The organism is Aggregatibacter sp. 2125159857, from assembly GCF_017798005.1.
Lineage (GTDB): Bacteria > Pseudomonadota > Gammaproteobacteria > Enterobacterales > Pasteurellaceae > Aggregatibacter.
Genome location: NZ_CP072548.1, coordinates 115,344 through 173,014, shown reverse-complemented (window position 1 = coordinate 173,014; position 57,671 = coordinate 115,344). Strand labels below are relative to the sequence as shown.

Sequence of the window (57,671 nt, the reverse complement as noted above, 5' to 3'; positions counted from 1 at the left end):
AAGTCAACTGTCATTGGGAACGGTGGCGAGTTATTTAGAAACGGAATATGATCGCACCTTATCCGAGGTGGAACTGAAGGAATCGGATTTAATCCAGCAAGAATTAGATGTGCAATGGCAACTGTATCGCGCATTAAAAGAGGCGAAAAGGCATGATGTTGAACTGATTTCTGATTTAAAAAATGCGTTGCGTGAAGAGGCGGTTTCGAATATTTGTATAAAAATAGAACAGTAATGTGATATTTTCCACAAAAATCATAATTCATGCTTTGCTTTCGGTGCAACTTAGATTAAGCTTTGCCTGCACTGATTATAGTGAGCTCAGTTTATTGAATGAGTAATGATAATATTATTTATTTCACCACTGTAAATTTAAAAAAATAGAAGGTACTAATCTATGAACAAAACAGATTTAATTGATGCTATTGCAAGCGCAGCCGAATTAAATAAAAAACAAGCTAAAGCTGCTTTAGAAGCAACTTTAGATGCAATCACTGAAAGCTTAAAAAAAGGTGATGCCGTACAATTAATCGGTTTCGGCACATTTAAAATCAATGAGCGTAAAGCGCGTACCGGTCGTAACCCACAAACCGGTGCAGAAATTAAAATTGCGGCTTCTAAAGTGCCAGCATTCGTTTCTGGTAAAGCATTAAAAGATGCTGTTAAATAATTAGTTCTGATATTTAATCTTCAAACCCTGTTTATGATAAACAGGGTTTTTTGTTACCTATCTTTTTATTTACATCCTTTCTAAATCGCTATAAACTTTCGAACCGAAATTTAACTGGAACTATTTGGGTTTGGAAATGACTAAACGACACATTCAGCCTCGCAATACCCAACAACGTCGTCACGGCATCATGCAATTATTGCTGGAACGCGGAGAGGTGAGCGTTGATCAGCTTGTTCAGCTGTTTGATACTTCGGAAGTCACGATTCGTAAAGACTTAACGGTGTTAGAGAACAATGGTTTCTTAGTGCGTCGCTACGGTGGCGCGATCTTAATGCCGCAAGAACTCATTGAGGACGAACAGGAAGATTTTCTTTCGGAACGAAAGTTGGCCATTGCTAAACGGGCAGCTGAACGTATTTTAGATCACAACCGTATTATTATTGATAGTGGCACCACCACGGCGGCGTTGATTAAACAGTTGAACAACAAGCAAGGATTGGTGGTGATGACCAATTCTATGTATGTGGCGAATGAACTGCGTTCCCTAGAAAATGAACCCACCTTATTAATGACGGGGGGAACATGGGATAAAGCTTCAGAGTCTTTTCAAGGTAAAGTAGCGGAGCAAGTATTGCGTTCTTATAACTTTGACCAGCTGTTTATCGGTGCTGATGGAATTGATTTTGATCGGGGAACGACCACATTCAACGAATTGGTTGGCTTAAGCCAAGTGATGGCCGATGTGGCGCGCGAAGTGATTGTGATGGTGGAATCTCAAAAGATTGGGCGAAAGATGCCTAACGTTGAATTGGTGTGGCAGCAAATTGATGTATTGATTACCGATAATTTGTTGTCAGAAGACAGTAAAAAACGCATTGAAGCCCATGGCGTAGACGTCATTTGCGCTTAAAAGTGCGGTTATTTTAAATAATATTTTTTTAGCTTATTTCAGGAGAGCAAAAAGTTATGTGTGGAATTGTTGGTGCCGTTGCACAACGTGATGTGGCAGAAATTTTAATTAATGGATTACATCGCCTTGAATACCGTGGTTATGACTCCGCAGGATTGGCGGTAGTCAATTTACAACATGAATTACAACGTGTACGTTGCTTAGGCAAAGTGAAAGCGTTGAATGAGGCAGTGGAAAAATCCCCGCTTATCGGTGGCACCGGCATTGCGCATACCCGTTGGGCAACCCATGGTGCGCCTTCCGAAGATAACGCACACCCCCACGTTTCCGGCAATTTTGCGGTGGTGCATAACGGTATTATCGAAAACTATGAAGAATTACGTGCATTGTTGAAAGCGCGTGGTTATGTGTTTACCTCTCAAACAGATACGGAAGTCATTGCGCATTTGGTCGAATGGGAAATGCGCAGCGCAGGCAGTTTATTGGAAGCTGTGCAGAACGTCGTAAAACAATTAACCGGCGCCTATGGTATGGTCGTGATGGATCGTATGCATCCGGAACATCTCGTGGCAGCGCGTTCCGGCAGTCCATTGGTGATCGGTTTGGGCATCGGTGAAAACTTCCTTGCTTCGGATCAACTTGCTTTGTTAAGCGTTACCCGCCGCTTTATTTTCTTAGAAGAGGGCGACATTGCAGAAATTACTCGCCGTTCCGTGGATATTTACGATCGCGATGGTCATAAAGTCGAGCGTGAGGCGCATGATTCCAATTTAGAAAACGATGCGGCGGAAAAAGGCAAACACCGTCACTTCATGCAAAAAGAAATTTACGAACAACCGACCGCACTTATCAACACGATGGAAGGTCGTGTAACCCACAACAACGTGGTGGTGGAAGCGATCGGTAACGGCGCGAAAGACATTCTCGAAAAAGTGGAACACATTCAAATTGTGGCTTGTGGTACATCTTACAATTCAGGGATGGTGTCTCGTTATTGGTTTGAAAGCGTGGCCGGCGTGAGCTGTGATGTGGAAATTGCCTCTGAATTTCGTTACCGCAAATTTGTCGTACGCCCAAACAGTTTATTGATTACGATTTCCCAATCCGGTGAAACGGCGGATACCCTAGCCGCCTTACGTTTAGCGAAAGAAAAAGGCTATATGGCGGCGATGACGATTTGTAACGTAGCCGGCTCGTCCCTCGTGCGCGAATCGGATCTGGCATTCATGACCCGCGCCGGCGTGGAAATCGGGGTAGCCTCCACCAAAGCCTTTACAACGCAATTAGCCGCATTGTTAATGTTAGTCGTGGCGGTTGGTAAAGCCAAACAGACTCTTTCCACTGAGAAAGAACAGGACATTGTGAAAGCATTGCAATCGCTGCCGGCGGAGATTGAAAAGGCTTTAGCGTTCGATAAACACATTGAAACTTTGGCGGAAGATTTTGCCGAAAAGAACCATGCGTTATTTTTAGGTCGCGGCGAGTTCTACCCCATTGCGATGGAGGCCTCATTAAAGTTAAAAGAAATTTCCTACATTCACGCAGAAGCCTATGCCGCCGGTGAGCTAAAACACGGTCCGTTAGCATTAATCGATGCCGATATGCCGGTGATTGTGGTCGCACCAAACAATGAATTGCTGGAAAAAATCAAATCCAATATAGAAGAAGTGCGCGCCCGTGGCGGTCAATTGTATGTGTTTGCCGATAAAGAGGCCGGTTTTAGTGAAGCGGAAGGCATGAAAATCATCACCATGCCAACGGTAAATGATATTACCGCACCGATTTATTACACCGTGCCGATGCAGCTGTTGGCTTATCACATTGCCTTAATTAAAGGCACCGATGTGGATCAGCCTCGTAACTTAGCGAAAGCGGTTACCGTGGAATAATCTCTCAAAACGCCTGAAATTCTGACCGCACTTTGAATGACAAAATCAAAGTGCGGTCTTTTTTTTTACAAATTTTGCCCATGTAACATACCGTATTGCACGATTAAAATAACGTCATGTAGCGTGCAACGTGTTGTACGAACAAGGCAAAATTGCCCAGATAATGTAGCGTGCAACTTGTTGCACGAAAAAAATGGAACTAACCAAACGATGTGCTTAAACGAGCGGTCATTTTTGGGGACGTTTTTACCCATTCACCAAAATGAACGGAAAGGTATTTCGTGCATCAAGATGCACGCTACGAGAATCAAAAACGTGATTGAACCAACGTCGCGTGCAACGTGCTGTACGAACAAGGCGAAATTACCCAGACAATGTAGCGTGCAACTTGTTGCACGAATAAGGCAAAATTACCCAGACAACGTGCGCAAAAGTGCGGTGGAAAAATAAAACGTTTTTAACCTTTCGCCAAAATCCCTTTCAGGAAGCGCGCGGTATGCGAGCCTTCCACTTTAGCGACCTGCTCCGGCGTACCGGTGGCGATAATTTGTCCGCCGCCGCTACCGCCTTCCGGGCCGAGATCCACAATCCAGTCAGCGGTTTTAATCACGTCTAAATTGTGCTCAATGACCACGATGGTATTACCCTGATCGCGCAAACGGTGCAACACAGAAAGTAGCTGTTTGATGTCGGCAAAATGTAGCCCGGTAGTAGGTTCGTCCAAAATATACAGGGTTTTACCCGTATCCCGTTTAGAGAGTTCCGTTGCCAATTTCACTCGTTGCGCTTCTCCACCGGAAAGGGTGGTGGAGGATTGACCTAAGCGAATGTAAGACAAGCCCACGTCCATTAGGGTTTGCAGTTTGCGCGCAATCATCGGAACTGCATCGAAAAATTCGCGCGCTTCTTCCACGGTCATATCCAACACTTGATGAATGGTTTTGCCTTTGTAGCGAATTTCTAAGGTTTCGCGGTTGTAGCGTTTACCCTTACATTGGTCGCAAGGCACATACACATCCGGCAGGAAGTGCATTTCCACTTTGATCACGCCGTCGCCCTGACAGGCTTCGCAACGTCCACCGCGTACGTTAAAACTGAAACGTCCAGGGTTGTAGCCGCGTGCTCGGGCTTCCGGTACGCCGGCGAACAGCTCACGAATCGGGGTAAACACGCCGGTGTAGGTTGCCGGGTTAGAGCGCGGTGTACGGCCAATCGGGCTTTGGTCAATATCGATAACTTTGTCGAAAAACTCCAAACCTTCGATAGATTTATACGGCGCTGCTTCTGCATTTTCCGCGCGGTTTAATGCGTTTTGAGCAATCGGAAACAAGGTATCGTTAATCAACGTGGATTTGCCTGAACCAGAGACGCCGGTGATACAGGTAAACAAACCGACCGGAATCTCTAAGTTGACGTTTTTCAGGTTATTGCCTGATGCGCCAAACAACTTGAGCATTTTTTTCTTATCAAGTGCGGTACGTTTTTTCGGTATTTCGATTTTTTCTACGCCGGATAAGAATTTGCCTGTAAGAGAGTTTGGATTTTGCATGATTTGTTGTGCCGTGCCTTCGGCAATGACATTACCACCATGCACACCTGCGCCCGGGCCGATGTCGATAATGTGGTCGGCGCTTAAAATCGCATCTTCATCGTGTTCCACCACAATCACAGTATTGCCGAGATTTCGTAAGTGAATCAAGGTATTGAGCAAGCGTTCATTATCCCGTTGATGCAAGCCGATGGACGGTTCATCCAATACGTACATCACACCGACTAAGCCCGCACCAATTTGGCTGGCAAGACGAATGCGTTGCGCTTCACCGCCTGAAAGGGTTTCGGCGGAGCGGGAAAGGGAAAGATAATTCAAGCCCACATTCACCAAAAATTGTAACCGCTCTTTAATTTCTTTCAGAATCTTCTCGGCGATTTGTGCTTTTTGCCCACTCAGCTGTAGCTCTCCAAAAAAGCTCAAGGCTTCCCCGATGCTTTTCTCCGAGACATCAGGCAGATTGGTTTGCTCAATATAAACGTTACGCGCCTCGGGACGCAGACGCGAACCGCCACAATCAGCACAAGGGCGATTGCTGATGTGTTTGGCAAGTTCTTCCCGCACTGACATGGATTCCGTTTCTTTATAACGGCGCGCCATGTTGTTCAAAATGCCTTCGAATACATGGTGGCGCAACACCACATCGCCGCGATCGTTCATGTATTGGAATTCGATTTCTTCCTTGCCGGAACCGTGCAAAATAATCTGTTGGATTTTTTTTGGCAGTTCTTCAAAAGGCGTTTCAATATCGAAATGGTAGTGTTTCGCTAGGGACGTGAGCATTTGGTAATAATAGAAATTACGTCGATCCCAGCCTTTAATAGCGCCATTGGCAAGGGAAATACTCGGATTTTGCACCACGCGTTTTTCATCGAAATATTGTTGTACGCCCAAACCGTCACAAGTTGGGCACGCACCGGCGGGGTTATTAAAGGAGAATAGACGAGGTTCCAGTTCCGGTACGGAATAGCCGCAGTGCGGACAGGCAAAGTTGGCAGAAAACACCAGTTCTTCCGCTTTCGGATCGTCCATATACGCGACGACCGCCGTGCCGCCGGAAAGCTCGAGCGTGGTTTCAAAGGATTCCGCCAATCTTGTGGCTAAATCCGACCGCACTTTAAAGCGATCCACCACCACTTCGATAGTGTGTTTTTTCTGTAATTCCAGTTTTGGTGGATCGGATAAATCGCAAATCTCACCATCAATACGGGCGCGAATGTAACCTTGCGCGGCGATTTGTTGTAATAATTTAACGTGTTCACCTTTGCGCTCTTTTACCACCGGCGCCAACAACATCATTTTGCTTTCTTCAGGCAGGGAAAGCACTTTATCCACCATTTGGCTGATGGTTTGTGCCGTGAGCGGGACATTGTGATGAGGACAGCGCGGCTCGCCCACGCGGGCAAACAACAAACGCAGGTAATCGTGAATTTCGGTAATGGTACCCACCGTTGAACGAGGGTTGTGCGAGGTGGATTTTTGCTCAATAGAAATGGCTGGTGAAAGCCCTTCAATATGGTCCACATCCGGTTTTTCCATTAACGAGAGGAACTGCCGCGCATAGGCGGACAAGGATTCCACATAACGGCGTTGCCCTTCCGCATACAGCGTGTCAAACGCCAAAGAAGATTTGCCTGAGCCAGATAAACCGGTAATGACAATTAATTTATCACGGGGAATGGTTAAGTTAATATTTTTCAGATTGTGGGTTCGCGCCCCACGAATGTCGATGGTATCCATAATAGATTTTATAAATGAAAGAAGTGTAAATATGCGACAATTATCGCATATTCCTAAATAACTGTGCAAATATCCAGTTAATTTTCTTGAAAGCGTGGATTTATCCCGAATTTTCAGGCAGAATAGAGCAAATTTTTTTACAGCAAAATTGAATAAAGAAGAGGATATTATGGCTGGAGTAAATAAAGTCATTATTGTTGGTAACTTAGGTAACGATCCTGAAATTCGTACCATGCCGAACGGCGAAGCGGTTGCCAACATTACCGTTGCCACCAGTGAAAGCTGGAATGATAAAAACACCGGCGAACGTCGTGAAGTGACCGAATGGCACCGCATTGTGTTCTATCGTCGTCAGGCGGAAGTGGCGGGCGAATACCTGCGCAAAGGCTCTAAAGTTTATGTTGAAGGGCGTTTAAGAACCCGCAAATGGCAAGATCAAAATGGCCAAGATCGCTACACCACAGAAATTCAAGGCGATGTTTTACAAATGTTAGACAGCCGCTCTGATCGTCAATCTGGCGGCTACGCGCCGGCAGCACAGCCAAGCTACCCAAGCCAAGCACCAAGCGCGCCAACTGCACCACGTGCCACCCCGGCAAGCAAACCGGCAGCCGAACCGCCGATGGATAATTTTGATGATGATATTCCGTTCTAAAGAGTAAAATAAACAATCAAAAGGGTCTGATGTTATTTCAGACCCTTTATCATTTTTGTGGCATAAAGTCGGTGTATTTTTAGCGCAAAAGTGCGGTCATTTTTCTGTGCGTTTTTCCAACTTAAATATCGAAAATTTTGACCGCAGTTTTTTATCGTAATAAGAAAATAGCGCATTTTAGGACGCAATTACGCAATCACCGGATACTGCGACATTTCCAACGTAAGAGGGTTTTGGTAAGGCGTTTGCTCATTGATTAATCCTTAGAAAAATTGGCACAAGTGTGGACGCTTGCGCCATCGGGGATGGGTACAAGTTAGTGATGAAAAAATTTATAATGCACAAGTTATTTTTTTAGAGGAAGCATCAATGAGAGCATTAGCAGCTAATTTGCTTAAATTTTTGAGAAAATCATCCCAGTTCATCATTCCTATCTATCAACGGAACTATTCTTGGACAGACAAACAGTGTACCCAACTGTGGGATGATATTATGCGGACAGGGACTGATGGACGTATTCACGCACACTTCATCGGTTCTATCGTTTATGTTGAGCGCGCACTATCCACCGTAAGCAGTCAGGAATCCTTACTAGTAATTGACGGGCAGCAGCGTTTAACTACTTGCACCCTACTCATTGCAGCATTGGCTGAGTTTTTTGAGCAATATAATATCCCTGAATTGTTAAATAGTTTTTCCGCTAAAAAACTGCATAACTATTACTTAACCAATCCTGAGGAAGAAGGCGAAAGACACTTTAAATTGATTTTGTCTGAAACTGATAAAGATACCCTTCTTGCCATATTGAAAAATACGCCACAACCAGAACGATTCAGCAGTAGAATTCAAGAAAATTACGAACAATTCCAAAAACTGATTCAGGAAAATCAAGACAAATTGGAACAAATTTGCCGAGGTTTAGATAAATTGGTTATTGTGGAAGTCGCGCTTGATCGAACGCAAGACAATCCACAACTGATTTTTGAAAGTATGAATTCAACAGGTTTGGAGCTTAGTCAAGCAGACTTAATCCGTAACTATATTCTGATGGGATTAGAACCAGACCTACAAGCCGAACTATATCGCGATTATTGGCGTAAAATGGAACAACTTTTCGGGCAAGAAGCATATAGTCAATATTTTGATGATTTTATGCGTCATTATTTGACTGCGAAAACAGGAAATATTCCGAATATCCGTCAGGTTTACAGTGAATTTAAACTTTTTGCTCATACCCATTTTTCCAATAATGTAAAAGAGCTGGTTGCCGATATTTATACTTATGCAGGTTACTATTGTGCCTTTGCTTTAAACAAAGAAACCAATCCGGCTTTAAAAGAAACATTTACCGACTTGCGTGAATTGAAAGTCGATGTTGCCTATCCATTTTTATTAGATGCCTACCATACTTACAAACAGGAAGGTTTAAGTACTGACGAAATGTGCCAAATTGTGCGTTTAGTGGAAAGCTATGTTTTCCGCCGCGCGGTATGTAATATCCCTACTAACTCGCTTAATAAAACCTTTGCTTCACTTGCCAGAAATCTGGATAAAACAAATTATGTGGAAAGTTTGCAAGCCGAACTGCTCATTCTTCCATCTTACCGCCGCTTTCCATCTGATGAAGAATTTTTGCGTGAAATTAAAATTCGTGATTCCTACAATTTTGCCCGCCGGATTTACCTGCTACGCAAGCTTGAAAATTACGGACGTAAAGAAAAAGTCAATGTCAATGAGTACACTATTGAACATATCATGCCGCAAAACCCGAATTTATCTGACGAATGGCAGGCAGATTTAGGAAGTGATTGGCAGAAAGTTCAACAGACTTATTTGCATACATTGGGAAATTTAACCTTAACCGCCTATAACAGCGAATACAGCGATCGTCCCTATGTTTACAAACGAGACCAAGTAAAAGATGGAGACGGTAACGCTATCGGTTTGTCATCTAGTCCATTAAACTTAAATAAAAATTTGCCAAAGGAATATTGGAATGAAGAACAAATTAATCTGCGTGCAGAGCGATTATCCGTTTTAGCAGCCAAAATTTGGTCTATTCCTTATTTAACACAAGAACGACTTTCTCATTATCAACCCCAAAAGAACACTGAAACGACATACAATATTACAGACCATCCACACCTGATGCTGAATGCGGCAATGCACACTTTATTCTAAACATTACGGCAACAAATTCTGGCATTTGACGAATGTGTCAGCGAGGAGTTTTTAAAATTGTATGTCGCCTATAAAGCAGAAACCAATTTTGTGGATATTATCCCGCAGGCTAAACGATTACGTTTAGTTTTAAATATGCGATTTGCCGATATTCAAGACCCACGCGGGCTGTGTCGAGATATTACAAATTTAGGGAAATGGGGTAATGGAGATGTTGAAGTCCTCTTAGATAATTTTGATGATTTGACTTATGTTATGGGGCTGATTCGACAATCTTTTGATTATCAAATGATAAAAGATTAACTCCTATTTTTAAAAGGCCGTCTGAGGCCTTGTTTGGCTTTTCAAACGACCTTTGTTCACCTCTACGATGGCGCAAGCGTCCACGCTTGTGCCTATCAACTAAAAGTGCGGTCACAAAATCCAAAGGATTTTGAACATTGGTTCTCCCAACGTTTATGGGTAAAATTCGCAATGTTTTTATTAAATAGCACAAGCGTGGACACTTGCGCCATCAGGGGGTGCTATTTTGTGAGGTCATTTTAGCTTTGTGCAGCAGCCACATAATTTCGAGACATCGAGCCGCACTTTTATATCTTATTTAATGACGGTAATTTTCCATTTAGCATCATCGATTTGTTCAAAATCAGTTACTTCGTAACCCTCTTCTGCCGCCCATGCAGGAATGGCTTCTGTGGCTTGTGTGCAGTCAAATTCAATTTCTAACCCATCGCCCTTATTGAGTTTCACCATGGCTTCTTTGGCTTCAATCAATGGGAAAGGGCAAACTAAACCGAGTGTAGGTAATTTAACAATCATTTTTATCTCCTAAAATTAAGCTGTGACGGTTTTTAATCGTTGCGGTCGGATAATGGTAAAGTAAGCGGCAACCCAAGTGCCAAGCACCATTAGTGGCAAAGAAACCCAGCCTTGCCATGAGAAGAAAGCGGTTTCAACTAAGCCATTACCAATAGAGCAACCGCCTGCAAGGCTTGCACCTATGCCCATAAAAATCCCGCCTAGTGCGCTACGCAAAATGGTCGTGACATCAGGAACGCGAACGCGAAATTCATTGCTTCCTTTCGCCCCAATAAATGAACCAATAAAAATCCCTAGGACGAGGAACACACCCCAGTTAATAAATTTGTCATTGCCGGTAACCAAGTATTGCATGATGTTGGCAGAAGGGCCGGTAATACCTAAGCCAAATTCACGTCCTGTTGCTACGCTTAAAGGCCAAGCGAGCAAGGCGATGAATCCCACCAACACGGCAGACACAAAAGGATGCCAGCGTTTTTCAAATAACAAATGGGCTAAGCCTGTTTTTCTTGGTTTAAGCGTCGCTAATTTGGGCGCCGGTTTGCTTAAATGTTTGTACACATAATAACCGGTAATCAAACTAAGTAATGCGACCAACCACCACGGTGAAATGCCGAAGGTATCGTAAATATTGCGTTGTTCGATATTAATATCGCGCAATGCTTTATTAAAATCACCGAGTGGGCCGGTTCTCATCATTGCGCTTAACAGCATATAGGTAAAAAGTGCAATCCAGCTTCCGACTAAACCTTCTGCTGCACGATACCAAGTTCCTGTAGCACAACCGCCAGCCAACACAATGCCGATACCAAATAAAAATGCGCCGATTAATACAGCCAAAAAGGCAAAGTTTTCAGCTGGATCAACATTCAACACACCTATTTCTTTTAATAAAAAGAAACCGACAGATTGCACCGTAATGGCAATAAGTAATGCTACAAACATTTTGTTGTTTTTGGTGACATATAAATCACGAAATGCACCGGTGATACAAAAACGCCCACGTTGCATCACAAAACCAAGCAAAATACCACAAAATAACCCTGTTAAAAGCATAGGATCTCCTAAAGTAAGTAAAAAACGAATGCGGTATTTTTAATGAATTTAGAATATATACGCCAAGAACTTTTAGTTAATTGATATGTGATTTAGAAATAACAATCCGCACATTTACGTGCGGATTGTTATTTTTTTGTAGCATAAAGTCAGTATATTTTTAGCATAAAAGTGCGGTTATTTTCCTAGGTGTTTTATCTTGGTTTGGTCTCTGCTAAAAAATCATAATGCTGATTCATGCGCGCTGCCCAAGTTACTAAATTTGGGGAGATCTTGTTTAAATCTAACCCGATTTGAGTTTGACGTAATGCCCACCAGTCGATAAGACAGACGGCACTTATCGTACCGATATTTAACTGCTCACCAAATTTTGTCAGATACTTTTCCAATTCAATAAAACTACGACAATTACGTTCATTGAGTTGTTCATGCCGTGTCGTCCACCATTCTTCCTGTGGGCGAAGCATGCGTTCAGCAAGCATTGGAATGGTATTTTCTAAAATGCCATCCACCAAAGAATGCGCCTGCAGCACCTGCCAACGTTGTTCTCCTTGTGGAAATAAACATTTACTGTGTCCGATAGAATCGAAATATTCACTGATTAATAAACTACCAAACAGCCATTCTCCGTTATCAAGTTGTAGCGCCGGAATGCGTCCGAGCGGGTTGTCTTGATTATGTGGTGAATTGGGATCGAACGCGGATGTCACGCGTAATAATTCAATTTGTTCGTCCAATTTATGATATTTAAGCACAGCCATCACTTTGCGCACAAAGGGACTTGTGGTGGAATACCAAAGTTTCATGGTGATCTCCTTGTTTATTGCATCTTGGAAGCCTATAAAAGGACAGTTAAATTTTACCGCACTTTTGCTAATGACTTCTCTCTTAGAAAACTAAAACGTTGCGGTGGACACGAAAATTACCTCACTTGATAACTTTGTATCCGCCAGTGTTTTGTAAAATAAAAATCCTTTTAGGCGGATTTAGTGGTCATATTTTATTATGTTTCTGAAACAGTTAAGTTCTTTATTGATCAAACACTTCCCGACTTTTCAATCACCAAAATCCGCGCTTCGCCTTGCGGGTGGGCGACGTGTTCGGTACCGATGCCGGCATAAAAAATATCGCCGGTTTCTAGCAATACGCTTTTGGCTTCGCCGCGCTCTTTGTAGTGCATTTCCACCACGCCGTCCATTACGGCAAAGACTTCCTCGCCATCATTGATATGCCATTTGTAAGGCTCATTTGTCCAATGCAAACGCACGCTGATGCCATTCATTTCGGTGATATCCAAGCCGCCCCATGCACGGGTGGCGGTGAAATTTGCGCTACGGATAATTTTGTGTGACATATTCTCTCCTTCGTTTTAATGTGCTTCGTCCCAGTTTTCGCCCACGCCCACATCCACAATCAGTGGTACCACAAGCTCAGCAGCCGCTTCCATGTGTTGTTTGATGAGATCGCTAAAAAACGCGATTTTTTCTGACCGCACTTCAAACACCAATTCATCGTGCACCTGCATAATCATATGAATATCCGGATTATCACGCGTAATTTCATCTAGCTTAATCATGGCGCGTTTGATGATGTCGGCGGCGGTACCTTGCATTGGCGCGTTAATCGCCACCCTTTCCGCGCCTTTGCGGCGCATGGCGTTGGAGGAATTGATTTCCGGCAAATATAAACGGCGTCCGAATAAGGTTTCTACGTAGCCTTGCGCTTTCGCCTTCTCACGGATGTCGTGCATGAAGGTTTGCACGCCCGGGTAACGTTGGAAATACAAATCCATGTAACGTTGCGCATCCGCGCGGGAAATCCCAAGCTGACGGGAAAGCCCGAAAGAGGACATACCGTAAATCAGCCCGAAGTTAATGGCTTTCGCGTTGCGACGCTGTTCGCTCGTCACCTGTTCCAACGGCAAACCAAAAATCTCCGCCGCGGTGGAACGGTGAATGTCTTTGCCTTGTGCAAACGCGTTAATCAAACCTGCATCGTTGGACAAATGCGCCATAATGCGCAGCTCGATTTGCGAGTAGTCGGCGGCGATAATTTTATAGCCGTCACGGGCAATAAAGGCTTGGCGAATACGGCGGCCTTCCTCGTTACGAATCGGAATATTCTGCAAATTCGGATCACTGGAAGAAAGTCGCCCTGTTGCCGTTACGGCTTGATGATAAGAGGTGTGCACGCGCCCGGTTTGCGGGTTCACCATTTGCGGCAATTTGTCAGTGTAAGTGGATTTCAGTTTGCTCAAACCGCGATGTTCCACCAACACTTTCGGCAATTCGTGGCTGTACGCGAGTTCCTCCAACACGTCTTCATTAGTGGACGGCGCGCCTTTCGGGGTTTTTTGCAACACCGGCAAACCGAGTTTATCGAACAGAATTTCTTGCAACTGTTTCGTGGACGCCAAATTGAACGGTTGTCCCGCCAGTTCGTGCGCCTGCATTTCAAGTGCGGTCAATCTTTCGGTAATTTCGTTGGACTGCAGGAACAGCGCATCAGAATCAATCAGTACACCACAACGCTCCATGCGTGACAATACACCGAGCAAGGGCAATTCGATGGATTGATAGAGTTCTACCAAACTGGATTGCGACTGAAGTTTTTCCCACAACACTTGTTGCAATTTCATGGTCACGTCGGCATCTTCCGCCGCGTATTCGCCCGCTTGTTCCAGCGGGATTTGGTTGAATGTCAGCTGATTTTTCCCTTTGCCGGCAATGTCTTCAAAGCCGATAGTTTGGTGTCCGAGATAGCGTTTCGCTAAGTCGTCCATGTTGTGCCGACCGGTGCTATCCAAGGTGTAAGAAAGCAACATGGTATCGAATTCAATGCCCTGCAGTGCAATGCCGTTGCGGGCGAAAATGGTCATATCAAACTTGAGATTCTGCCCGACTTTACCGATATTCGGGTTCTCTAAAATGGGTTTGAGAGCGGCAAGTGCGGTGCTTTTTTCGAGCGTTTTTGGCGCACCGAGATAATCCAAATGCAACGGTAAATACGCCGCTTCGCCATTTTCTAACGCAAAAGACACGCCGACCAAATTGGCGGACATATAATCCAGCCCGTCGGTTTCCGTATCTACCGCGATCAGTTCCTCGGCACTTAATTTTTCCACCCAACGGGCTAAATCCGCTTCAGTCAGAATGTTTTCATAGCGGCTACGATCGATGTTAAATTTAACGGCATTTTCAACCGCACTTTCATCGGTTTTGACTGCCGGCGTCGCTTGATAGTGATTAATTTTCACTGAATGCGTCGGTTGCGTTACAGAATTGGTGCCGTTCATCACCTCGCCTAGCCAGCGTTTGAATTCATACCGCCCGAAATATTCGATTAAGGCGTCATTGTTGCTGTCACCTAGGGCAAGTTCTTGCGGGGAAAATGCCAATGCCACGTCGGTTTTGATGGTTGCCAACGCGTAGGACAAATCTGCCATGTCTTTTTCAGCAAGCAATTTTTCACCGAGTTTCTTCGCACCACGAATCGGCAGTTCGGCGACTTTATCCAGATTGGCATAAATTTGTGCCATGCTACCGATTCCCTGCAAAAGCCCTAATGCGGTTTTTTCGCCAATACCGGACACACCGGGAATGTTGTCGGAGCTATCGCCCATCAATGCCAGGTAATCAATAATTAACTCCGGTGGAATGCCGTATTTTTCAATCACGCCATCACAATCCAGTAGGCTGTTGTTCATGGTATTAATCAACATAATGTTGTCATCCACCAGCTGCGCCATGTCTTTGTCACCGGTACTGATAAGTACCTTCTGCCCGTTTTGCGACGCTTGGCGTGCTAATGTGCCGATCACATCGTCCGCTTCCACACCTTCCACCACCAACAGCGGAATCCCCAATGCGCGGATCATGTCATGCAAGGGCTGGATTTGTTTACGTAGATCATCCGGCATCGGCGGACGATGAGATTTATATTGCTCAAACATTTCATCGCGGAAAGTTTTGCCTTTGGCATCAAACACCACCGCAATGTGGCTTGGCTGCACTTGAGAAATCAGGCTTTTCAACATATTCAGCACACCATACATGGCGCCTGTCGGTTCACCGTTGGAGTTGGTAAGCGGAGGGAAGGCGTGAAAAGCGCGGTATAAATAAGAAGAACCGTCCACGAGGACAAGGGGATTTGCAGCAATTTGAGCCATAATCATCTCATGATGTTGATAAAATGTTGTCGTATTATAGCGAAAATCAGCCAAGGGCGCATGGGGAAATCCCCCAGAAAAAAGGGATTAAAAAACACCTAAAAGCCCCACCGCACTTTGTCTTGTCTGATCGGTGAAATCGCTGATGGATCTTGATCCTGACGGTGAAAATGCCTATACTCAGGTCGTTTTTAACACAATCCAGCAGAGGATCTTATGAAAAAATTCACACTTTTAGCGCTTAGCGCGGCTATCGTATCAACAACGGCAATCGCCTCCGATGTTAATTTCACTGATTTAGGTATTGGGGTTGGCGTGGGTACAACAAAATATGAAGGTGCAAAACGTATTGCCAATATTGATGCTATCGTTGATTACGGTTTCCAACTTGATGAAAATGTCGTGGGTATCGTGGAAGGAAAATTAAAAGCGCATGATTCCAAATTACAAGACAACGCTTATGGCCGATTTGAACAACGAGGACGTTTAGGCGTAGGCTATTTGCTAGGTTATAAAGTTGCACCGTCTATTTTGCCTTATGCGAAACTCAGTGGCGAAGTGGTGAAATTTAAAAAATATGCTCACGATGGCAGCTACAGTGCCAGCGATACGAACTTAGGTTATGGTTTCGGTGCCGGCGTGAAAGCCGCCGTTGTGCCAAACTTTGAACTTGGCGTTGAATATTTACGCACCGGTCATCGCTTTGAAAGCACGAACATTAAAGGCAATACATTCAGCACAAGCGCGACCTATCGTTTCTAATTTGAATGCATTTTAAAGAGATTGCGCCGAAGGAAAACCAACGGCGCAATTTTTTTGCCTGTGCAATCTTACGGAAACCTTGCCCTATCCTTTCCTATTTGGTGTAAAATTCGCCTGCTTATGAAATTTCAACCCCTAAAAACACTGTTTTTTTCGACCGCACTTTTCACCACCAGCGCCTGTGGCACCGTGGTAAAACTGGTGGATCCGACAGAGCCTTATCGCGCTTATGCCGGCACGAAATACGATTTCGAGATGGCAAAGCGCTGGGGCTTACCGATTTTGGATGTGCCATTGTCTTTTCTGTTGGATACGGCACTTTTGCCTTATGTCTGGTCGCAAAGTGAATAATCAATGACTATGAAACTCAATCCGCAACAACAACAAGCCGTGGAATATGTGTCCGGCCCTTGCCTCGTTTTAGCCGGTGCAGGCTCTGGGAAAACGCGCGTCATCATCAACAAAATTGCTCACCTGATTGGTAAGTGCGGTTATCTTCCAAAGCAAATCGCCGCCGTCACTTTCACCAATAAAGCCGCACGTGAAATGAAAGAACGTGTGGCACAGTCCATTGGTAAGGAATCCTCCAAAGGGCTCATTGTGTCCACCTTTCACACCCTCGGGTTTGACATTATTAAGCGTGAATACAAGCACTTAGGTTTTAAAGCGAACATGACGCTGTTTGATGAACATGATCAAATGGCGTTGTTAAAAGAGCTCACTGCTGATCTGTTGCAGGAAGACAAAGAGTTACTACGTACGCTAATTAATCGTATCTCCAACTGGAAAAATGATTTATGTAGCCCGCAACAAGCAATGACATTGGCGCGTGATAAGCAAGAACAAACCTTCGCTCATTGTTACGACCGCTATAACAAACAACTGCGTTCCTACAATGCTTTGGATTTTGATGATTTGATTATGTTACCGACCCTACTGTTCAAACAGAATGCCGAAGTGCGGTCAAAATGGCAAGAGAAAATTCGCTATCTGTTGGTAGATGAATACCAAGACACCAATACCAGCCAATATGAGTTGATTAAGTTGTTGGTAGGTGATCGTGCGCGTTTCACGGTGGTGGGTGACGACGATCAGTCTATTTATTCTTGGCGTGGTGCTCGCCCGCAGAATATGGTGCGGTTACGCGATGATTTTCCGGCGTTACGGGTGATTAAACTGGAACAAAATTACCGTTCCAGCCAACGCATTTTGCATTGCGCCAATATCCTCATTGATAACAACGATCATGTTTTCGACAAAAAACTCTTTTCCAATTTAGGCGAAGGGGAAAAGTTACAAATTATTGAAGCGAAAAATGAAGAACATGAGGCAGAACGTGTCGTGGGCGAACTCATTGCTCACCGTTTTATCGCCAAAACCCATTATCGCGATTATGCCATTTTGTATCGTGGCAACCACCAATCACGCTTGCTGGAAAAAATTCTGATGCAAAACCGTATTCCATACAAAATCTCCGGCGGCACATCCTTTTTCTCCCGCGCGGAAATTAAGGACATGATGGCGTATTTGCGTTTGGTGGTAAATCAAGATGATGATGCAGCGTTTTTGCGCATTGTGAACACGCCAAAACGGGAAATCGGTACGGCAACACTGGAAAAATTGGGTTCACTGGCACAAGAAAAACATGTCAGCTTATTTGAAGCGATTTTTGATTTTGAGCTGATTCAACGGGTCACCCCGAAAGCCTATGATGCGTTGCAAAAATTCGCCCGTTGGATTGTCGAATTGAATGATGAAATACAACGTTCCGAACCTGAACGCGCCGTGCGTTCCATGCTGACTTCATTACATTACGAAGAATATTTATACGAATACGCCACCAGCCCAAAAGCGGCAGAAATGCAGAGCAAAAACGTGGCAACGTTGTTTGATTGGGTCGCTGACATGTTAAAAGGTGATGAGTTTAACGAGCCGATGAATCTGAACCAAATCGTCACCCGCTTAACCTTACGCGATATGCTGGAACGGGGCGAAGAGGACGATGACAGTGATCAAGTCCAATTAATGACGCTTCATGCCTCCAAAGGGCTAGAATTTCCGTATGTGTTTTTAATCGGCATGGAAGAAGGCATTTTGCCGCATCAAACCAGTATTGACGAAGACAACGTGGAGGAAGAACGCCGTTTGGCGTATGTGGGCATTACTCGTGCGCAACGAAATCTGTGGTTTTCCTTATGTAAGGAACGGCGTCAGTTCGGCGAATTGATTCGTCCGGAGCCAAGTCGATTCTTGCTAGAATTACCGGAAGATGATTTGCAATGGGAACGAGACAAACCGCCGTTAAGTGTGGAACAGCAACAGGCGAAAACGCAAAGCCATATCGCCAATTTACGGGCAATTTTACGCGGGAAATAATCTGTGAAGGTAATATTTGAAGTTGTTGAGAAATCGCACAACTAACTTGATTTTAAGCACTTTTCAGAAAAAATAATTTGACTTATTGTCATAAATCCGTATTATACCGCCCACAAACCGATTGTGGTGAGATGGCCGAGTAGGCTGAAGGCGCTCCCCTGCTAAGGGAGTATGGGGTCAAAAACTCCATCGAGGGTTCGAATCCCTCTCTCACCGCCATTTGTTTAATTTGTCTCGCACCCGTAGCTCAGCTGGATAGAGTACTCGGCTACGAACCGAGCGGTCAGAGGTTCGAATCCTCTCGGGTGCGCCATTTTAAATCGACTCTATTGTTTAAAATGGTCTGAGCAAATTAAACGTCAACTACGCACCCGTAGCTCAGCTGGATAGAGTACTCGGCTACGAACCGAGCGGTCAAAGGTTCGAATCCTTTCGGGTGCGCCATTTCACTTTAGTTTTTCAATTCTTACTTTCTTTCCCGAGCAAAATGTCTAATAATGGGCTGTCGCCTGACTTGAGGCGATATTTTCAAACCATTATGGAGAAAAAAATGAAAAAACTATTAGTTGCAGTATTATTATCCGGTTTTGCAATGTCCGCATCTGCCGGCTTATCTAAAAGCTGCGAAACATATTTTGCTGAAATCGATTCTTTTGTGAGTGCAGTACCTGCAGCACAACAAGCGATGATGAAACAACAATATGACGCAAGCAAACAACAATTATCTGCTTTACCAGAAGCTGCACAAGAGCAAGCTTGCTCCCAAGCAACTGAACAATTAAAACAAGCTAAAGCAGCAATGGGAAAATAATTAAGCTTTTTGTTTTTCGTAAAGACCCAATAATTGTTGGGTCTTTTTTATGGGCGAGAGTTAAGATTCGGCTAATAAACGTTGAATGAGTTTGGCATTTGCCGGTGGAAATTGACCTGCATTCAGTTCGTTTTGTGCCAACCAGAAACCTTCTTGTCCCTCACGCCCAAAGGGCTCGCCAACCCATTCTTCTACCAGATAAAAAAAGAAAGAAATCACTTTGGTTGGGTATTCAAATTCAAAACGCTCAAACAGCTGTGCATTGAGTACCACAATACCGATTTCTTCTTCTAGTTCCCGTTTTAATGCCTGTTCCGGTGTTTCCCCTTTATCAACTTTACCGCCAGGAAACTCTAGGGACTGGGCAAAGTCTTGTCCTTCCAAGCGTTGAGTTAAATAAATTTGTCCAAATTCGTTACGAATAATCCCGGCTGCAACCTGTACAAGCGGTTTCCTCATTTTTCCATCCTTCACTGAATATTCATGAAAAAAGTGCGGTTAAAAATTTCATTGTTTTTCTAACCGCACTTTTATTTATTTCCAATTAATGTTTGGCACGACTGCCGTGGCAATGTTTGTATTTTTTACCGGAACCACATGGACAAGGTTCATTACGCCCGATTTTATGGTGTTCTTCTACCGCATTTTGAGCGCCTTGTTCATCCTGTGATTCTTCATTGTGATACTGCATTGCTGCCGCCTCACGTTGCGCCAATTCTTGACGTAAACGTTCTGCTTCTTCCATTTCCTCTTGTGTGCGAACTTGGACGCGACTTAAGGTGGTGACCACACTTAATTTCAAGGCATCCAACATTTCGGTAAACATTTGGAAAGACTCTTTTTTGTACTCTTGTTTCGGATCTTTTTGTGCATAACCGCGTAAATGAATACCACGGCGTAGGTGATCCATCGCAGATAAATGTTCTTTCCAAAGTTCATCTAGGGTTTGTAACATTACGCCTTTTTCAAAATTGCGCATGGTTTGTGCACCGGCCAATTCTTCTTTGCGTTTATATTCATCCGTAGCCGCTTGAATAATACGCTCACGCAAGGTTTCTTCATGCAGATGATTGTCTTCATCCAGCCATTTGGTGATAGGTAAATCCAGCGCGAAATCTTGTTTTAAACGTTGTTCCAATGCCGGCACATCCCATTGTTCTTCCAGTGATTGTGGCGGAATGTATTGATCGATAACGCTGTTGAATACGTCCTGACGAATCACATCGATAGTTTCAGAAATATCGTCATTTTCTAACAATTCATTGCGTTGTTCATAAATCGCATGACGTTGGTCGTTTGCCACATCATCAAATTCGAGTAAGTTTTTACGCCCATCGAAGTTGTGCGCTTCCACTTTTGCCTGTGCAGAGGCAATCACTTTCGCTAATAATTTAGACTCCATGGCCTCGCCAGGTTGGCTGAAGGCTTTGCGCATCATGTTAAGTTTGCCTTCATTGAGGTAAATACGCATTAACGCATCGTCTAAGGATAAATAGAAACGGGAAGAACCTGGATCCCCTTGACGACCGGAACGACCGCGCAACTGGTTGTCGATACGACGGGATTCGTGGCGTTCAGTACCGATAATGTGCAAACCACCGGCTTGTTTTACAATGTTATGGCGTTCTTGCCATGCGGATTTGATTGCCTCAATTTGTTCTGGCGTTGGATTTTCCAATTTATCCACTTCCGCTTTCCAGTTACCTCCCAGCACGATATCGGTACCACGCCCCGCCATGTTGGTGGCGATAGTGACGGCTCCCGGATACCCTGCATTGGCGACGATTTCCGCTTCTTGTGCGTGGAATTTGGCGTTCAATACATTATGCTTAATGCCAGCTTTATTCAACGCATTAGAGAGTAATTCGGATTTTTCAATGGAGATTGTCCCGACCAAAACAGGTTGGTTACGGGCCACACAATCTTTGATGTCCTCAATAATGGCGTTGAATTTGTATTCTTCTGTTTCAAACATCACATCAGTGCGATCGTCACGGATCATTGGACGATTGGTCGGAATGACGACGGTTTCTAAGCCATAAATTTTTTGGAATTCAAAGGCTTCCGTATCCGCCGTACCGGTCATCCCCGCTAATTTCTCGTATAAACGGAAGTAGTTTTGGTAAGTGATAGAGGCGACAGTTTGGTTTTCGCTTTGAATGCGAACCCCTTCTTTGGCTTCGATGGCTTGGTGTAAGCCGTCCGACCAACGACGACCTGCCATCGTACGACCGGTGTGTTCATCTACGATAACAATCTCGCCATCTTTTACAATGTAATCCACATCACGTTCAAATAAGGTATGAGCGCGCAATGCCGCCATAACGTGGTGTAACAAAGAAATTTTAGACGGTGAATAAAGGGATTCGGTGTCTTTCATGAACCCATGTTCAATTAACCATTGTTCGCATTTTTCTTGCCCACGTTCGGTCAGGTAAGCTTGTTTGGTTTTTAAATCCAACGTGTAATCGCCTGTACCTTGATATTCTTCGGTATCTTCTTTGTCTTGTTTAATTAAGACAGGAATCAACTTGTCGATAGCAATATACAGTTCGGAGCTGTCTTCTGCCTGACCGGAAATGATTAACGGCGTACGCGCTTCGTCGATTAAGATGGAGTCCACCTCATCCACTAACGCATAGTAGAGATCTTTTTGAAAGCGCTCTTGCGGGGCGTGCGCCAAGTTGTCACGCAAATAATCAAAACCTAGCTCACTGTTGGTGGCATAAGTAATGTCCGCTGCGTATGCTGCGCGTTTTTCTTCCGGTGACATGCCTGGCACATTGACACCGACAGTTAGACCTAAAAATTCGAATAATGGACGGTTGGTTTCCGCATCGCGGCGGGCAAGATAGTCATTCACGGTAACCACATGCACGGCTTTGCCCGGTAACGCGTTCAAATAGCAAGGCAATGTCGCGGTTAAGGTTTTCCCTTCACCGGTACGCATTTCCGCGATACAGCGGCTGTTAAGCACCATACCGCCGATAAGTTGCACGTCGAAATGACGCATGCCAAGCACACGTTTACTGGCTTCACGCACGGTCGCGAATGCTTCCGGCATTAAACTTTCCAAGGTTGCGCCTTGTGCTAAACGGTCACGGAATTCTGCCGTTTTGGCTTTGAGTTGTTCATCGCTTAACGCTTCGTATTCCGGCTCAAGTTTATTAATTTTGACGACGATTTTATTGAGGCGGCGCAAAACACGGTCATTACGGCTGCCAAAAATTTTAGTTGCAATAGTTCTAAGCATAATTCTTTCTTTTTTAAAAACAGATAAATGAAATCGTTTAATGACATTAAACGACGGAATAAGTAAGACAATCGAGGCTAAATGAATGCCGGTCCGGCACGAATTGGCGCATGAGAAATAAATGGCGAACGCGAAAAGTGCGGTTCGTTTTGGGAGAGAATTTCAACCGTCGGTAAGGTATGTTGCGGTTGACATTGTTGCTGGCGGGTTTGTTGTAATAACGACACCGCCGTTAAAATTTGAGGCGCATTTTGTTGTTGCGTATTTTGATAGTTTTCATTACCAACAGAGGTGGGATAATTCAGTTCCTGTGTTGCGGGCAAAACAAAAATCGCCAGCATGCCGAGGAGCAGTCGCGACCAAAAATTGTGTTTGCTTTTGTTGGAAATAATCATAAGGATTTCACTATCAAAAAATTGTCGGTATTGTAGCGGAATTTCGCTACAATGTCATAAATATTAGGGCGGAGAAGCGGAAAACAAGGCAATGCGTTATCAAAAACCGATCAATATTCACACCTTATTGCAAGATTCGCCATTGGCGAAAATGATGCAAAAAGGCGTTCGACTGAATGAACTAAATCAGCAAATGAAAGCGTTCTTTCCTGCGGAATTTGCCGGGCTGTATCGTATTGCCAATATTGAGCAACAGAGTTTGCGTATTGAGGTAGCCAACGCCATGGTTCGCCAAAGTTTTTTGTTTCGTCAGCAGGTATTATTGGGCGTTATTCAGCAGCATTTGCCGGAAATTACCGAGTTAATTTTTTACATTAACCCTGAATTTCGTCCTGAGTCATAAAAGTGCGGTGTCTTTTTCAGGCGTTTTTACGGAGCTGAGATGAAAATAGGGAAGTTAGCCAAAGCGGTTGGTTGTAGTGTGGATGCCATTCGATTTTATGAACAAAAAGGCATCATGCCACGCCCGCTTCGTTCTGCAGGTGGTTTCCGTTTATACACGGACGAACATGTGCAGCGCTTGTCATTTATTTGTTATTGCCGATCTTTGGATATGTCCCTGGAAGAAATCAAATTGCTCTTGAGTTTAGACGCCGCATCGGAACAAAAAAAGACGGAAATTAATCAATTACTCGATCGACATATTCAAGACATCGCCAAGCATATTCATCGTCTGCAACATTTACGCATGAATTTGTTGCAATTAAAACAGCAATGTGGCGCATCGGAACAGCAGAATTTACTGCAGATCTTACAGCGTAGCCATGCGAAGTTCAGACCGATAAGATAACCACCGAAAATGTATAAAACGTAACTTGGGGCGGTAGGGGAAAAGATCTATACTATTGGCCTGATTTACTTTTCTCGGAGTTGTTATGCCGGATCGTTCTCCTAATATCACAACACATGATCCTTTCGGCAGCTTGTTGGGTTATGCGCCCGGTGGTGTTGCCATTTATTCTTCAGACTATAATACAGCAGATGCACAGGAATACCCTGACGATGCCGCTTTTCGTAGCTATCTGGGTGGCGAATACATGGGCTATAAGTGGCAATGTGTGGAATTCGCCCGTCGCTATCTTTATCTCAATTACGGCATGGTCTTCACCGATGTTGGCATGGCGTACGAAATTTTTTCCCTGCGTTTTCTACGCCAAGTGGTGAATGACGCATTGTTACCGCTACAAGCCTTTGCCAATGGTGGAAAGCGAGCGCCGGAATGTGGTGCGTTGCTGATCTGGCAGGAAGGTGGCGAGTTCAAACACACCGGCCATGTGGCAATTATCACCGAGGTGCTGACAGATAAAGTACGCATTGCAGAACAAAATGTGATTCACTCCCGCCTGCCGAGCGGTCAACAATGGACCCGTGAATTGCCAATGACGGTAACAGAGGACGGCTATCGCTTACAGGATACCTTTGATGATACAGAAATCCTTGGTTGGATGATTCAAACAGACAGCGAGGAATTCAGCCTGCCACAACCTATGCCGGCGCCGAATAAACTCAACATTTGTGCAAAACATATTGAGAATCAAGGGCAGTTTTCAGCAAACTGGCTGGATGAAACAAAACCGTTAGAGGCGGCTTATGTTAAAGCAATGCAAGGACATCGAGTGAATCATGGTGATCAATATCGTTATTTTGCGCTTTCCGAAAGCGCACAACATGAACTGATTCGCGCCACAAATGAATTACATCTCATGTATTTGCACGCCACCGACAAAGTACTCAAAGACGATAACTTATTGCAATATTTCAACATCCCAAAACTGCTTTGGCCTCGCCTGCGGTTATCTTGGCAAAATCGTCGTTATCAAACCATCAGTGGGCGATTAGATTTCTGTCTCGATGAGCGCGGTTTGAAAGTGTATGAATACAATGCTGATTCCGCCTCTTGTCATGCTGAAGCGGGCGCAATCTTGCCTCGTTGGGCGACACAAGCCGGCCTCACTGCGGGGCATGATCCGAGCGAAGGTTTACTTAATGCGTTGGCAGATACATGGAAACACAGCCATGCGACATCGTTAGTCCATATTATGCAGGATTACGATGCAGAAGAAGATTACCATGCCTTGTTTATGCGTGATGCCCTGATACAAGCCGGTTTTAAAACGAAGATTATTCACGGCACGGAAGGCCTCCACTGGGATACGCGCGGACAATTATTAGACGATGAAAATCAGCGTGTCCAAAGCGTATGGAAAACCTGGGCTTGGGAAACCGTGTTGGAGCAATTACGTGAAGATGCGACAGGGCGTGAAGTTGCTCCGCCGATTCGTACCGGCTATCCGGAAGATAAAGTGCGGTTAATTGACGTGTTACTTCGCCCAGAAGTGTTGGTTTATGAACCCTTGTGGACAGCCATTCCAAGTAACAAAGCCATTTTGCCGGTGTTATGGTCGTTGTTTCCAAATCACCGTTATTTGTTGGAAGCGGGATTTGAACTGACACCAGAATTAATTAAAAATGGCTATGCACAAAAACCAATTGCCGGTCGTCGTGGGGATAATGTGAAACTCATTGGCGAATGTAAAACCGTGTTAGACAGTACAAACGGCCGTTTTGATAAACAGGAAAACATTTACCAGCAACTTTGGTGTTTGCCGAAAGTAGAAGATCAATATGTACAGGTATGCACTTTTACTGTAGGTGGACATTATGCCGGGAGCTGTTTGCGTTCCGACCCGACTCGGGTGATTGTCGGCGATAGTGATATGCAGCCGTTACGTATATTCAACGACAAGGCATTTATCACGGATTAAGCCATCAAGGGATCTTTAGACTGTTCTCTAGGCATTTGAGTCATAAAAATTTTGGAAAGAATGTTCGAATCTTTGATCAAGATAACAGTTTTTAGGTAGAAATTCTCATAGAATAGAGACAGTCTTTATTTTTAGTACTTTTAACACAACGAGGTGATCTATGACTGACTTAAGTAAAGTGATTAAAGAACTTGAAGCACTTGGTATTCATGATATCAAAGAGGTTGTTTATAACCCAAGTTATGAACAATTATTTGAAGAAGAAACCAAACCGGGCTTAGAGGGTTTTGAAAAGGGTACGTTGACCACAACCGGCGCCGTGGCTGTGGATACCGGCATCTTTACCGGTCGTTCACCGAAAGATAAATATATTGTGTTGGATGACACCACAAAAGACACCGTTTGGTGGAATTCCGATGCAGCGAAAAACGATAACAAACCAATGACCCAAGAAACTTGGGTGAGTCTGAAAGGTCTTGTGACGAAACAACTTTCCGGTAAACGCCTATTTGTGGTTGATGGTTTCTGTGGTGCTAGCGAACAAGACCGCATTGCGGTACGTATCGTGACAGAAGTAGCATGGCAAGCACATTTCGTGAAAAACATGTTTATTCGTCCGACAGAAGCTGAATTAAAAGATTTCAAACCCGGTTTCGTGGTGATGAACGGTTCTAAATGCACAAACCCAAACTGGAAAGAACAAGGTTTGAACTCTGAAAACTTTGTTGCCTTTAACTTGACTGAACGTGTTCAATTAATCGGCGGTACTTGGTACGGCGGTGAAATGAAGAAAGGGATGTTCTCCATGATGAACTACTTCCTACCGCTTAAAGGCGTTGGTGCAATGCACTGTTCCGCTAACGTAGGTAAAGAGGGCGACGTAGCAATCTTCTTCGGATTATCCGGTACGGGTAAAACAACCCTTTCTACCGATCCTAAACGTGAATTAATCGGTGACGATGAACACGGTTGGGACGATGTGGGTATCTTCAACTTTGAAGGTGGTTGCTACGCGAAAACTATTCACCTTTCTGAAGAAAATGAACCGGATATTTATCGCGCAATCCGTCGTGATGCGTTATTAGAAAACGTAGTTGTGCGTGCTGATGGTTCTGTTGATTTCGATGATGGTTCTAAAACAGAAAACACGCGTGTGTCTTATCCGATTTATCACATCGATAACATCGTTAAACCGGTTTCCCGTGCAGGTCATGCGACTAAAGTGATTTTCTTAACGGCAGACGCATTCGGCGTATTGCCACCGGTTTCTAAATTAACACCGGAACAAACTAAGTACTACTTCTTATCAGGCTTTACTGCAAAATTAGCGGGTACAGAACGTGGTATCACTGAACCAACCCCAACTTTCTCAGCTTGTTTTGGTGCAGCATTCTTAACTTTACACCCAACTCAATATGCGGAAGTATTAGTTAAACGTATGCAAGCGGCAGGTGCGGAAGCTTACTTAGTGAACACCGGTTGGAACGGTACAGGTAAACGTATCTCTATTAAAGATACTCGCGGTATTATCGATGCTATCTTAGATGGTTCTATCGAAAAAGCTGAAATGGGCGAATTACCAATCTTCAACTTGGCAATTCCTAACGCTTTACCAGGTGTTGACCCAGCTATCTTAGATCCGCGTGATACTTACGCAGACAAAGCACAATGGGAAGCAAAAGCGAAAGATCTTGCCGGTCGTTTCGTGAAGAACTTCGAAAAATATGCAACAAATGCTGAAGGTAAAGCGCTAATTGCAGCTGGCCCTAAAGCATAATTGTCTGGCGCACTGCAAGACGTTGTATTAAAAAATAAATTAAACGACCATCACATTCATGATGTGATGGTCGTTTTTTTATATTGAATTCAATTCGCTGAAAACACTAAGTGTTTTGAAACCAGCTGGACGTTAACGTATCAACATCAAAAACTTGCCCAATTAACGGCGTCAAAGGATTTAACCCCAACTTCTGCGCCATTGGAATGCTTTGTAATACCGGCTCATTCCAGGCGTGCAATGCCAAAGGATAAGCGCCCCAGTGAATCGGCATAAATCGTTTCGGATTTAACTTAACGGCTAATTCAACCGTTTGATGAGGAAATAAATGGTTATCCGGCCAACGCTCATCATATTGTCCATTTTCAATGAAAGCGATATCAAATCCGTTAAAACGTTCGGCGATTACATCAAAATGCTGACCATAAGAAGAATCACCATGGAAATAAAACCGCTCTTCTTTATGTTGAATCACAAAACTGGCCCACAGTGTTCTACTATTATCAAATACACCGCGCCCGGAATAATGGCGTGCAGGCAGTGCGGTATAACGTACCCCGTTATATTCCACACTGTCCCACCAATCTAACTCGGTAATTCGTGCCGGTGCCACACCCCAGCGTTGTAATAAAACGCCAATTCCCAGCGGTACAATAAAATGGCACTGGCGTTTAGCAAGAGTGCGTATGCTTTTCCGCTCAAGATGATCATAATGATTATGGGAAATCAACGCGACATCGATCGCCGGTAACTCTTCAATATGAGCAGGAGGATCTTGGAAACGATGCATCATCACTGGCAGAGGCGAGGCACTTTTGCCAAACAGCGGATCGGTCAGAATCGTTTGAGTGCCAAGACGCATCATTAACGTCGAATGACCAAACCAAATAAAGCGGCCTTTTGGTGCCGGAGCTAAAAAGGTTGTCCAATCCGGCTTAAGAATGGGCAATGGCTCAGGAGGATGCAGCGATTTTTCCTGAAAAATGAATTTCCACATTGCACTGGCGGCGTGAACTACTGGTCTTCTCGCTTCAGCATTAAAAAAAGTGCGGGTGTGAGGATCGTAATGTTCGGCGGTAGAATAATGAGGATAACGCTTAGCATAAAGCCAACGCCCCATTCGACATGCGACATAGCCAAACATTCCCCGTTGCTTTTTGTGTGTCATCGTTACCATGTCAATGAACCCATCAATGTTTCCATTATATGCCAACTTTTCTGAAATAATCGCTCAGCGAATGAAATAAAATCACGTTAACCCTCAGGGTAACAAGCATAAAAAAATACCTGTTTCCGGCATGGTAATTTGAAAATAAGGCATTTTCACTCATTAGCGGTGCTAACGTGGTTCGCCTTGAAGTCTTTCTTTTTAAAAAGAAAAGAGTAAGATTAAGCGCAATTTTTGAATAACGAGGATAGCCTCCGTGATGAAAAGGCCTCATTTACGTACACCCAAGCAAGGCATAACGAAAATCTTTAGAAAAAAAGGCAAAATGCTGTGGAAACCCTCTTTAAGTTTTTCGCAAACAAAGGTGGTTTTATTTAATAAACCTTTTGATGTGCTCAGCCAATTTACCGATGGCGAGGGGCGTGCCAGCTTGAAGGATTTTATTGATATTCCTGATGTGTATCCCATTGGGCGGTTGGATAAAGACAGCGAAGGCTTACTTCTCTTAACAAATAACGGGGAGATTCAACATCGTTTGGCGAATCCGCAATTTAAAATGGCGAAAACGTATTGGGTGCAAGTGGAAGGCATTCCGAACGAAGAGGCGTTGGAACAACTGCGTAAAGGCGTGTTGTTAAAAGATGGCATGACACAACCGGCGAAAGTGCGGTCGATTTTGCCGCCGGATTTTTTATGGGCGCGTGTGCCACCTATTCGTGAACGGAAGCAGATTCCAACCTCGTGGTTAGAAATTCAAATTCACGAGGGAAAAAATCGACAAGTCCGCAGAATGACTGCCCATATTGGTTTCCCTACATTACGTTTAATTCGTTATCGGCAAGCCGGCTTTGATGTTAAAAATTTACCGCCGAAAAGTTACCGCACTTTAACCACAACCGAGCTTCAACAACTTTATCACTTACTGCAACTGACCGACTAAAACCATGACAGACTTAACACAATTTATTGCCGATTTTACCCAAGACAGCCATGTCTTCATTTTCATTAAAATCCTCTTTGCCATGGTGCTTGGGGGAATTATCGGCTTAGAAAGAGAACTCAAAGCCAAACCGGTGGGCGTGAAAACGTGCATGATTATTGCGGTGACGACGTGCGTGCTAACCATTGTCTCCATTCAATCTGCCGAGCATTATGCCCAAGTGTCTGAAAATATCCGCACCGATCCTATGCGGCTGGCGGCACAGGTGATTAGCGGCATCGGTTTTCTTGGTGCCGGAGTGATTTTGCGTAAACACAATGATGCCATTTCGGGGTTAACTACGGCGGCGATCATTTGGGCGGCGGCAGGTATTGGCATTGCGTCAGGGGCGGGATTTTATTTTGATGCACTTATTGCCACGATGATGATCCTTGTTGCGATTCGCTTAAGTCCTTATGTGCATAAATGGGTTCGCCGCCACGAAAAGAAAGGAAAAACACGCATTAGCGCCACGCTTTCTTCCGCTGAAGCCATTGGTCAATTTATCTTGTTATTAAAAGCACATCATCATCTTATTGAAAATATGAATATTAAAGATCAGGGCAACGGTGAAACAAAATTAACGCTCCGTTGTGCAATGAATAATAAAGAAACCGCACATGAATTATATGCATTATTAAAACAATCACCGAATATTCTTCATTTAGAAGTCGAGAATTAACCATTCCGAATAATTAGCAGAATATCATCATGTATTGATGATGGGATATAAAAAAGAGTTGATATATCAACTCTTTTTTTATGCCGATTTATTCGGGCGTATCTTTGGCTAAAAATTGAAATTCAGGGGTTAATATGCTTTTTAAATCGTTTTCATAAAATGACAGGGTCAATTCTTTTTCCCCTTCAGCATAAGATCCTAATGCATAGGGCGGATAAACAAACGTAATACCCTCACGAGAAAAATAGACATTTTCACTGACATAGAAATCATCTTTTGACATAAACGGTTCGATAAGCTCACCTTGTTCATTGCGATATTGATTTCTATATCTCTCCCACAATAAAGATTTTAATTTATCTTGTGCGGATTTAACGAAAATATCCTCCACTTTAATTACTACTTTTTTCTTTAAATCCACAAGGACAAAATCCGTCCCATAAAGACCGTGTGCACCACCGGTATAATTGTGTGAGAAAATGGTAAACGTGGCAATATTTTCCCGTTGCCCTAAATATTCGGTCAGCATTTGGGTTTCATAGGCTGACATTTCGTATTCTTTCGCCTCTTTGAGTGCGTCTGCCATATTATGTTGTAAAAATTCGATAAATTGTTGTTTATTATCGATTTTTATATTTTTATCTACGCCAAACCGTTTAATGACTTCATTTAATAATAACTCGGTTAACCAATCTGAAGACGTTTTTAACGTGGTAATATCAAATTGCACTTGATGCCATTCCTGATCGTTTCCCTCGCTCGTGGAGGAAGGAATTTTTTCTGTTTTTTGAAATAGCACTTCCGGTTCTACGCGAATCATTTGATTTTCCGCTAAATCAGCCACCTGTTTTTGCAAGGTCGCAACCTGTTCATTTAATTGGGCGATTGTTTCTGCTTGCTTTTGGGTGTCTTTATCATGGCAAGCTGTGAGTCCCATCACGCCAGCAACTAAAACAGCGATGAATAATTTTTTCATAAAATTTCTAATCTCCCTGTGAGAGAAAATGGGGGGAAGTAAACGTATTTTTGCGTCAAATTTCTACCGCACTTTAAGTGCAGTCGCCATATTTTCTTGTAATTGTTCCAACATGGCATAACGTTTACGGTACATAGAACGCTTATTGCTTGGAATGTCGTCCATATTTTTGGTTTCAAAATGCAATGGCAATTCCCAATAATCTTTTAATGTGCCGGCAGATTCTGCGAAAATCGCATCATAATCCACCACATAACGTTTGCTTTGCACAATGCGGGATTTGTTTTGATACTTATGCGGAATGCCCCACAAAGCGGAATAACCCAATACTTTGGTCAGGGCTTTCATAGCTTCCACCATCAAATAAGCCGGACGCAAGCCATGGCACTTTTTCGTCAGCAATTTCACCATATCTTTTGAGCCTTCAAAATTTGGCCCTTGAATCACCGCAATTAAAAGCGCCTGTTGCACTTTGCCGAAAGTCAATAAATACACCAATTCTTGGCTTGGTGAATGAATCAGTTCCAATGTCCAAAACCCTTCCATTGGCTGATGTTCGCTAAGCATTAATTTAAGCTCAAAGTCAGGAATCACTTCACCAAAAGAAATGGCGTGTTGCCACAACGGCGGCAAACCAAGTGCGGTCAATTTTTCCGGTAAAAATGTCAGGTTGTCGCACATGGCCTCCAAGCGTTGTTTGGCACTAAAGCGTTTATCTAAGAAACGGTGCGCCAAGGGATAGCTAAAATCCGGGCGGGTATTTAGCAGAGGCACGAGCGACGCGTTCTGATTGACAAAATATTCAAATTTTTTAATGGCTTGTCGGTGAAGAAGGGAGCGTAAGCGATAACGTAAGCGTTTCATGCGATACGATTTTTTACCTCGATCCGGATACAAAGCGAGAGGATGAGGCCATTGATAAAGAGCGTGTTGAGTCATTGGATGCCACAATCAAAATAGAAATAAAGTTGGAGCGCATTTTCGCATAATCTCCCCTTTTTTGCATTTTTTTGTCGTTTTTTTGCGGTTGATAAAGTATCCTAGCCGGCAATTTATCACCTAGCATACAAAGCACATCATGTCAGAGATTAAACTGAATTATCACAAAACTCATTTTTTAACCAGTTCACCGAACCTCAAAAGTCTGCCGGAAGACAGTGGCGTTGAAATCGCTTTTGCCGGCCGCTCTAATGCAGGCAAATCAACGGCACTGAATGCCTTAACGAATCAGAAAAACCTTGCTCGTACGTCAAAAACCCCGGGGCGTACCCAGCTCATCAATTTGTTTGAGGTGGAGCCACAATGCAAGTTAGTGGATTTGCCGGGCTATGGCTATGCTGCCGTGCCGGAACAAATGAAATTGCAATGGCAACAAGCCCTTGGTGAATATTTGCAAAAACGCGAATGCCTTGCCGGAATTGTGATTTTGATGGATATTCGCCATCCGCTCAAAGATTTGGACCAGCAAATGATTGAATGGGCGGTGGCCTCTGAAAAACCGGTGTTATTACTGCTTACAAAAGCGGATAAACTGAGCCAAAGCGAACGCAGCAAACAAGTCAAAATGGTGCGTGAAGCGATTTTACCGTTCCAAGGTGACATTCAAGTGGAGGCGTTTTCAGCCTTGAAACGCACCGGGATTGATCGCTTGGCCACTAAATTAGATACGTGGTTTGCGCCGGTTTTTGCCTAAAAAAAGCCATTTCTGCGATTCTGATCGCAAAAAAGTGCGGTGTGAATTTCTTTCATTTCGCAATTTTTTTATTTTGGCGCTCCGCCTTTTTCTTCAGCATTACGGAGCCCAATATGTCTTTAGCCATCGTTTACAGCCGCGCCTCCATGGGCGTTCAAGCGCCACTGGTTACCATTGAGGTGCATTTGAGCAACGGTAAGCCAAGTTTTACGCTGGTTGGGTTACCGGAAAAAACGGTGAAAGAAGCCCAAGATCGTGTCCGCAGTGCGTTGCTCAATGCTGAATTCAAATATCCTGCCAAGCGCATTACCGTCAACCTCGCCCCGGCAGACTTACCCAAAGAAGGCGGACGTTTTGATTTGCCTATTGCGATTGGTATGATTGCCGCCTTTGGTTATATCGATCCGGAAAAATTAAAACAGTTTGAATTTATCGGCGAACTTGCCCTGACTGGTCAACTGCGTGCCGTGCATGGCGTCATCCCTGCGATTCTGGCGGCGAAACAAGCCAAGCGAAAATGCATTATTGCACAAGGCAATGCCAACGAAGCGTCACTGGTTTCTGAGCAAGAAACCTATTACGCCAATTCCTTATTAGATGTGGTGCAATTTCTTAATGAACAAGGGGAGCTACCTCTTGCCGGCGACATCAAAACTCAAAGTGCGGTGGATTTTTTCCCTGAAAATCCCAAAGATCTGACAGACATCATCGGACAACAACATGCTAAGCGCGCTTTAATGATTGCCGCAGCAGGACAGCACAATCTGTTATTTTTAGGTCCGCCCGGTACAGGAAAGACCATGCTTGCCAGTCGCTTAACGGGATTACTGCCGGAAATGACCGATCAAGAAGCCATTGAAACTGCCGCGGTTGCAAGCCTTGTACAAAATGAACTGAATTTTCACAACTGGAAACAGCGTCCTTTTCGTGCGCCTCATCACAGCGCTTCCACACCGGCATTGGTAGGTGGCGGTTCGATTCCAAAACCCGGGGAAATTTCCCTCGCACACAATGGCGTGTTGTTTTTAGATGAACTGCCAGAATTTGAACGCAAGGTGTTAGACGCCCTACGCCAGCCGTTAGAAAGTGGTGAAATCATCATTTCTCGCGCCAATGCCAAGATTCAATTTCCGGCAAGATTTCAGCTGATTGCCGCCATGAATCCCAGCCCGACAGGGCATTATCAAGGTACCCATAACCGCACATCGCCACAACAAATCATGCGCTATTTAAATCGCCTATCAGGCCCATTTTTAGATCGTTTCGATTTATCTATTGAGGTGCCATTGCTGCCGCAAGGGAGTCTGCAAAATAGTGGTGATCGTGGCGAATCCAGTGCCATAGTGAGAGAGAAAGTCTTAGCCGCCCGTGCCATTCAACTGCAACGTGCCGGCAAAATTAACGCCCATTTAACCAGCAAAGAAATTGAACGGGATTGCAAATTGGAAGAGAAAGACGCGTTATTTTTAGAAAATGCGTTGACCAAACTCGGGCTGTCTGTGCGGGCATACCACCGCATACTGAAAGTTTCCCGCACCATTGCGGATTTAGAAGGGGAAAAGCACATTCACCAGCGACACTTAGCAGAAGCTCTTGGCTATCGTGCGATGGATAGGCTGTTACAAAAGCTTTCTAAAGCATCTGTGTAACTAAACGACAAGACTAAGGCATGCCACGTAACAATGGCACTGCGGTATAAGGTGGAGTGGAGGTCGGGGCAGGCATTTCGCTAAAGAGAAGTATAAAAGGTTTTGGCGGGGCGACTTTTTCATTTCGCCACAAACTGCCCATAGAAACAAGCTGAACGTCCGCCGGCAAATTGGCGATGCCCGCTTGCAAGACGGCAATGGTATTTTTTCGCGGATGCCCGATGGCAATGGCGATGCCGTGTTTCTGCGCATATTGTACGGCGGCTTGAAATTGTTGTTGCACATCAGCAAACGCATCACTGTCGTCTAAAAAGATGTGCCGATCTAACGTCCGTACACCTTGTTCTTTCGCAATTTTACCTGCCACACTGCGGCCGATGGTACGGCTATCAAGGAAAGACAAATGACGCTCACGAAGTTCGGTCATTAATTTGGTCATTAAAGGCCCATCTGCCGTGGCCGCACTGCCCATGTGATTGTTCATCCCAATGGCGTTGGAAACAATATTGTGAGCTGTTTGCACCCGATGGCTCACCTCCCCTTGCGACATTCCCAAATGCAATCCGCCGTCTTCAATTTTCATTTTAGACACCGTTTCCATGGGCATATGAATGAGAATATCACGCCCTTGTTGGGACGCTTGTTGATTACGTTGTTTGGCATAAGGCGCTGCCGGAATAATCGCCACCGACACCGCTTTCGGCATCGCCAAAATTTGTTCGTCTTCTTTTACATGATAACCTAAATCGTCAATCACTATGGCAAGCTTAGCAGAATAGGCAAAGGACGCTGCCAAAAGTGCGGTCACCAACAACAACGTTTTTCTGACTGCTAAGGTCATCGCAACCAACCTAACGGATTCACTGCCACGCCTTTGCGACGAATCTCAAAATACAATCCGTTTTTCGATTGACCACCGCTATTGCCCACTTCACCGATTTTTTGGCCGGCTTTCACGAGCTGCCCTTCTTTCACCGCGACCGATTGGTTATAGCCATACAAACTCAAATCGCTCTCACCGTGTTTCACGATCACCATTAAGCCGTAACCTTGCAGCCAATTAGCCAGAATCACCCGCCCGTCGGCAATGGCTTTCACCGGCGTACCGGCACCTGCCGCAATCACGATACCTTTCCAGCGTAATTCGCCCATTTGCGCAGACCCAAAACTGTTCACGACTTTGCCCGCCACCGGAAAACCATATTGTTTTTTCGGAGTGCCTAATCCGGCAGTGCTGTTCAGCAGTTGGCGCTCTTGCGCTGTTGGTTGATAAGGCTTGCGATGTTTGGTTTCTTCCGCCTGTTTTTTCTGTGCTAACGCCTCACGCTCACGTTGTTCTTGCTGGCGCGCCGCCTGTTCCGCCCGTTGGATTTCTTGGCGCAACGCATTTTCGTTCGCTTTCAGCGCTTCTAATTTATTTTCATCACGCGTTAAATTTTGATTCAGTTGGTTCAATGTGCTTTGCCGTTCCTTCTGCACTTTTTGCAATTCTTGTTGTTGCTTTTTCTGATCGGCAAGCTGTGTTTGTTGTTCTTTATGTTGTTCTGCAATGGCAGCTTTTTGTTTCGCCAGTTGTTCCTGCGTCTGCTTTAAATCCTCAATTAATGCCATTCGCACTTGATTCAAATGGGCATAATAGGCTTTCATGCGTTCCGCATTTTGCCCTTTATCAGACAGCATCCGCTCCGCCACCGAAGGGTTAGCACCGGAACGATAAGCGGAATCCAACTGCTTCGCCAATTTTGCTTTTTGCTCTTTTTCTTGTTTTTGTAACTGTTTGATTTGTCTATCAGTATCGCTGATCGTTTTGCGAATTTCTTTTAAATCCGATTCCGTTTGACGTAATTGCCCGATCACCGAATTAATCTGATTTTCTTGAGTTTTTAATGTGCTCTGTAGTTTCTGCTGTTCCCGCTTTTGCTGCTCAATTTTCTGTTTTTGTTGTTGAATTTGCTGATGAATTTTTGACAAATTATCCCCTTGCGCAGCAAAAGCCAAAGGCATAACGCAGAAAAGTGCGGTCAATATTGGCAGTGTTTTGATGGAAGATGAACGATAGCGAGAAAAAAGCGTCGTTTCTGTTTTAATCTTTCGGCATGAGTTCTCTATCATCATTGCAACCTTTAATATATTTTCTTTGTCATTAAAAATAAAAACCCACTTTTTAGCATCAGGCTAATCGGCGGGCTTTATATAGCGCATTCGATAGACTAAACTATCCAGCGCGATGAATAAAAAGTGCGGTGGCTTTTTACATTATTTTCGAGCCAATGGTGGAACGAAACAAATACCCATATCCCAAGGCTGTTCGATCCACGTATTTTGTGGAATATCCACTACATAATCATCCACCAATTCCGCACCGGCCGGTTTTGCAAAAACGGTAACAAAACGGGCGTTCGGATACATTTCGCGAATGGCGCGAGCGGTGTTGCCGGTATCCACTAAATCGTCAATCACGATGAAACCTTCACCGCCATTGTCTAATTGTGCTGCGTGTAACACTTGCAATTCGCCTTGTTTGTCATGATTATAACTGGCAATACACACGGTTTCCACATGGCGAATGCCTAACTCACGGGCCAATACGGCAGCCGGAAATAAGCCGCCACGACTGACAGCAACAATGCCTTTCCATTGAGAAGCGGGAAGTAAGCGTTCGGATAATTTTCGTGCGTGCATATGAAACATATCCCACGTCACAACGTATTTTTCACTCATAAATATTCACCTTTCAGGATTTTTGTGGCGCATAGCCCAAGAAATAAAATGGCGTTAGGATAACCTGAAATGGCATTTTATGCTATTATTTTCACTCATTTTTAAGGAGGAAATATGTCAGAAATACAACAACTCAGTCCGAATTCACTTTGGAAATGGTTCGATCAAATTTGTGCCATTCCGCATCCGTCTTATCAAGAAAATGAACTGGCGGAATTCATTGTGAATTGGGCAAAAGGTAAAGGATTTTATGCAGAACGTGATGAAGCGGGTAACGTTTTAATTCGTAAACCGGCGACAAAAGGGATGGAAAACCGCAAAAAAGTTGCCCTACAAGCCCATTTAGATATGGTGCCGCAAGCTAATGAAGGCTGCCACCATAATTTCGCTACCGACCCGATTTTGCCTTACATTGATGGCGAATGGGTTCACGCTACTAACACTACTTTAGGTGCGGATAATGGCATCGGCATGGCGTCCACTTTAGCCATTTTAGACAGCGACGATATCGCTCATCCGGATTTGGAAGTGTTACTCACCATGACCGAAGAACGCGGCATGGAAGGCGCCCTTGGCTTACGCGCAAATTGGTTACAAAGTGAAATCATGATCAATACCGACACGGAAGAAAATGGCGAAATTTATGTCGGTTGTGCCGGTGGTGAAAATGCAAACGTAACGTTTCCTATTCAATATGAAAACAACACATTCACACACAGCTATCAAGTGGTGTTAAAAGGTTTTCGTGGTGGCCACTCCGGTTGCGATATTCACACCGGACGCGCCAACGCCATTAAAGTCTTGGCACGTTTCTTAGCAGAATTTTTACAAAATCAACCGCACTTTACCTTTGCGTTAAGCGATATTCGTGGCGGTTCTGTGCGCAATGCGATTCCGCGTGAAGCGTTTGCAACCTTGGCTTTTGATGGTGATGTTGCCACGTTAAAAAGTGCGGTGGAAAATTTCAACGTTTTATTAAAAACCGAACTGGCATTAATTGAACCGAACCTCACATTGACATTACAAGCCGCCGAAAAAGCAGCGCAAACTTTCTCTGTTGCCGACAGCCAACGTCTTATTCATTTGTTGAATGTGTTACCGAACGGCGTGATTCGCAATAGCGATGTGTTAGACAATGTGGTGGAAACCTCATTAAGTGTCGGCGTACTAAAAACGGAAGACACACAAGTGAAAGCCACGATTTTAGTGCGTTCTTTAATCGAAAGTGGTAAAGATTATGTGGCTACAATGTTGAAATCATTAGCAGCATTAAGTGGCGCAAACGTAGAATTTGCCGGCAATTATCCGGGGTGGGAACCACAAGCGCATTCTGAAATTGTGGATTTAACTCACAAAATTTATGCAGAGGTTTTAGGCTATGAGCCGGCAATTAAAGTCATTCATGCCGGTTTGGAATGTGGCTTGTTGAAGAAAATCTATCCGAATATGGATATGGTATCCATCGGTCCAACCATTAAAAATGCCCATTCGCCGGATGAAAAAGTCCATATTCCAGCGGTACAAATTTATTGGTCGTTAATCACCAAATTATTAGCGGAAATTCCGGTGAAAAACGCATAAAAATAAACAATAAAAACCCTATTGATGCCTCAATAGGGTTTTTGTTTTTTTACAATATTAATGTAAGGCAGTGACAACCACCATAAAGACTTTCAACAAGGCGGCATTCACTAAGTCAATAAAAAACGCACCGACCATCGGAACAATTAAGAAGGCTTTGTGAGACGGTCCAAAACGACTGGTGATGGCTTGCATGTTGGCAACGGCTGTTGGTGTCGCCCCTAAACCAAACCCGCAGTGACCGGCACTTAACACCACTGCATCGTAGTCTTTCCCCATCATGCGATAGGTTACATAAATGGCAAAGGCTGCCATGAGTATCACTTGTAACGCCAAAATAATCATCACCGGTAATGCTAATCCGGCTAATTGCCATAATTTTAGAGACATTAACGCAATGGCAAGGAATAAAGATAAGCCGACGTTACCCAAGACATCCACGGCGGAATCCGCCACGTTAAATTTAAACACATGGGTAAGGGTGTTGCGAATGATTACACCGGTAAATAAACACCATACGAAGGTTGGCAAGGCTAATGCCGTGCCTTTAGTTTGCGCATCTAAAAATTGACCGACCAATAAGCAACAAACAAGCATGGTGATGGTTTCAATTAATGAGCGGGTAGTAATTTTACGTTGGAACGTTGGATGTTCGAAAGCTTCTTGAATATCGCTATGTTCATCATTTTCAGGGCTTTCATCACGACGCATTTTCTTTAATAAATGACGCGCGACCGGGCCACCAATCACGCCGCCGCACACCAAACCAAAGGTGGCACAAGCCATGGCTAATTCAGTGGCGCCTTGTAATCCGAAAGTTTCTGTAAAGGTTTTCGCCCAAGCCGCACCGGTACCATGCCCCCCGGTGAGGGTAACGGAACCGGCGATTAAACCATAGGCCGGATCAATATTCAGCAATAAAGAACCTGCGATGCCTAAGATGTTTTGTAAAGCGATTAAAATTGCGGCCGCAATAACAAAAATAATTAACGGCTTGCCGCCTTTTACTAAGCGAGCAAAGTTTGCACTTAACCCGATAGAAGAGAAAAAGACAAGCATCATGGCAGTTTGTAAGTTGGTGTCAAATGTAAAAGAAATGCCCCAACCTTGGTATAACACGGTCAATGCGATTGCGACTAAAAAACCACCGACAACGGGTTCAGGAATATTATAGTTTTTTAAAATGGAAATACGTTTTACAAGGAAATACCCAAGCAACAGCACAAAGCCGGCTAATGCGAGGGTTTCATAGGTATTAAAATTCATAGACTGTCCTCTTTTTGATGGTTATTGACCTCAATCCATATTGAAGGCTTAACAATAGGAAAATTTATGTGATAAATAAATTTTTCTTATCTATCAGGAAAGGATTTTCAATGTAACAGAAAAAATTCATCACTTCTATAGGCAATCCGTTGTTTTTCAGGGGAAATTCAAGGAATTTAACAAAAATGTGACGAATGTTGCATTTATTTTACAATTAGTTAATTAGGCGATTTTCATTGGCATAAATCTTTTTAATCTGTCGCAGTCGGGCTAGAATACGCCCAATTTGGGCTAAAGAATGGAAACTTCATCATGAATGTATTAGTGATCAGAAACGATAAATTGGGCGATTTTATGTTGGCGTGGCCGGCGTTTGCGATGTTAAAAGCATCGGATCCATCACTAAAACTGACCGCACTTGTGCCGTCTTACACGGCTGAGCTGGCGCGCACTTGCCCTTATTTAGATGATGTCATCATTGATGCACCTAAAAACGACAAAATGGCATTTCAGCGCGTTGTCAGTGAGATTAAAGCACGGCAATTTGATGCGATGATCAGCTTCTTTTCCAATACACATAACGCCAAGTTAGCGTGGAAATGCCGTATTCCTTACCGCTTGGCACCAGCGACCAAATGGGTACAGTTTTTTTATAATCATCGTTTAACGCAACGCCGTTCTCAATCGGCCAAGCCAGAATTTGAATATAACTTGGATTTGGCGCGTGCATTTTTACGCGATCACAAAATCCCTGTGGTTGAGCCACGCACACCGTATCTTTCCTTTGAGCAAAGTGCGGTGGATATTCAGCGTAAATTTTTGTGCGACCAGCTCCAGATCGATACCTCGAAAAAATGGATTTTTCTACACAGTGGCTCCGGCGGCTCTGCCAATAATTTGTCGCTTACGCAATATGCGCAATTAATCCAAGGTCTCTTGTGCCATTTGGATGTCTATGTGATTTTAACCGCCGGCCCAACTGAAAGTGAAAAAGCCCATGAATTAGCGGGATTAGTGCAGGATCCACGCGTTGTGATTTATGATAAAAATAAAGGGTTGGTGGATTTTGCGCATTCTTTAGCTTGTGCTGATTTATTTATCGCCGGTTCCACCGGACCGTTGCACCTAAGCGGTGCGTTAAACGTACCGACCATCGGATTTTACCCAAGCCGTCGTTCCGCGACGCCTTTGCGTTGGCAGCCGATTAATGATGCCCATAAGCACTTAGCGTTCTGCCCACCGAATGATAAAACCAGCCAAACGGATTTAACGCAAATTAAGATTGAGGAAAAGCTAGAGGAAATTATCGGTTTTATGACGAAAATATGGCACGCGGCTGATAAAAAATAAGGTGTATTGCACCACCCAACCAATGCCGAAGGCAAACATGAGCGTGCCAATGCCTAATACGCCGCCAAGTAGGAACCCGAACACACAGACCAACACTTCAATAGACGTGCGCACGATGCCGATTTTCCAATGAAAATGTTGGCATAAGCCGACCATTAAGCCATCTCGTGGGCCGGAGCCTTGGTGGCAGGTTAAATAAAAGGCGGTGCCGATGCCGAACAACAAAATGCCCACAATGGCATAAGCAAAACGGGCATAAAGTGCGGTGGGTTTTGGCAGTAAATAGGTCGTTACGCCCAAAACAAACGCAATCACAAAAATGTTTATGACGGTGGCAAGCCCAGGTTTGAGTTTTAACGGAAACCACGCCAACATGACAATGAGGCTGATCATCCAAGAGGCCCAACCTACGCTAAATTGACCCTGTGTCGCTACGCCTTGGGATAATACCGTCCAAGGCGCTGAGCCTAAATCCGACAGCAATAGCAACCCCTCGCCGAATCCAATGACCGTCAAGGCGCATAGCAAAACGCTGAGGGATTTCAATTCAATCGACCAGAGCGATTTGGCAGCCCAAGAGGTATGTGGAAACACGTGCGGTTTTTTCATGGCGTAATATTACTCGCGATTATTCGGGTACGGATTAAGGCATCCTATTCGACAATGCCTTAAGAAGGAAGATATGTTACAACAAACTACGCGGAAAGTACGCTAAAACGCAAGAGAAAACTAAAAACGCCTCCATGTTGGTGAATTCCTTTTCTGCCTCAGGTTGTTATATAATCGATCTCATTCAACCCTCTCTAAGGATCACCTATGCTTCCCATGCTTGGCATTACCGGTTACAGCGGTAGCGGCAAAACCACATTATTAGAAAAACTGTTACCGGCATTGCAACAGCGCAATTTACGCCCTGCCGTGATTAAACATAGTCACCACAATGCGCAAATTGACAAAGAAGGCAAAGACAGTTGGCGCATGAAAGAAGCGGGCGCGGCGCAAGTGATTATGGCCTGTGATCAACGTTGGGCGTTAATGACGGAAACGCCACAAAGTGTCTCTTTGTCTTATTTAAGCCAACAATTTGATCGTGCATTAACCGATTTTGTGTTGGTGGAAGGCTTTAAGCAAGAGCCGATTGAAAAAATTTTACTTCATCGCCAAGGGATGACAAAGCCATTGCCGGCGCTTGACGACTATGTTCTTGCCGTGGCGACCGATTATTCGTTAGCCTGCGAAAAACCGGTTTTAGACATCAATCACATTGAGCAAATTGCCGACTTTATTGCGGCGTGGTACCAACACAAGTGCGGTGAAATTTAAGCGTATTTTTATGAGTCAGCATCAACATTACCGACACCTTGCCCTTATCGCCGCCATGGCATTGTTTATGCAATCCCTTGACGCAACGATTCTCAATACCGCGTTGCCGGCGATTTCCGCCAGCCTGAATGAATCGCCGTTAGAAATGCAAATGACGATTATCAGCTATTCACTTACGGTCGCCTTGTTTATTCCGCTCACCGGCTGGATGGCAGATAAATATGGTACGTTAAATGTTTTCCGTGCTGCCGTGGGGGTTTTTGTGTTGGGATCGGTGGCTTGCGCCATGGCAAATTCGCTAAACGCTTTGATTTGGTCGCGGATTTTGCAAGGCATGGGCGGTGCGTTGATGATGCCTGTCGCACGTTTAACGATCATTCGGAATGTCCCTAAAACCCAGTTGGTTGCCGCTTGGAACGCCATGGCGATGGCGGGACTTATCGGTCCCGTATTAGGGCCTATTGTGGGCGGCTGGTTGGTAACGCACGCCACATGGCATTGGATTTTCTTAATTAACATTCCCATCGGCGTACTCGGCATATTGTTTGCCGGCCGTTATATGCCAAATAGCACAGGAAAAATAAATAAGTTAGACTGGCGCGGCTTCATCTTATTCGCTGGCGGTTTGGCAGGCGTTACCCTCGGTTTAGATTTGCTGTCGGAAGAGCGTGTCAATCCGGGGATAACCACCGCAATTTTAAGCATCGGTTTCATCAGTTTTTTGCTTTATTATTACTACGCAAAACGTGCCCAAAATCCCTTATTACCGCTGAATGTCTTTCAGGTTCGCACGTTCCGCATCGGCATGATTGCCAACATCTTTATCCGTTTAACCGCCTCGGGCATTCCTTTCCTCATGCCTCTGATGTTACAGCTCGTCTTCCATTACAGCGCCGATATTGCCGGCTGGTTACTTGCGCCTATCGCACTCAGTTCCATTATCACGAAATCCTTTGCCGGCAAAGTTTTAGCGCGTTTCGGCTACAAAACAACGCTCATTTCCACTGCACTTTCTACGACGCTGGCAGTTGTTGCTATGAGCCTACTTCATCAACACACTGGATTATGGCTACTTGTTTGCATCTTGGCATGGTATGGTTGTTGTATGTCCATTATCTTCACTGCCATCAACACCCTCACCGTTTGTGAACTCAGCGACCACAATGCCAGTACAGGCGCCACGTACCTCAGCGTCATCCAACAAGTCGGCATCAGCATCGGCATCGCCGTCTCTGCCGTCATTTTAGATCGTTACCGCCATGTTATCGGCGAACAAGGCGAGCAACTGCAACAGGCATTCAGCTACACGTTCCTCACTTCCGCTCTCTTCGGCATAGCCTTGCTATGGACATTGCTTTACCTCAAAAAAAGCGATGGCGCAGGAAATTTTCACCGGAAATAGACGATATCAAAACTCCATTCCCCACATTTCATGTAACGTGTTGCACGAATGAAAACACTCGCATGGAGGGGATAGGTCGCCTCGTAGCGTGCAACTTGTTGCACGAAATGGAAATACGCGTATGAGGGGGATAGGTCGTGCATCAAGATGCACGCTACAGGGTAAATTTAAAGTGCGGTCAATTTTCGAGAAGTTTTAAAACTCTTTGAAAATCAACCGCACTTTCAACTTAAAATTCTAACCGCTGTGTTAAGCCTTCTTCGGGTTCTTGACTTCGGAAAATCAGCCATAATCTTAGCACATCAATCATTATTCCACGGGGTAAAGTGAGATAAAGTGACTCCTCTTCTTGGGCAAAGAGAAAATAAAAATTCACTTGATCGTTCATCACTTCAACACACCAAGAATTGGATGAAATATCTGCTTCTTGAATCGTCTCATCTGTTAAGATTGACAATGAATGATCTAAAAAAGAGAAATAATTTGGACCTCCCATTGGATCATTCAAATAACCGGTTAATGGATTTAGTTGGTGATTTTCCTCTAAATGGCAAGTTGGAATAATTTGCCCTTTATGCTGAATATACGTAAAAATAAGTTTCATCTTCACTCCTGCTCAGCACTTGGAAAAGCCGTGACGACAGGATAGGTATAACCTTTTACACGTACGCCTGAATTTGAAATGCCAACCCACATACCTTCAGCTTTACGAATGGGATCCAGATCATCAATTTGATTCATATAAGCAGAATTAATTTCCACTTTGATACGATCTGCCGTCCACGTTTGGGGAAACATTAAAGTCTCGCCATTATTATTGGTCTTCGCAATATATTGATTAGTTTCACTATCAAAAGCGGAAATCTGTGCAAGATATACGCCATTTGGATAAGTGTATAATATCTGATCAACTCGGATATTGCCTAAAGCGGAATGGCCACCAATCATGACTGTCATAAAATACCTCTAATCTAAACTGAAAAATAAACTTCATTACTTATATTAGGTTCAGATAGTAAGAAGTCATACCACTTAGATAAAATAATCTTAAATTGGTCAAACTCAAGATAATCATCAGGATATTCTTCATCACCCCAATAAATAGTTACTTTATTTAACGAGATTAGCGCACCTAAGGTTTGCCCCCACATATCATATTCAAGAATTTCTTTTTTAGATATTTTATCAATCTCTTCAAGACCATTTTTTATCCATTTTTGTAAATGGCTTATACCTAATCCCTCATCATCAATTAAAAAATGAGTTATATTTAGATCTTCGTTTATATTTAGAATAGAACAATATGGTTCTAAAGATCCATCTTTCCACATATCAATCCAACTAAATTTTACATTTATCATATACTACTTGTCTCCCATAACTGGATAAACTGTAGTTTTAGGTTCTTTATATCCTTTTACTTCTACACCACTTGGTGTTAATCCTTTCCACATAGTTTTTCCTTTTTCGACAAACTCAACTCTATTTTTATACGCTATATCAACCTCATATTTTACTCTATCAGCTGACCAGCTATCAGGGAACATCGTTGAATTTTTAGTGAGAACCTTTCCATTTTCTGGATTCGTATATTGAATTTTTGCTTCATATACGCCTGCTGAATTTGGACTACCTTTTGAAATCACATGAACATTTCCATTGGCAATACTATGTCCACCGACCAATTTGCCTCTTTTAGAGACCTCAACATTTAATATATGCCCATCAAAATCAATTGGCGCAGTGACCTTATGAACATTTTTAGTTGCTTGTTCGTTGATGTAATGATCTTTTTGGCGATTAGAAATTCTTTCATTTAATCCTTTATTTCGATTTCCTCCTAGATTGGCGATGTTCTTCGACTCATAAAACCCATTTACCGAACTCTTAATATGGTCAGCGGCTTCTTTTTGATACTTAATCGCCTCAGCAACATTCCCTGCTTTTTCCGCAGCTTTCGCCATGTTAAGTGCGTTCTTCGCCTCTTTTAACGGCTTCGTGACAACATCCGCACCGGGAATCAACCCTACTGTTGCCAACGCATAGTCAATACCATTTTCCGCTTCTACAAAGGATTTTATATCTCCAATTATCGGCGTAAAGTCCGCTAAAAATGCACCTACATCACCCGTGGTTCTTAAGTTTTTAACCAATTCAGGATGCGCTTTTTCAAATTCTTCCGCAGCTTGACGCGTCGCTTCGCTTAACTGAGTTTGCACTGTGGCATTTGCGACTAAACCGTTAGCATAATCCGTGGATTTATACGCTTGGTCAAAGAAGTTATTCTCCACCGCTCCTTTCGCTGTTTGTGCGGCAATGCCCACGCCATCCGAACTGTTCGCCAGTGCCCCACCGGCTATGCCGGCCGCCGCTTGGCTTAATGTGGAGACCGTGAGTTTTTCTTCTTGGCTTAACGCATTCGGGGATTTGCCATAAAGTGTTTCGGCGATAACCTTGGCGGCAGCTTCGCCTGCCACAGCGCCCGCAGCACCTGCGGCAACATTACGGTTGCCTGCATAAGCCTCCACAGCTCCCCACAATGCATGGGCAGTTAAATTGACCGCATCACTTTGGCCTTTTGTGGCTTCTTTGATGTGATGGTTTACCATAGGGGATAAGCCTGAAGCCACCACTTCCGCAGCCGGTCTGCCGGCAAGTGCGGTACTCAGTACGTTCATGGCCGAATCCACCAGTCGACGTTGGCGTCCTCCGGTTTCCCATTCCTTGGCTGCTTGGTCGGCCTTATCAAACTGCATTTGAGCTTGTCTTTCTAAAGTGCGGTTACTTTCCGAATCGTTTTCTTTAACCGCCTTTTGCGCTTGCTCTAATGCCACTGCCGCCTCATATTTTTGTTTGCGGGCTTTTTCGCTCAGTTTTTCGATAATCAAGGCCGCTCCTTGACTTAGGTTGTTGCCAAACTGCTCGGTGACGTCGCGTTGTAAATCCAGCTCTTTTTGTACCTTGTCTTTATCAAAGTGATTTTCCAACTTGCCGGCATGCTGCTCTGCATTATCCGTAGTCACATCGGTTTTAATGCTATCTAGCGTCTGCTCAACCGTTTCACCGGTTTTCGCCAGTTGTCCTGCTTGGTCTCTAATTTCAATATTCGAAGTATTAATACCACTTTTCGTTGTACCGGATTGACTTTCTTTATCTGAGCCGTAGCCGAGGCCTAAGGTAGATTGCAACGAGGCCAAACCGGTTGCCGATTTCGCACGATTGGCATTGCCCTCCGTGTCGGTCGCACTGACCGTTTCCTTGCCGTTTTTATCTAAATAAACCGGATTGCCCTTGCTATCGGTCGCCTGTTTACTACTTTGTGCTTGCCCCTCTTTACCCAATGGGGTATCAAAATTCGCTGCCACACTGCCGCTCACACCAAAACTGCTACCGCTATAGTTTGAGTGGTTTTCAATATCCGAATGCGTTATCGTGCCCGTGCTAAACCGGTTTTTACCCTCATCCTCCGCCTTTTGTGTCGAGGTGATAAGACCGCCTTTTAAATCCGTATGGTTGACGTTGATGTCATACCCCTCATCCCCTGCATAGATGCCGGCTTGTTCATTCACACTCGCATGGTCGGCATGGATGTTTGACTTGTTGAAACTACCTCCAACGGATGCGCCATAACCCACTGTCACACTCCCACTCACGTTCATTTGTTTGCCTTTGTATGTGGCGGTGTCTTGCAAGCTTTCGATGTTGAGGTTTTGGGCATTGACTTCTACACGCTTGCCTTTCACTTGGCTACCAATAATATTGGCATCGCCACCGGCTTGAATCACGGTTTTACTTTGGCTATCACCTACATGGCTAGCCACATAAGTGGTTTCATCACCATTACCATAACCTTTGCCGTAATTACCGCCTAAAGTAGCCCCAACAGCCGCACCATTGCTCACTTTCATCGCCACCCCCGCATTAAAGCCGCTCGATTTATTGGTGCTGCGCTCTTTGTGCGTTTGTTCGGCTGCCGTGATGTTGATGTCATTGTCCGCCCCCAAGAAGGTCCCTTGTTTGCCGGACACATCCGAACCTTGAATCGTGATGTTGGAGGCTTTGCCCGCCCCTGTGGCAACAATATTCACCTTGCCGCCGGCATTCACTTGTGATTTGGCTGCGGTTTTGCCTTCAGTATGCGTGCGTGATTCGCTCTTTTGTTGACCGTAAGTGATTTGTGCTCCCACGACGGAATCCACACTGCCATTTTCCATCGCCTCTTGCATCGCTTTTCCTGCCTGTCCCACCGCTTGTCCGGCTCGATAGGCATCCATCGCCGAGTTCGCCGCCGCCATAGCATTGACTCGGTCATTTTTGCTTTGACCGACGCGCTCAACGGATTTCACCGTCCCTTGCACGGCTTGTAGGGCGGATAGTATCGGAGAGGTGACGGCAAGGGTTACCCCTTTTTGCTCAAAGGTTTGTTTGGTATTGGTTTCATATTTATCATCTGCCGCTTTAATATCGACTTTTTTCGCCAAAATATTGACATCTCCGTTCACCGCACTCACCTGACTTGCCGTTTGGGTGTAATGATTCTTTGCGATGAGGGTGGTGTTGCCGTTTAAGCTCCCCACTTGGCTGCCCTGTGCATAAAACTTCGTTTTATCGCTTTCTAGCGTTTGCTTTTGGGCACCAAACGTAACCCCTAGGCCTCCTCCGCCCAGCACGCCTGATTTTTTCCCAGATAGTGCGCGTTTCCTAACGCGTGCCAAAAACATCCGTTTTGTTTGATTCAGGTTTTCACTATTTTTATTAACAACTTCATTCAGTTTGTCTATTTTAGTTAGATTCAAGCACACGTCAGGAGACGCGCGCTATCTAAGAGGGCTATCTTTTGGATTACTATCATTAATAATTACTTTCTCACTTTATTTGAAATTATTATTGATAACAAGAGCAAAGGAGTACCTAAAAAGAAACCTTTAAAACAAAAAATAATTATTTCTCTTACCTCCTCCCAAGAAATATATCCTCCATTAATTATAAAAGACATAATAATTAAAAATATAGAATCCCCTACAGATAAAATCACAGATAGAAAAACAGAATAAATAAAATACTGGAGAATCTTACTTATCACTGTAAACACCTCCAATCTGATTTTTTATATTTTTTTTTCATTATTATTTAATTTCTGATTTAAGTATTCGCTAGTAAAAGAATCTACTGCCGTTCCAAACTTAGCCGGATACCCCACAATGGCGCGCGCCTCCTGACGCGTGTCCAAAACATTGATTTCGTTTGATTAAGATTCTTACTATTTTCATGAATAATTTCAGTTTGTTTATTTTTAGATAGATACAAGCACGCGTCAGGAGATGCGCGCTATCTAAGGGCTACTATTTAAAAAATAAAATTTGTATAAGACAAACAATAATCCCTATAAAAATACCTATTTTTATAGAAGGGTTTCTAAAAAAATAAAACCATTTTTCCTTTGTTGTATTTTTAAATAAATATTCATCATCAGGATGGATATATATATCCTCTAAAGAGTTATATGTCTCACCCTCATCCCCACGAACCCTAGTACCATCATTTAATTTTTCGGCAATAGCTATTAGCTTTTCTATATGCTTATCATCCGTGGTATTAATGTAATATTCACCTTCAATACCTTCTGTATAAAAAAGAGTAAAAGAAGGATTATCTTTATCATAATAAAACTCTAAAGTTCCATTTTTATTTATCTCTTCCTTCATGTTGAATTCTTTAAATAAAAACGCTCTAAACTTTTCTTTATTCATGATTAGTTTAGAAGAAATATCTTTTTTATCCGTATTAACTAAAGAAACATGATAAGCCATCATTTATCCTCACGATTGCACTCATTTCCTAACGCGTGCCTAAAACATCAATTTCGCAATTCAGATTTTTACTATTTTCATTAACAACTTTATTCAGTTTGTCTATTTTAGTTAGATTCAAGCACGCGTCAGGAGACGCGCTATCTGGTGGCAGATCTTGCCTTTAGAAAAGTGCGGTCAATATTCAAGAGATTTTAGAATTCACTGAATATTGACCGCACTTTTAAGCACCTTTGTTAATTACTGCCAAGGCTTAGCATCAGGCTTGCTGTGTTTTTTTCGCCATTGAATACATGCAGGTCTATTCCACATTGTTTTTTCTTCACAGATTGGACCACCTTCTAGATACCAACCTTTTTTCTCTAAACAAAGATTTACCTCCGGATTATCACTTTCTCCTACCACATAATCCATACCGCAATCCTTCATATCTTTTTCTTTTCTATCAACATATTTAGTTAAAACATTAGGATCTGATTCAGGGAATAATGCATCTGCATTATGTAAGCGCCAATGATCATGTGGTGGAAGTGGTTGAAACCATCCACTACAGCTTGTAAGCAATAAGATTGAGGGTATTAAGAATAAAAATCTTATTTTCATTTTATTTCTCCTTCGCTTTATTTAATTCAAAAATAGTTCTTTCATTACCCATTTTAAGATCTCCTCCAGTTCTATATCCGTCAGTAATACATTGTCGTTGCCCTAAGCCATGGCAATTATGTACGGATAAACGTTCATCACTAAACATATCTGCTGTTCGCTGTAACCAGCTTTTATTCAGATTATTTTCAGATGTCGTTGCAGGATTTCCCCCCAATAAAATCGGCATACTACCTACCGGGTCACTAGCATGATTCTCAATCCGAATTGAACCATCTGAAGTGGTTCTTTCTTTACCGGTTTGCAATTGACTTAAATAACCATCCGCTCTTGTAACATCAGCTGCAGGACCAACCATTTTAATTGTTGTTCCCGAAAGTAACTTTTTAGCTAGGTTATCTTCTGTATTTAGCGCTTTTAATGCATTACTTAATGTTAATGTGCCACGACTATGAGAACCGAGGTATAAATCATCTTTACCATATTGCTTCATAATGTTCATCGCTTGTAAACTCGAATTATCCATACCTAATAGGTTTCCAAAAGAACCTTCGAACATCTTTTCATAACCCGCCACTAAGAGCTCTGACAAACCATTTTTCGCTTTAGGATGGTGAACAAAATAAACATCTTTATATACCTTTTGATCTATATTGCCTGTTTTATCATCCCTGCCTGCAATGTAGTTTTGTACCGCAAATTTTGCTGCTGCATTACGATCATTAAAGATGCCATTAAATGCAACGACATATTTACTCTCTGTTTTCCCTGTTTTGGGATCAGTATAAGTAACTTTTTGTAATTGATTACGCTCTTGATCTGACAACTCATGCAATTGATAAATATTGCGTCCTTTACTTACTTGTTGATCATAGTATTCTTTTCGATTTACACCTTTAGCATCAGCTTCTTCATCTATTTTCTTCAGGATTTCTGGATCCTTTATAGGATCTCCTTTTTCATCCACTTTATGAGTAAACATCCGATGTTCTGCGATAAACATTGTTCGATAAGCCTCATCCGTAGCACCACCAACATTCTTCGCAAACGCTTGAATCGTTGCAACATCCTGCTCAACCTCTTTCTGCATTTGTGAATAATCTATTTTTTCAAGTTTATTCGCTTCTTGCTTGGTTGATTTTTTTATACTTTCAATATTTTCTTTGCCTTTTTGACTACCAATATTGAAATTTCCATCGCTTATCACCGCATAAGTCGTACTTTGACGGTTTTCTTTTTGGCTACTATTACTGGCTAAATTTGCTAACCCCATTTTAGCAGCGGCATATAAATCCGAACTATGTATATCATCTTTATCTAAGCCAAATTTTACCGGTGATTGATTCGTCTGATTTGGATTGGCTTGGTCAAAAGTTTCATTATTTCGACCTTCACGATAAATTTTATTAAGCTCTTTATCCTCATTTGAAGTTTGGTCACGATTTACGGAAAATCCTCCCATTAATCCCATAGCCGATGATTTAGCATGAGAATAATTTTGAATATTTGAATATTCAAAATCTTGTGCGGTTAATTGGTTCTTTTCTTTTGACGCTTGTGAAAGAATTGCACCACCAATAGATGACACTTTATTTTTTACATTCACATCATAGCCATCATCACCTGCATAAATCCCCGCTTGCTCATTCACACTCGCATGGTCGGCGTTGACTTTGGATTTGTTGTAGCTTCCCCCGGCTGAGACGCCATAACCCACCGTCACACTGCCACTCACGTTCATTTGTTTGCCTTTGTATGTGGCGGTATCTTGCAAGCTTTCGATGTTGAGGTTTTGGGCATTGACTTCTACACGCTTGCCTTTCACTTGGCTACCGATGAGATTCGCATCACCACCGGCTTGAATCACGGTTTTACTTTGACTATCTCCTACATGGCTAGCCACATAAGTGGTTTCATCTCCATTGCCATAGCCTTTTCCGTGATTGCCGCCTAAAGTAGCCCCAACAGCCGCACCATTGCTCACTTTCATCGCCACCCCCGCATTAAAGCCGCTCGATTTATTGGTGCTGCGCTCTTTGTGCGTTTGTTCGGCAGCCGTGATGTTGATGTCATTGTCAGCCCCCAAGAAGGTCCCTTGTTTACCGGACACGTCTGAACCTTGAATCGTGATGTTGGATGCTTTGCCTGCCCCTGTGGCAACAATATTCACTTTGCCTCCGGCATTCACTTGTGATTTGGCCGCGGTTTTGCCTTCAGTATGCGTACGTGATTCGCTCTTTTGTTGGCCGTAAGTGATTTGTGCCCCCACCACGGAATCCATATTTCCATTTTCCATCGCCTCTTGCATCGCTTTTCCTGCCTGTCCCACCGCTTGTCCGGCTCGATAGGCATCCATCGCCGAGTTCGCCGCCGCCATGGCATTGACTCGGTCATTTTTGCTTTGACCGACGCGTTCAACGGATTTCACCGTCCCTTGCACGGCTTGTAAGGCGGATAATATCGGCGAGGTTACGGCAAGGGTTACCCCTTTTTGCTCAAAGGTTTGTTTGGTATTGGTTTCATATTTATCATCTGCCGCTTTAATGTCGACGTTTTTCGCCAAAATATTGACATCGCCGTTCACCGCACTCACCTGACTTGCCGTTTGGGTGTAATCATTCTCTGCAATGAGAGTGGTGTTGCCGTTTAAGCTACCTACTTGGCTGCCCTGTGCATAAAGCTTAGTCTGATCATTTTCCGTGGTTTGTTTTTGAGAACCAAAGGTTACTCCAATACCACCTCCCAACATGCCTGATTTTTTCTTACTATAATAATCATCAGAGTAAATTCGGTTCTCAGCTTCACGAATATCAATATTCTTAGCCTTCACCGTCAAACCATTACCAGCTGCTACATTTGAGCCCTGAATAGTGACATTACCTTTGCTTGAATGAAGATAAATCTTATCTGCATCTAAATTTGAGGCTTCCGCAACATCATAATCGTGTTTATGTCGATAAACTTCTGTCGTTGAGCTTGTTAAATCTCTAGATTTACTTTTTGAACCACTAGAAAGCTGCTCTTTATAACGGGCTTCTTGGATATTAATATTCCCCTCAGACATCACATTCATGGTGCCATTACTGGTTACAGAAACGCCTCGCATTTCAACCGCACTTTTACCTACAGTATCAAGATTTCCAGTGACATTTAACTGACTGCCAACTTCTTGTTTTTGATCAAGCTTATAGTAATTATCTGCATTGGGTACGTAATGCTCTTTATTTTCAGTTTCTACCGTACCAAAATTCAATGCGTTACCAGCAGAGAAAACCGCATTTCCGTTCACATCTACATTTGCACCTTTTACAGTAATATTTTCAGTCGCAAAAAAGCTAGCGCTGCCTTTTTTGTTATCATTGCCAACCTTTACGGATGCTTGCTGTGTGAGTGATTTTTGGTAAAAATCAGGTGTGTTTTCTGTTTCACTCGTGGTACTTTCAATATTAATATGCTTTCCTTGGGCAACTAAATTATCTGTTGCATTTAATTCCCCACCAAGGTTATTGAGCATATTTTTAGCCGTTAAATAAAGTTCTCGGCCTTGCAAACGTCCACCTAAGTTTTCAATATTATTTGCTGCCAAACCTGTTAGATTACGTCCAGAAATCACGCCACTGTTTTGTACATCACCTTTGACATTCATAATGATATCATTGGCAGAAATTACTGCACCTCGACTATCAATATCAGTATTACGTCTAACAACGTAAACCTGTGGCACTAATACTTCTCTCTTAGTACCATCTTTTAAAGTCACTTCACGTTTTACCATCCAAACCATATCAGAAGTTAACTCTTTCATCTGAGAAGAGGTTAAAGCAACACCCGGTACTAAATTCATTTTTTTTGCGTAGTATGCTCCATTATCCATCAAGGCTTTATATTGGTCATAATCGGAAGAGTAATTTTCTAGAAAACGTCTACCTGTGAGCTGATTAATTTGTTCATTTACTAAACGTTGTTCATAAAAACCATCGCCCAAACGTTTAAGCATATTTTGTGGATCATTGCGCAACTGCTTGAACATATAATCAGAACTCAACCACTTGTTTCGATCTGTAAATGCAGGATCTGTCTCTACAAGATAGTGGCTATTAGCATTAGGATTAATCTGATAAAGACTTTCTGTTGGCAAATTAGCATTGATATCAATAGAAGCCACACTTCCAGACTTATGATAAGCACCCACCGAGCCCGTTGATGAAATAGATTCACCAATTGTATTATCAACCATCTTAAAATAGTGCGGAATTGGAGGAAGAGGGCGATTGGTTATTGCAGTTTTACCATGGTTATAATGTCCCCAGCAGTGGTGTCTGCCACAATGGTGTTTTTCGGCACCAATCTCTTGAGCCTCACCATTATCAAATTTAAGAATATTTGCAACTGCATCCTTATTTCTTAGTTGAACGCCACCGGCATGACCGATATCGTCATTAGTTTTATTTGACTCAAAGATCTGATCACCTAAAGTAAGGCGTTTACCAATTAAGAACTTAGAGGCATTATTTTCAAGATCATCACCTTGCAATGTCAGATTTCCGCCAAAAGCAATCTTCGCAGGATCCTGATGCTCAATCGTTGGTGTAATTGTTTTTCGAGTAAAATACTCAGTATGCCAGTTTGGGGAACCGACTCTCTCTTTGGATTGATCATAAAATGTAAAATAGGCATTATTATCATGACGATTTTTATTATTCCAATTCATATAACCATCTACACCTTCACGATAAGACTTGGAAGATCCTGGTAAACGGAATAAAGAAAAACTCTCATAAGAAACTACTTCGCCCATTTTTAGATGAATATCATGATTCCATAAACGGTGTGTATTAATTACTCCATCACCTAATGCTTCTATACTAGCACTCGCATTATCAATAAATGTCGCCTTACCTACAGCATATCCTTTATCATCTAGCCCACCACCAATATAAAGTTTATCTTGGCTAAAGATAAAAGCATGATCTCGATTAACTAAAGTTCCTACACCAAAATCCAAACGCTGACGAGCAGCGATTGTGGCCGAATGTTCATCCTCTTTATCATTTGTTAACTCACGGCTAGCAATAGAAAGATGATCACCATAAATACGGCCTGTTCCTAGATTATTTAGTGTCGATGCATCTAAACGTGTAGTTTTACCATCAATTAAGCCACGGTTGGTTAAACGTTCTGTAGAAATTTGAGTTGCATCAGCAGAAATTTCGGCATTTTTTATATTTTCTACTTCTGCTGCGTGAATGATTGCTGCTTGACCAATTCTTAACATAACATTATTTGTCAATTTCCCTTCAGTAGAAAAATTCAACTTGCCATCCACTTTAAAGGCATTTTTTAAATTCAAACCATCTTTTAAAGCAATATTAGCATTACCTTTAGAACTAATATTTCCTTCATTTACCAGCGTTTTTGCTGTTAAATCTAACTGTGAATCAGAATGCAAACGACCACCTGTATTATCCACTACAGTTGAAGCCTTATCTCCCTCTACAATAAGTTTGCCTCCAGAGAGAATATCACCTTGTTGATTACTAAGTAGTGCAGTTTTAATTCGTCCCTCTTCACTTATATCAATTGCACCTTGTTGATTGCTCACTGTATCAGCAACAACATTTAACTGCCCCGCTTTAATCCCTTGAGCATTTTGACTGTTTGATTTGGTACCACTGTTATCTAAATTTTTCGCTTTAATTGATACTTTTTCAGAGGCAACAATCAAAGAGCCTTTATCCGATTGCTTGCGGTTATCCACGTTATTTGCGTTAAGCTGAACTTGTTTACCTGCAATAACACCCTGTTTGTTATCAATGTGTTGAGCATTAAGTTGTGTCTGAGCTTTAGCATAAACGGTGCCACGGTTCTCAATATTCTTTTTTGCATTGAGTTGAGCATTTTCACTACCACCAATAAAGCCTTCATTCACAATCTTACCTTGGCTATCAATTTTCACCTCACCGGCAGAGGCGCCAATGTGGCCGGCATTGCGCACACCGATACCGGCTTCCGTACCAACCAAGTGGATTTTGCCCGAGTACATTCCACCTAATTCACCCACATCAATTGCAACCTGTGGCTTAATATCTCCAACCGATGCTTGTTCTGTACGAATAACTTGTAACGTTTCGTCAGCATCAGATCGCGCGATAGTATTTTTCCCGGCAATAACCGTTATCTCTTTTTTCGACCAAATACCGGCGTTTACTTCAGCTTCTCGAGCAAGAATTTCAGTGTAATCCACATGACTGTTATCTAGACCTTTTCCACTAACGGTTACTTTACCCGCTTCAACTTTGAAATTATCGACTTGACCGTTTTTAATTTCAGGTTTGCCGGTAGTCAAAGTCACGCGGTCAGAATTAATAATCCCACAGCCTTCGCAATGCAATCCGTTTGGATTTGCAATAATGACATTGGCTTTCTTACCTGCCACCTCCATGTAACCTTTCATCACCGAAGGATTACTAGAGTTTACTTCATTTAAAATAACGTTTGCTTCACCGCGAGCAAGATAGGGGTTGCCTTGCACCATGCCCGCCAGTTGAGTCTGCGTATGTGTACGGCTGTTATTTAACACAGCGCCTTTCTCAGCAATATCAAATTGACTGTATTTGTTGTGGGATAAG

47 protein-coding genes and 3 tRNA genes (2 of these 50 cut by a window edge) are annotated in these 57,671 nt (G+C 43.4%); 26 read left to right on the top strand and 24 right to left on the bottom strand.

What is annotated here, in order from left to right; all coding sequences use genetic code 11:
• The 4 genes from J5X96_RS00835 to glmS all read left to right on the top strand — a co-directional run.
• A protein-coding gene (locus J5X96_RS00835; protein ID WP_209363690.1) for a YjaG family protein crosses the window boundary here: on the top strand, window positions 1-235 show its final stretch. It extends 356 nt beyond the left edge of the window; only the last 235 of its 591 coding nucleotides appear in the window; the start codon falls outside the window, past its left edge; it ends in the stop codon at window positions 233-235.
• Between the two features lie 162 nt (window positions 236-397).
• The gene (locus tag J5X96_RS00830) at window positions 398-670 is read left to right on the top strand and encodes an HU family DNA-binding protein (RefSeq protein ID WP_209363688.1); all 273 of its coding nucleotides are present in this window, start codon (window positions 398-400) and stop codon (window positions 668-670) included.
• A 136-nt stretch (window positions 671-806) separates the two neighbouring features.
• A complete protein-coding gene (locus tag J5X96_RS00825; protein ID WP_033002526.1) occupies window positions 807-1,583 on the top strand; it encodes a DeoR/GlpR family DNA-binding transcription regulator in 777 nt (258 codons plus the stop codon).
• A gap of 56 nt (window positions 1,584-1,639) precedes the next feature.
• Complete coding sequence (gene glmS, locus J5X96_RS00820; protein WP_209363686.1) at window positions 1,640-3,472, top strand: glutamine--fructose-6-phosphate transaminase (isomerizing); 1,833 nt, start codon at window positions 1,640-1,642, stop codon at window positions 3,470-3,472.
• A 457-nt stretch (window positions 3,473-3,929) separates the two neighbouring features.
• Here glmS and uvrA read toward each other — a convergent pair whose 3' ends face one another.
• Complete coding sequence (gene uvrA / locus J5X96_RS00810) at window positions 3,930-6,761, bottom strand: excinuclease ABC subunit UvrA (protein ID WP_209363682.1); 2,832 nt, start codon at window positions 6,759-6,761, stop codon at window positions 3,930-3,932.
• A gap of 169 nt (window positions 6,762-6,930) precedes the next feature.
• Here uvrA and J5X96_RS00805 point away from each other — a divergent pair, with 169 nt between their 5' ends.
• The 3 genes from J5X96_RS00805 (at window position 6,931) to J5X96_RS09690 (ending at window position 9,900) form a co-directional block, all read left to right on the top strand.
• The gene (locus J5X96_RS00805) at window positions 6,931-7,416 is read left to right on the top strand and encodes a single-stranded DNA-binding protein (RefSeq protein WP_209363676.1); all 486 of its coding nucleotides are present in this window, start codon (window positions 6,931-6,933) and stop codon (window positions 7,414-7,416) included.
• A gap of 369 nt (window positions 7,417-7,785) precedes the next feature.
• Window positions 7,786-9,597 carry a DUF262 domain-containing protein gene (locus tag J5X96_RS00800; protein ID WP_245193469.1) on the top strand — a complete coding sequence of 604 codons (1,812 nt, stop codon included), beginning with the start codon at window positions 7,786-7,788 and terminating at the stop codon, window positions 9,595-9,597.
• Window positions 9,598-9,612: 15 nt separating this feature from the next.
• Window positions 9,613-9,900, top strand: a complete 288-nt coding sequence (locus J5X96_RS09690) for a DUF5655 domain-containing protein (RefSeq protein ID WP_256436936.1) — start codon at window positions 9,613-9,615, stop codon at window positions 9,898-9,900.
• 294 nt (window positions 9,901-10,194) lie between these two features.
• Here the strand turns inward: J5X96_RS09690 and J5X96_RS00795 are convergent, their stop codons facing one another.
• From J5X96_RS00795 to polA, 5 genes are all read right to left on the bottom strand, one after another.
• Window positions 10,195-10,416, bottom strand: coding sequence for a sulfurtransferase TusA family protein (locus J5X96_RS00795; RefSeq protein ID WP_209363674.1), 222 nt, complete (start codon window positions 10,414-10,416; stop codon window positions 10,195-10,197).
• A 15-nt stretch (window positions 10,417-10,431) separates the two neighbouring features.
• Window positions 10,432-11,472 carry a YeeE/YedE family protein gene (locus J5X96_RS00790; RefSeq protein ID WP_209363672.1) on the bottom strand — a complete coding sequence of 347 codons (1,041 nt, stop codon included), beginning with the start codon at window positions 11,470-11,472 and terminating at the stop codon, window positions 10,432-10,434.
• A 194-nt stretch (window positions 11,473-11,666) separates the two neighbouring features.
• Entirely contained in the window at window positions 11,667-12,278 is a 612-nt protein-coding gene (locus J5X96_RS00785) for a glutathione S-transferase (protein WP_209363670.1), read from the bottom strand.
• Window positions 12,279-12,508: 230 nt separating this feature from the next.
• Complete coding sequence (locus J5X96_RS00780; RefSeq protein ID WP_209363668.1) at window positions 12,509-12,826, bottom strand: cupin; 318 nt, start codon at window positions 12,824-12,826, stop codon at window positions 12,509-12,511.
• Between the two features lie 15 nt (window positions 12,827-12,841).
• Window positions 12,842-15,640 (bottom strand): DNA polymerase I, encoded by a 2,799-nt coding sequence (gene polA / locus J5X96_RS00775; protein ID WP_209364728.1) that lies wholly within the window; start codon window positions 15,638-15,640, stop codon window positions 12,842-12,844.
• Between the two features lie 216 nt (window positions 15,641-15,856).
• Here polA and J5X96_RS00770 point away from each other — a divergent pair, with 216 nt between their 5' ends.
• From J5X96_RS00770 to J5X96_RS00740, 7 genes are all read left to right on the top strand, one after another.
• Window positions 15,857-16,402 (top strand): porin family protein, encoded by a 546-nt coding sequence (locus J5X96_RS00770; RefSeq protein WP_021616034.1) that lies wholly within the window; start codon window positions 15,857-15,859, stop codon window positions 16,400-16,402.
• A 120-nt stretch (window positions 16,403-16,522) separates the two neighbouring features.
• Window positions 16,523-16,753: a YceK/YidQ family lipoprotein gene (locus tag J5X96_RS00765; protein WP_021616033.1), complete on the top strand. Its 231-nt coding sequence runs from the start codon at window positions 16,523-16,525 to the stop codon at window positions 16,751-16,753.
• Window positions 16,754-16,762: 9 nt separating this feature from the next.
• On the top strand, window positions 16,763-18,778 hold the full coding sequence (gene rep / locus J5X96_RS00760) for a DNA helicase Rep (RefSeq protein ID WP_209364726.1): 2,016 nt from the start codon (window positions 16,763-16,765) through the stop codon (window positions 18,776-18,778).
• A gap of 125 nt (window positions 18,779-18,903) precedes the next feature.
• Window positions 18,904-18,997 (top strand) — tRNA-Ser (locus tag J5X96_RS00755).
• A gap of 17 nt (window positions 18,998-19,014) precedes the next feature.
• Window positions 19,015-19,091 (top strand) — tRNA-Arg (locus J5X96_RS00750).
• A gap of 54 nt (window positions 19,092-19,145) precedes the next feature.
• A tRNA-Arg gene (locus tag J5X96_RS00745) sits at window positions 19,146-19,222 on the top strand.
• Window positions 19,223-19,328: 106 nt separating this feature from the next.
• Window positions 19,329-19,589 (top strand): DUF5339 domain-containing protein, encoded by a 261-nt coding sequence (locus tag J5X96_RS00740; RefSeq protein WP_209363666.1) that lies wholly within the window; start codon window positions 19,329-19,331, stop codon window positions 19,587-19,589.
• A gap of 60 nt (window positions 19,590-19,649) precedes the next feature.
• Here J5X96_RS00740 and mutT read toward each other — a convergent pair whose 3' ends face one another.
• The 3 genes from mutT to secM form a co-directional block, all read right to left on the bottom strand.
• Complete coding sequence (gene mutT / locus J5X96_RS00735) at window positions 19,650-20,048, bottom strand: 8-oxo-dGTP diphosphatase MutT (protein ID WP_209363665.1); 399 nt, start codon at window positions 20,046-20,048, stop codon at window positions 19,650-19,652.
• Window positions 20,049-20,133: 85 nt separating this feature from the next.
• Window positions 20,134-22,842 (bottom strand): preprotein translocase subunit SecA, encoded by a 2,709-nt coding sequence (gene secA, locus J5X96_RS00730; RefSeq protein ID WP_209363663.1) that lies wholly within the window; start codon window positions 22,840-22,842, stop codon window positions 20,134-20,136.
• Between the two features lie 77 nt (window positions 22,843-22,919).
• Window positions 22,920-23,237 (bottom strand): secA translation cis-regulator SecM, encoded by a 318-nt coding sequence (gene secM, locus J5X96_RS00725; protein ID WP_209363661.1) that lies wholly within the window; start codon window positions 23,235-23,237, stop codon window positions 22,920-22,922.
• 91 nt (window positions 23,238-23,328) lie between these two features.
• Between secM and J5X96_RS00720 the strand changes: the two genes are divergently transcribed.
• From J5X96_RS00720 to pckA, 4 genes are all read left to right on the top strand, one after another.
• The gene (locus J5X96_RS00720; RefSeq protein WP_209363659.1) at window positions 23,329-23,640 is read left to right on the top strand and encodes a DciA family protein; all 312 of its coding nucleotides are present in this window, start codon (window positions 23,329-23,331) and stop codon (window positions 23,638-23,640) included.
• Between the two features lie 39 nt (window positions 23,641-23,679).
• Complete coding sequence (locus tag J5X96_RS00715; protein ID WP_209363657.1) at window positions 23,680-24,087, top strand: MerR family transcriptional regulator; 408 nt, start codon at window positions 23,680-23,682, stop codon at window positions 24,085-24,087.
• Window positions 24,088-24,172: 85 nt separating this feature from the next.
• On the top strand, window positions 24,173-26,062 hold the full coding sequence (gene gss / locus J5X96_RS00710; RefSeq protein ID WP_209363655.1) for a bifunctional glutathionylspermidine amidase/synthase: 1,890 nt from the start codon (window positions 24,173-24,175) through the stop codon (window positions 26,060-26,062).
• A gap of 160 nt (window positions 26,063-26,222) precedes the next feature.
• Entirely contained in the window at window positions 26,223-27,839 is a 1,617-nt protein-coding gene (gene pckA / locus J5X96_RS00705; protein ID WP_209363654.1) for a phosphoenolpyruvate carboxykinase (ATP), read from the top strand.
• A gap of 106 nt (window positions 27,840-27,945) precedes the next feature.
• On the opposite strand, the gene J5X96_RS00700 is transcribed toward pckA, so the two are convergent.
• Window positions 27,946-29,007, bottom strand: a complete 1,062-nt coding sequence (locus tag J5X96_RS00700; RefSeq protein ID WP_209363652.1) for an MBL fold metallo-hydrolase — start codon at window positions 29,005-29,007, stop codon at window positions 27,946-27,948.
• A 325-nt stretch (window positions 29,008-29,332) separates the two neighbouring features.
• On the opposite strand from J5X96_RS00700, the gene J5X96_RS00695 reads away from it, so the two are divergent.
• Both J5X96_RS00695 and J5X96_RS00690 read left to right on the top strand, forming a co-directional pair.
• The gene (locus tag J5X96_RS00695; RefSeq protein WP_245193497.1) at window positions 29,333-29,947 is read left to right on the top strand and encodes a pseudouridine synthase; all 615 of its coding nucleotides are present in this window, start codon (window positions 29,333-29,335) and stop codon (window positions 29,945-29,947) included.
• A 4-nt stretch (window positions 29,948-29,951) separates the two neighbouring features.
• Window positions 29,952-30,668: an MgtC/SapB family protein gene (locus J5X96_RS00690; RefSeq protein WP_209363648.1), complete on the top strand. Its 717-nt coding sequence runs from the start codon at window positions 29,952-29,954 to the stop codon at window positions 30,666-30,668.
• A gap of 88 nt (window positions 30,669-30,756) precedes the next feature.
• On the opposite strand, the gene J5X96_RS00685 is transcribed toward J5X96_RS00690, so the two are convergent.
• Together J5X96_RS00685 and J5X96_RS00680 are read right to left on the bottom strand one after the other, a co-directional pair.
• Window positions 30,757-31,644, bottom strand: coding sequence for an RsiV family protein (locus J5X96_RS00685; RefSeq protein ID WP_209363647.1), 888 nt, complete (start codon window positions 31,642-31,644; stop codon window positions 30,757-30,759).
• A 63-nt stretch (window positions 31,645-31,707) separates the two neighbouring features.
• Window positions 31,708-32,583 (bottom strand): DUF535 family protein, encoded by an 876-nt coding sequence (locus J5X96_RS00680; RefSeq protein ID WP_209363645.1) that lies wholly within the window; start codon window positions 32,581-32,583, stop codon window positions 31,708-31,710.
• 139 nt (window positions 32,584-32,722) lie between these two features.
• On the opposite strand from J5X96_RS00680, the gene yihA reads away from it, so the two are divergent.
• Both yihA and J5X96_RS00670 read left to right on the top strand, forming a co-directional pair.
• Window positions 32,723-33,337 (top strand): ribosome biogenesis GTP-binding protein YihA/YsxC, encoded by a 615-nt coding sequence (gene yihA / locus J5X96_RS00675; RefSeq protein WP_209363644.1) that lies wholly within the window; start codon window positions 32,723-32,725, stop codon window positions 33,335-33,337.
• A gap of 113 nt (window positions 33,338-33,450) precedes the next feature.
• Complete coding sequence (locus J5X96_RS00670) at window positions 33,451-34,986, top strand: YifB family Mg chelatase-like AAA ATPase (RefSeq protein ID WP_033002516.1); 1,536 nt, start codon at window positions 33,451-33,453, stop codon at window positions 34,984-34,986.
• A 13-nt stretch (window positions 34,987-34,999) separates the two neighbouring features.
• Here J5X96_RS00670 and J5X96_RS00665 read toward each other — a convergent pair whose 3' ends face one another.
• The 3 genes from J5X96_RS00665 to gpt form a co-directional block, all read right to left on the bottom strand.
• The gene (locus tag J5X96_RS00665; RefSeq protein ID WP_209363642.1) at window positions 35,000-35,827 is read right to left on the bottom strand and encodes a divergent polysaccharide deacetylase family protein; all 828 of its coding nucleotides are present in this window, start codon (window positions 35,825-35,827) and stop codon (window positions 35,000-35,002) included.
• Window positions 35,824-36,990 (bottom strand): murein hydrolase activator EnvC, encoded by a 1,167-nt coding sequence (gene envC, locus J5X96_RS00660; RefSeq protein ID WP_245193496.1) that lies wholly within the window; start codon window positions 36,988-36,990, stop codon window positions 35,824-35,826. Before envC ends, J5X96_RS00665 begins: the two co-directional genes overlap by 4 nt.
• 252 nt (window positions 36,991-37,242) lie before the next feature.
• Window positions 37,243-37,707: a xanthine phosphoribosyltransferase gene (gene gpt, locus J5X96_RS00655; protein ID WP_021616013.1), complete on the bottom strand. Its 465-nt coding sequence runs from the start codon at window positions 37,705-37,707 to the stop codon at window positions 37,243-37,245.
• A 114-nt stretch (window positions 37,708-37,821) separates the two neighbouring features.
• On the opposite strand from gpt, the gene J5X96_RS00650 reads away from it, so the two are divergent.
• Entirely contained in the window at window positions 37,822-39,288 is a 1,467-nt protein-coding gene (locus J5X96_RS00650; RefSeq protein WP_209363640.1) for an aminoacyl-histidine dipeptidase, read from the top strand.
• 57 nt (window positions 39,289-39,345) lie between these two features.
• Here J5X96_RS00650 and gltS read toward each other — a convergent pair whose 3' ends face one another.
• A complete protein-coding gene (gene gltS, locus J5X96_RS00645; protein WP_021616868.1) occupies window positions 39,346-40,554 on the bottom strand; it encodes a sodium/glutamate symporter in 1,209 nt (402 codons plus the stop codon).
• A 309-nt stretch (window positions 40,555-40,863) separates the two neighbouring features.
• On the opposite strand from gltS, the gene J5X96_RS00640 reads away from it, so the two are divergent.
• Window positions 40,864-41,904: a glycosyltransferase family 9 protein gene (locus J5X96_RS00640; RefSeq protein WP_209364722.1), complete on the top strand. Its 1,041-nt coding sequence runs from the start codon at window positions 40,864-40,866 to the stop codon at window positions 41,902-41,904.
• Here the strand turns inward: J5X96_RS00640 and J5X96_RS00635 are convergent.
• Entirely contained in the window at window positions 41,848-42,513 is a 666-nt protein-coding gene (locus tag J5X96_RS00635) for a YitT family protein (protein ID WP_209363638.1), read from the bottom strand. The genes J5X96_RS00640 and J5X96_RS00635 overlap by 57 nt on opposite strands.
• Before the next feature lie 207 nt (window positions 42,514-42,720).
• Here J5X96_RS00635 and mobB point away from each other — a divergent pair, with 207 nt between their 5' ends.
• Both mobB and J5X96_RS00625 read left to right on the top strand, forming a co-directional pair.
• Window positions 42,721-43,227, top strand: a complete 507-nt coding sequence (gene mobB, locus J5X96_RS00630) for a molybdopterin-guanine dinucleotide biosynthesis protein MobB (RefSeq protein ID WP_209363631.1) — start codon at window positions 42,721-42,723, stop codon at window positions 43,225-43,227.
• 10 nt (window positions 43,228-43,237) lie between these two features.
• The gene (locus tag J5X96_RS00625) at window positions 43,238-44,629 is read left to right on the top strand and encodes a DHA2 family efflux MFS transporter permease subunit (protein ID WP_209363629.1); all 1,392 of its coding nucleotides are present in this window, start codon (window positions 43,238-43,240) and stop codon (window positions 44,627-44,629) included.
• Between the two features lie 229 nt (window positions 44,630-44,858).
• Here J5X96_RS00625 and J5X96_RS00620 read toward each other — a convergent pair whose 3' ends face one another.
• From J5X96_RS00620 to J5X96_RS00585, 7 genes are all read right to left on the bottom strand, one after another.
• Window positions 44,859-45,233, bottom strand: a complete 375-nt coding sequence (locus J5X96_RS00620) for a DUF5376 family protein (protein WP_209363621.1) — start codon at window positions 45,231-45,233, stop codon at window positions 44,859-44,861.
• Window positions 45,234-45,235: 2 nt separating this feature from the next.
• A complete protein-coding gene (locus J5X96_RS00615; RefSeq protein WP_209363619.1) occupies window positions 45,236-45,586 on the bottom strand; it encodes an EndoU domain-containing protein in 351 nt (116 codons plus the stop codon).
• 14 nt (window positions 45,587-45,600) lie between these two features.
• Entirely contained in the window at window positions 45,601-45,990 is a 390-nt protein-coding gene (locus J5X96_RS00610) for a hypothetical protein (protein ID WP_209363617.1), read from the bottom strand.
• 3 nt (window positions 45,991-45,993) lie between these two features.
• Entirely contained in the window at window positions 45,994-49,299 is a 3,306-nt protein-coding gene (locus J5X96_RS00600; RefSeq protein ID WP_245193467.1) for a hemagglutinin repeat-containing protein, read from the bottom strand.
• A gap of 672 nt (window positions 49,300-49,971) precedes the next feature.
• The gene (locus J5X96_RS00595) at window positions 49,972-50,439 is read right to left on the bottom strand and encodes a hypothetical protein (RefSeq protein ID WP_245193466.1); all 468 of its coding nucleotides are present in this window, start codon (window positions 50,437-50,439) and stop codon (window positions 49,972-49,974) included.
• A gap of 240 nt (window positions 50,440-50,679) precedes the next feature.
• A complete protein-coding gene (locus J5X96_RS00590; protein WP_209363613.1) occupies window positions 50,680-51,042 on the bottom strand; it encodes a hypothetical protein in 363 nt (120 codons plus the stop codon).
• Between the two features lies 1 nt (window position 51,043).
• Window positions 51,044-57,671 carry the 3' portion of a hemagglutinin repeat-containing protein gene (locus J5X96_RS00585; RefSeq protein WP_209363611.1) on the bottom strand. The gene runs 314 nt beyond the window's last position, so 6,628 of the gene's 6,942 nt are visible here — the last part of the coding sequence; its start codon lies beyond the right edge, outside the window; it ends in the stop codon at window positions 51,044-51,046.

Coding starts and splice junctions, on each gene's coding strand:
- J5X96_RS00625 (WP_209363629.1), top strand. CDS start 43,238: ATGAGTCAGCATCAACATTACCGACACCTTGCCCTTATCGCCGCCATG.
- J5X96_RS00785 (WP_209363670.1), bottom strand. CDS start 12,278: ATGAAACTTTGGTATTCCACCACAAGTCCCTTTGTGCGCAAAGTGATG.
- secA (WP_209363663.1), bottom strand. CDS start 22,842: ATGCTTAGAACTATTGCAACTAAAATTTTTGGCAGCCGTAATGACCGT.
- uvrA (WP_209363682.1), bottom strand. CDS start 6,761: ATGGATACCATCGACATTCGTGGGGCGCGAACCCACAATCTGAAAAAT.
- J5X96_RS00720 (WP_209363659.1), top strand. CDS start 23,329: ATGCGTTATCAAAAACCGATCAATATTCACACCTTATTGCAAGATTCG.
- gltS (WP_021616868.1), bottom strand. CDS start 40,554: ATGAATTTTAATACCTATGAAACCCTCGCATTAGCCGGCTTTGTGCTG.
- pckA (WP_209363654.1), top strand. CDS start 26,223: ATGACTGACTTAAGTAAAGTGATTAAAGAACTTGAAGCACTTGGTATT.
- glmS (WP_209363686.1), top strand. CDS start 1,640: ATGTGTGGAATTGTTGGTGCCGTTGCACAACGTGATGTGGCAGAAATT.
- J5X96_RS00665 (WP_209363642.1), bottom strand. CDS start 35,827: ATGACCTTAGCAGTCAGAAAAACGTTGTTGTTGGTGACCGCACTTTTG.
- gss (WP_209363655.1), top strand. CDS start 24,173: ATGCCGGATCGTTCTCCTAATATCACAACACATGATCCTTTCGGCAGC.
- J5X96_RS00590 (WP_209363613.1), bottom strand. CDS start 51,042: ATGAAAATAAGATTTTTATTCTTAATACCCTCAATCTTATTGCTTACA.
- J5X96_RS00685 (WP_209363647.1), bottom strand. CDS start 31,644: ATGAAAAAATTATTCATCGCTGTTTTAGTTGCTGGCGTGATGGGACTC.
- yihA (WP_209363644.1), top strand. CDS start 32,723: ATGTCAGAGATTAAACTGAATTATCACAAAACTCATTTTTTAACCAGT.
- J5X96_RS00650 (WP_209363640.1), top strand. CDS start 37,822: ATGTCAGAAATACAACAACTCAGTCCGAATTCACTTTGGAAATGGTTC.
- J5X96_RS00690 (WP_209363648.1), top strand. CDS start 29,952: ATGACAGACTTAACACAATTTATTGCCGATTTTACCCAAGACAGCCAT.
- J5X96_RS00790 (WP_209363672.1), bottom strand. CDS start 11,472: ATGCTTTTAACAGGGTTATTTTGTGGTATTTTGCTTGGTTTTGTGATG.
- J5X96_RS00740 (WP_209363666.1), top strand. CDS start 19,329: ATGAAAAAACTATTAGTTGCAGTATTATTATCCGGTTTTGCAATGTCC.
- J5X96_RS00620 (WP_209363621.1), bottom strand. CDS start 45,233: ATGAAACTTATTTTTACGTATATTCAGCATAAAGGGCAAATTATTCCA.
- J5X96_RS00610 (WP_209363617.1), bottom strand. CDS start 45,990: ATGATAAATGTAAAATTTAGTTGGATTGATATGTGGAAAGATGGATCT.
- rep (WP_209364726.1), top strand. CDS start 16,763: ATGAAACTCAATCCGCAACAACAACAAGCCGTGGAATATGTGTCCGGC.
- mutT (WP_209363665.1), bottom strand. CDS start 20,048: ATGAGGAAACCGCTTGTACAGGTTGCAGCCGGGATTATTCGTAACGAA.
- secM (WP_209363661.1), bottom strand. CDS start 23,237: ATGATTATTTCCAACAAAAGCAAACACAATTTTTGGTCGCGACTGCTC.
- J5X96_RS00695 (WP_245193497.1), top strand. CDS start 29,333: ATGCTGTGGAAACCCTCTTTAAGTTTTTCGCAAACAAAGGTGGTTTTA.
- J5X96_RS00825 (WP_033002526.1), top strand. CDS start 807: ATGACTAAACGACACATTCAGCCTCGCAATACCCAACAACGTCGTCAC.
- J5X96_RS00595 (WP_245193466.1), bottom strand. CDS start 50,439: ATGGCTTATCATGTTTCTTTAGTTAATACGGATAAAAAAGATATTTCT.
- polA (WP_209364728.1), bottom strand. CDS start 15,640: ATGGCTCAAATTGCTGCAAATCCCCTTGTCCTCGTGGACGGTTCTTCT.
- J5X96_RS00805 (WP_209363676.1), top strand. CDS start 6,931: ATGGCTGGAGTAAATAAAGTCATTATTGTTGGTAACTTAGGTAACGAT.
- J5X96_RS00795 (WP_209363674.1), bottom strand. CDS start 10,416: ATGATTGTTAAATTACCTACACTCGGTTTAGTTTGCCCTTTCCCATTG.
- J5X96_RS00700 (WP_209363652.1), bottom strand. CDS start 29,007: ATGACACACAAAAAGCAACGGGGAATGTTTGGCTATGTCGCATGTCGA.
- J5X96_RS00670 (WP_033002516.1), top strand. CDS start 33,451: ATGTCTTTAGCCATCGTTTACAGCCGCGCCTCCATGGGCGTTCAAGCG.
- mobB (WP_209363631.1), top strand. CDS start 42,721: ATGCTTCCCATGCTTGGCATTACCGGTTACAGCGGTAGCGGCAAAACC.
- J5X96_RS00680 (WP_209363645.1), bottom strand. CDS start 32,583: ATGACTCAACACGCTCTTTATCAATGGCCTCATCCTCTCGCTTTGTAT.
- envC (WP_245193496.1), bottom strand. CDS start 36,990: ATGCCTTTGGCTTTTGCTGCGCAAGGGGATAATTTGTCAAAAATTCAT.
- J5X96_RS00800 (WP_245193469.1), top strand. CDS start 7,786: ATGAGAGCATTAGCAGCTAATTTGCTTAAATTTTTGAGAAAATCATCC.
- J5X96_RS00615 (WP_209363619.1), bottom strand. CDS start 45,586: ATGACAGTCATGATTGGTGGCCATTCCGCTTTAGGCAATATCCGAGTT.
- J5X96_RS00770 (WP_021616034.1), top strand. CDS start 15,857: ATGAAAAAATTCACACTTTTAGCGCTTAGCGCGGCTATCGTATCAACA.
- J5X96_RS00635 (WP_209363638.1), bottom strand. CDS start 42,513: ATGAAAAAACCGCACGTGTTTCCACATACCTCTTGGGCTGCCAAATCG.
- J5X96_RS00780 (WP_209363668.1), bottom strand. CDS start 12,826: ATGTCACACAAAATTATCCGTAGCGCAAATTTCACCGCCACCCGTGCA.
- J5X96_RS00765 (WP_021616033.1), top strand. CDS start 16,523: ATGAAATTTCAACCCCTAAAAACACTGTTTTTTTCGACCGCACTTTTC.
- J5X96_RS00830 (WP_209363688.1), top strand. CDS start 398: ATGAACAAAACAGATTTAATTGATGCTATTGCAAGCGCAGCCGAATTA.
- J5X96_RS00715 (WP_209363657.1), top strand. CDS start 23,680: ATGAAAATAGGGAAGTTAGCCAAAGCGGTTGGTTGTAGTGTGGATGCC.
- gpt (WP_021616013.1), bottom strand. CDS start 37,707: ATGAGTGAAAAATACGTTGTGACGTGGGATATGTTTCATATGCACGCA.